Raw genomic sequence first — 57,671 nt, forward strand, 5'->3', positions numbered from 1 at the left:
TCAAAGCCTGAAACCAAAACCAAATCATGCCCGCGCAGAGATCAAAACGAAAAAGCCCTCCATCTCGGAGGGCTTTCGTATGTCTACAGAGGGACTTGCATCGCCCAGCTCTGATTGTCGGAGCTAGCTTAAATCAAACTATTGAACAGGGCCGCTCCTGGCGCGGCGTGAGCCGCAGAACGTCTAACAGGACACGCCTCGCGATAATCCAACAATGCCGATCGGTCATTAAAGGCCTAACACCAGTTTAAGCTGAGAGGCTGCGGAGCAATCACTTTTGTGGCGCTCGTCTGCGGTTCTCGTCATGCGACGAACTCGCCACCAGTTTCATTGCGGCAGCGAGCAGGACGATAGCGCCGGGCAGCACGAGAGTATTCCATTCCAGCTCTCCCTCGGTTTCTGCGATGAGCGTCGCAAAATGAACCACCAAATACAAAATGATGACCTGGAAGAAGAGGATCTTCAGTTCATTAATTGTGGACAGTAGCATCCACCTCGGCACTTTTCGACGCTCATCATCCGACACATCGAAAACGAATCCGAACGTAATCGCATATGCAAAGATGATCAGAATAATGCCGAAAATGAACTTATCGGTAGAACGCAGCACTGCCGCGATAACGGACGAACTTGGATCCATGCGAACGGCCGCGAACGCATTGCCGAGCGTCAGCGTGCCCTCCCAGAACGTAAGTGCAGCACCGCTTAAAAGGCCTAAAGGCGCGACGATGATGACATAGCGCAGCGATAGAAACAGCGAGAGCATAGAATGTACTCCGTCGGCGAAACTGACGGTGGTCAAACCACCGTGCTATGTCGGGGCCAACACCCCCATCCGGGCATGCCCAGCACCCTGCGTCAGCAAAAGCTAATCAATGACTCCTGAACCAGAACATCGGAGGAAAGGAACTCTGGCCAATCGTTCAGGCTATTCAGATATTTGCGCGTACTGTTGGCAAAGCATAGCCCGGACCGCTCCGCCCCGCCATTGCCGTCGGGACATTCCAGGTCGAAATGGACTTGAAGCATAGTCTTGGGATTCCATGCCGATTACCGGGACTCCAGGGCAAGGCTAAAGTGGCAATTCGAGGAACACGGCAAGTCCGCCAGGAGCGCGTGACAATGACTTCAGATTCAAATCGGCATTTTTCCGTTTGGACATTGATGGCGATGGTCGTGGGCTCAATGGTCGGGGCCGGAATTTTTTCTCTGCCACAGGCCTTCGGACGCGCGACCGGACCGTTCGGCGCGCTGATCGCATGGTCGATCGCCGGTATCGGCATGCTGATGCTCGCCTTCGTATTTCAGACACTGTCTCGACGAAAGCCGGAGCTGGACGCAGGGATCTACGCCTATGCAAAAGCCGGGTTCGGCAACTATCTCGGGTTTCTCTCTGCGCTTGGATATTGGTCGGCTGCCTGCCTCGGCAATGTTTCGTATTTCGTACTGATAAAGTCGACACTTGGCTTGTTTTTCCCCGTCTTCGGGGACGGCAACACAATTATCGCGATCTTCTGCTCGTCCATCCTGCTGTGGCTCTTTCACACGCTCATCCTGCGCGGTGTCAAAGGCGCAGCCGCGATCAACACCATCGTGACTTTCGCCAAGATCATTCCAATTATCCTTTTCATTGCCTTTGTTGCCTGGGGATTCCACGCGGATATTTTCGCTGCCAATTTCTGGGGCGGCGAGGACGTCAGTGTGAGCAACGTCGCCAGCCAGGTTCGCGCCACGATGCTTGTGACCGTCTTCGTCTTTGTCGGAATCGAAGGCGCCAGTGTGTATTCCCGCTATGCGCGGAATCGCAACGATGTTGGAGTGGCAACGCTTGTGGGCTTCCTCGGCGTATTGTGCCTGCTTGCTCTTGTCACGATCCTTTCCTATGGCGCCATGTTGCGCGCCGATCTTGCAGGGCTGCGCAATCCGTCCATGGCCGGCGTTCTGCAAAGCGTCGTTGGGCCTTGGGGCGCCGTATTTGTCAGTTTGGGATTGTTGATTTCCGTTCTGGGCGCCTACCTGTCGTGGGTGCTTCTCGCCGCAGAAATACTTTTTTCGGCCTCGAAACACGAAACCATGCCGCAGTTTTTGTCGCACGAAAACCGAAACGGAGTGCCGTCGAACGCATTGTGGCTTACCAATATCGTCGTCCAAACATTTTTGATTCTGACGCTATTTACACAATATGCGTTCAGACTTGCGCTCGAGCTGACGAGCTCGATGATCCTCGTTCCCTATCTCCTCGTTGCTGCGTACGGGCTTAAACTTGCCTGGTCAGGCGAAACATACGACCGGGATCCGGCTGGCCACCGGACGGATCTGATGCGTGCCGGGATCGCCCTGATATACACTGCGGGCTTGATCTATGCGGCCGGAGCAAAACACCTGCTGCTGTCGGCGGTGATCTATGGGCCCGGTTCAATTCTCTTTATTGTTGCGCGCCGTGAAAGGGGCAAAGCCGTCTTCACCCCAAGCGAATTGATTGTGTTCGCAGTTGCAACTCTTGGCGCGGCAATAGCGATCTATTCCATCACAACAGGTCTCATTTCCGTCTGACCGAGCGCCGTAACGGCGTGCGGCGAAAGAAACGCTTTGGCGCCATTGCTGGCTCGGCCGGTCGCAGCGTTTCATTTCGGCCTAAAAGGTCGTTGTTTTCGTAGGTTGCCGCGAAAATCGGGACGCGAAGAATGGTCGTGGGATTCTATGCTGATCCACTGGAGGACCGAACAACACTATAATTCAAATCGGCACTCGTTACGGTCAGCGCACTCGGACATTTGATAGAGTTTTGTGGAGGACACCATGACTTCAGACTCTACTCAGAAATTCTCGTTGTTTGCGCTAACGGCCATGGTCGTCGGATCGATGGTCGGCGCCGGTATCTTTTCTCTTCCCCGCACGTTTGGCAACGCCACTGGGCCATTCGGCGCGATCATAGCGTGGTGTATCGCCGGCGGCGGGATGTATATGCTGGCCCGGGTCTTTCAGGCGCTCGCCGAACGGAAGCCCGATCTCGACGCGGGTGTCTATGCCTATGCCAAGGCGGGCTTCGGTGACTATCCGGGCTTTCTGTCGGCATTCGGGTATTGGATCGGCAGTTGCATCGGCAACGTTTCCTACTGGGTGCTGATCAAGTCGACGCTCGGCGGGTTCTTTCCTGTCTTCGGCGATGGCAATACCGTGACCGCCATCGTCGTCGCCTCTATTGGTATCTGGCTATTCCACTTCATGATCCTGAGAGGCGTCCAGCAGGCTGCCTTCATCAACACGGTGGTCACGATTGCCAAGATTGTGCCGATCCTGGCTTTCATCCTGATCCTTATCGTCGCCTTTAAGACGGATATGTTCAGCGCCAATTTCTGGGGCGGCACGGGGATGCCCGATTCCACGCTGTTCCAGCAGGTCCGGGCAACGATGCTGGCGACGGTCTTCGTCTTCATCGGTATCGAGGGCGCCAGCAACTATTCGCGCTACGCCAAGACCCGATCCGATGTCGGCACGGCCACCATCATAGGCTTCATCGGTGTCAGCGCCCTGATGGTGCTGGTAACGCTGCTGCCCTACGCGGTAATGCCGCGCGCCGACATCGCTATGATGGGACAGCCCTCCATGGCGGGCGTTCTGGAAGCGGTCGTTGGCCACTGGGGCGCAGTCTTCATCAGCGTCGGCGTGATCGTCTCGGTGCTTGGCGCCTACCTCGCATGGTCGTTGGTCTGCGCTGAGGTGCTCTTCGTCGCCGCCAGAACGGACGACATGCCCAGGCTCTTCGGCACCGAAAACGCAAACAAGGTGCCTGCCGCGGCCCTCTGGCTCACGAATATTGTGGTCCAAGTCTTTGTCATCAGCACTTACTGGTCACGCGACGCCTTCGCACTGATGCTGAACCTGACGAGCGCGATGTCGTTGATACCCTATCTGTTCGTTGCGGCTTTTGGCCTGCTGCTTGCGAGGCGGGCGGAGACCTACGACGTTCGGCCGCAGGAAAGGTCCCGCGATCTGGCCATCGCCGCCATCGCCTGCATATATACCCTCTTCATGATCGCAGCCGGCGGTCTGAAGTTTGTGCTGCTGTCTGCGCTTCTCTATGCGCCGGGCACACTCTTATACTTCTGGGCTCGTCGGGAGCAGAACAAGCAAGTGTTCAACACTTCGGTAGACTGGGCGATTTTCGCCGCTGCGGTCGTCGGCTGTATTGCTGCCATCGTCGGGCTATCGACCGGCTACATCACGATTTAATGGAGCAAATAGAGGAGGCTAAACATGTCCGCTGCCGCCGATTCCGCCACCTTTGGCGTTCACTCCGAGGTCGGCCAATTGCGCAAGGTGATGGTTTGCGCGCCTGGTCGTGCCCATCAGCGCCTGACGCCGACCAACTGCGACGCCTTGCTCTTCGACGACGTTCTCTGGGTCGACAACGCCAAGCGCGATCATTTCGATTTCATGACCAAAATGCGTGACCGCGGCGTCGAAGTGGTGGAGATGCACAATCTGCTCGCTGAAACCGCTGCGGTCCCTGAAGGCAAGAAGTGGATCCTCGACAACCAGGTGGTGCCAAACCAGGTCGGTCTAGGCCTCGTCGATGAGATCCGCAGCTATCTTGAAGGATTGTCCAACCGCGAGTTGGCGGAAACCCTGATTGGTGGCCTGTCGACGCAGGAATTCCCTGAAACGCACGGCGGCGAGATGCTGAAGCTGGTACGTGAGGCGGCTGGCGTCACCGAATATCTGCTGCCGCCGCTGCCCAACACGCTGTACACCCGCGACACGACCTGCTGGATCTATGGCGGCGTGACGCTGAACTCACTCTATTGGCCGGCACGCCACGAAGAGACCATACTCACCACCGCCATCTATAAATTCCATCCCGATTTCGCCGGCAAGGTCAAGGTATGGTGGGGAGATCCGACCAAGGACTGGGGTCTTGCCACACTCGAGGGCGGAGACGTCATGCCGATCGGCAAAGGCAATGTGCTCATTGGCATGAGCGAACGCACCTCGCGTCAGGCGATCAGCCAGGTTGCCGCCAATCTCTTCGCGCAAGGCGCAGCCGAACGGGTCATTGTCGCGGCGATGCCGAAGCTGCGTGCCGCGATGCACCTCGACACAGTGTTCACCTTTGCCGATCGCGACTGCGTGCTGCTCTATCCCGATATCGTCAATGGCATCTCCGCCTTTTCGTATCGGCCCGGTGCAACGCCGGGAACGGTCGAACTGCACAAGGATAGGGGAACATTTGTCGAGACTGTCCGTGATGCTCTAGGCCTCAAGGAGCTACGCATCGTTGAAACGGGTGGTAACGATTATATGCGCGAACGCACGCAGTGGGACAGCGGTGCCAATCTCGTTTGCGCTGCCCCAGGTGTTGTCTTCGCGTATGACCGCAACACTTATACCAACACGCTTTTGCGCAAGCAGGGCATCGAGGTCATTACCATCATAGGCGCCGAGCTTGGCCGCGGTCGTGGTGGCGGTCATTGCATGACGTGCCCGATCATCCGCGACGCGGTGGATTACTAATTCTGGGATGCTTTGATCGCTGTGGCAAATACTGCGCACGCTTTATAGTAGCAGAGTTTAACGCCTACTGTGCGGAGGGTTAGTTGCAGGCGAAAATCATTGCATTGGCGAGATCATTCTCAATTTTCGGTTTGGTTGTCGGCACTGTCTTCTTCGCTGCATCCCTAAGCCCGAGCCTGATGCCACGAACGTACCTGGTTCAAGGCATTGTTGCAGGTTTCTGCGCAGCGCTGGGTTATGGGATCGGCGTCTTGATGCGTTGGCTTTGGCTCTATCTGGAGCTGCCGCTGCCGCGTACTCGAACAACTGCGAAGATCGCGTCTATTGCCATCTGCGTCGCAATTGCGGCTATCGTTCTTTGGAGAGCCACCGAGTGGCAGAACTCCATCCGGAAACTGATGGGGCTCGATCCAGTGCAAAGCGCGGAGCCTTTTGAGCTTGTTGTCATTGCGCTGGCGGTGTTCGGCTTGCTGGTATTGTTCGCGCGGATTTTCAGGCTGACCTGCGTGGTTCTCGCGGCTTTGTTCGAACGATTTCTTCCAAGACGAGTGTCCATTCTCGTCGGCGGTTTGATTGCGGTCGGATTGTTTTGGTCGATCGCAGAGGGCCTTCTTTTCAGAACAGCGTTGCGGATTGCGGATACCTCATTCCAGCAGCTCGACGCCATGATTGACGATGATCTGGCGATGCCGGGTGATCCTCTAAAAACAGGCAGTGCGGCTTCTCTTATCGATTGGAAAGAACTGGGTCGGCGGGGCCGCGAGTTCATTATTTCCGGGCCTACGGGCGCTGAAATTGGCAATTTCTTCCACGAAAACGCTCTCGACCCTATCCGGGTTTATGTCGGACTTAACAGCGCGGATACCGCTGAGGAGAGAGCTCGGTTGGCTTTGGCGGAGCTCAAGCGAAACGGGGCTTTTAAGAGATCTATTCTGATCGTCATTGTTCCAACGGGGACGGGTTGGGTCGACCCTGCGGCAGTGGACACAGTCGAATTCCTTCACAAGGGCGATGTTGCGAGCGTAGCCCTACAGTATTCATACCTGAGCAGTTGGCTGTCGTTGTTAGTCGAGCCAGCATACGGCGCAGAAGCGGGGCGCGCGCTGTTTCGTGAAGTCTATCGCTATTGGATCACACTCCCTCGTGATCAGCGCCCGAAACTGTATCTGCATGGCCTCAGCCTCGGCGCAATGAATTCAGAGCTTTCGGCCGATCTCTTCGATATCGTTGCCGACCCATTTCAGGGCGCGTTGTGGAGCGGGCCTCCCTTCCAGAGCCGCACGTGGAAGTCGGTGACTGCCAATCGCAATCCCGGTTCGCCCGCCTGGTTGCCGCGTTTTCGCGACGGCTCCATCATTCGATTTACCAATCAGCATAATGCGCTAAACACCCCTGGTTCCGTCTGGGGGCCGATCCGGATCGTTTATTTGCAGTATGCCAGCGATCCAGTGACGTTTTTCGATTTTCATTCGCTCTACCGGGAACCTGATTGGATGAAGATGCCACGCGGTCCGGATGTGTCCCCTGAGTTGCGCTGGTTTCCTCTGGTCACAATGACCCAGCTTTTACTGGACATGGCAACAGCCACCACATCTCCGATCGGGTATGGCCATGTTTACGCGCCGGAACACTATATCGATGCTTGGATTGCCGTCACTGATCCGCAGGGTCTTTCTCCCAATGATGTTATGCGCCTCAAGACATTTTTCGAGAACAAGTTTCGAAGTGGCGCTGAGGTGGCAGTGCACGGATAGGATTTTAGTCAATTGCGGCGCTGGTCTACCGTAGTGTCGTATGCATTGCCGACGGCACACTCAAAAAGAGACGCAACGCATCACTCTGGGATTCTGTGCCAATTTCCTCGCTGCGTTCGCGCGATATGTTTTCGGTGTGGCCTCGTGGTCAAGGTCTAAAGGTTCGGTTCACAACTTGGAGGGTGTCATGTCTAGTCTCATCGCCATCGTCTATCCAACGGAAGCAAAGGCTGAGGAAGTGCGCCGACGCCTTATCGAACTGCAGAAGGAGTATTTGATCAAACTTGGTGACGCTGTCATCGCAACCAAGACACAGGGCGGCAAAGTCAGGCTGAACCAGCTTGTAAGTATGACGACGTCTGGAGCTGTATCGGGCAGTTTTTGGGGCCTTCTCGTAGGTGTCCTGTTTCTGAACCCGCTCATCGGCGCGGCGGTGGGGGCGGCATCGGGAGCCATCGCAGGCGCACTAACCGATGTCGGCATAGACGATGCATTCATGAAAGACCTTGCGAGCAGTCTGCAGCCCGGGAATGCGGCGTTGTTTGTGCTGGTGCAGGAAATGACGGCCGATAAGCTGCTGAAGGAACTATCCGGTTTTGGCGGTGTGGTGCTTAAAACCTCCTTGGATGAGACCAAGGAGCAGACTTTACGCGATGCTCTGCAGAAAGATGCAGCAGCGTAATTGTAGATAGTCATCGTCATCCCTGGCTGGACCACAGGTGGAAATACCGTCCACGCATGGGCACCCATTGGATAAACGGCCGATGTTCACGCCTGAAGCGTAACCCATTGTGATCGCCGGCATTGAGCCGGCGAGAAGGAGGTATGCGAAATCGAAATTTTCGAAGTCGCCAGGCAATCCAGGCGACGCCCAATCGGCGCATGAGCATCCTGATATTCCGTTTGGCGAGCCGATAGGGAGTGAAACATGACAGGACAAAGGCAATTCGGACCTATTGCGACTGGCATTCTGATTCTTGCCCTTCTTCATTTCGCTCAGGCGATCTTCGTTCCGCTTGCATTCTCGCTGTTCCTCATCGCGTTGGTTTGTCCAATCCAATCCACACTGCAGCGGTGGTTGCCGCAGCTGATAGCGCTGCTTCTCACCCTTATTCTAACGATGGCAATCATTGCCGCCATCAGTTCGTCGGTCACTTGGGGGTTCGGCAAACTCGGTCAATGGCTTTTCACCAATGCAGGCCGTTTCCAGCTCATCTACGCGAGCTGGACCGATTGGCTGGAAGGACATGGCATTGCAATCGCCGGCGTGCTCGCCGACCGTTTCGATGTACGGTGGTTGGTCGGCTTCACGCAGGGAATGGCTGGGCGAGTCAATAGTTTCGCCGGCTTCGCACTGCTGGTTCTTGTCTTCACCATGCTTGGTCTGCTCGAGGTTGACGATTTCAACGAAAGACTGAAGACCCCTGCTGCACAGCCTTATGGTGCGCACATTCTCCTTGCAAACCGCGAGATTGGCATGAAATTGCGCCGCTTCATGATCGTGCGCACATTCGCCAGTTTGTTGACGGGTCTCGTCGTCTGGATGTTCGCGCTCGCGGCAGGGCTGGAACTCGCAGCCGCTTGGGGCGCGATCGCCTTTACGCTCAACTATATTCCGTTCCTGGGTCCGTTTGTCGCAACGGTATTGCCGACACTGTTTGCCATTGCCCAATTCGAGTCATGGCCGATGGCGGTCGGGGTCTTCGTGGGGCTCAACCTGATCCAATTTGTTATCGGGAGCTATCTTGAGCCGCTGCTGATTGGCACTTCTCTTTCGATTTCGCCGTTTGCGGTAATTTTCGCAGTGTTTTTCTGGAGCTTCATGTGGGGTGTTCCTGGCGCCTTCATCGGTGTGCCAATTTTAATTGCCTTCATTGTCTATTGCTCAGGCGAGAAATCCACGAGATGGATCGCGACACTAGCCTCGCGAGGGTCGTCGAGATGACCGGTCTGTGAATCTGGGCCGGTCAGCGTGACGACTGTCGCTGTTCTGGCCCCTCTGCTTCCCGAGCACCTTTGAGCGGGCGGGTGAACCGGCCGGAAAACCATTCTGCAAATCGTTCCACAACGACAAACAATCCGGGGATCAACAATATTCCCACGGTCGTTGCCGCCACCATGCCTCCGAGGATAGTGACACCAAGTGCCTGGCGGGCGTTGGCACCGGCGCCCGTTGCGACCACCAGCGGGATCATCCCCAAGATAAACGAAACGGCAGTCATCATCACCGCCCTAAAACGCTGAGCCGCTGCGGAAACCGCTGAATCAACGATCGAGAGCCCGCGCTCCCGCTCAACTCGCGCAAATTCGACGATCAGGATGGCATTTTTCGAAGCGAGGCCAATCAGTAGAACGATACCAATCTGGGCATATAGTGAGTTTTCCAGTCCTGATACCACGAGCGCCGTGATTGCGCCTAAAGCGGCAAAGGAGAGCGAGAGGATGATGGAGACCGGCAGAGTCCAGCTTTCGTACTGGGCAACAAGAAACAAGAACGCAAAGATGAGAGCCAGCGCCAAAATCATAGGGGTCTGCGCCGCAGATTGCCGTTCCTGCAGGGACAGCCCTGACCATTCGTAGCCGTAGCCTTCAGGCAGCACTTCTGAGGCCGCGCTCTCGAAAGCCGCCATCGCCCGGGCCGAACTGGTTCCCACAGCCGGAATTCCGTTTATAGGAGCGGCGGGAAAAAGATTATACCGCGACAGCGAAAACGGTCCGAGATCTGGTTCCAGGGTTACCAGAGTGCGCAAGGGTACCATCGTGCCATCGCGGCTTCTGACATGCAGATTGAGAACATCATCCGGAATTGTTCTGAACTGGCTGTCCGCCTGCAGGTTGACCTTGAATGATCTGCCGTCATGCGTGAAATCGTTGACATATCTTCCGCCGAACTGCGCACCGAGCGTTGAATAAATTTGATCGACGCTCACGCCCAGGCTTTCGGCACGCACGCGATTGACATTCACGAAAACCCGCGGGACATCCGCCGAGAATGAACTGGATGCAATCGCAATCTCCGGCGTCTGGCTGGCTGCGGCTATCAGCGCCCGCGCCACCTGACTGATGTCTTCCGGTGACTGACCCAAGCGTGCTTGTAGCCTGAAGTCCAATCCCCCCACCTGCCCGATGCCGGGGATGGGTGGAGGAGCGAAAACAGCGACGTTGGCCTGCGGAAGGGTCGAGAAGCGCGCATTGAGCGATGCCAATAAGGCTGTTGTTGACAGGTTTGGCGCGTCTCTTTTTTCCCAAGGATCCAGCATGACAATGGCGAAGCCGCCATTCGGCACAGAGCCGCCCTGCAAAAGGCTGAAACCGGATATCGTCACGACTTTCGCCACGCCCTCCGTTTCTCGCAGCGCCGCTTCAACCTGTTGCATCGTTTTTTCCGTGGTCGAAAGTGTGGATGCATTGGGCAGTTGAAGATCCACAAAGAGGAAGCCCTGATCCTCATCCGGCAGGAATGACGATGGCACCTTCAGGAAAAGCAACATTGCTACGACGATCGTGGCAGCAAGGATGCCAAGAACAATGACGATACGCCGAGCGAGACCGCTGACAACGCGGGTATAGCCATTGCGCGTCCTTTCGAGCACGGACTCGAATCTTGCCAGCGGTCCGCTGAGTTCTGCCGGCTTGCCGAGAAGGGTCGCGCAAAGGGCCGGGCTCAAGGTTAAACCGATAAAAGATGAAAAGACGAGCGATGCGGAGATTGTGATCGCAAACTGCCGGTAAAGCTGGCCGTTAATACCTTGCAGAAATGCCGTCGGAACAAACACGCCCAGTAGCACCATCGTCGTGGAGATGATCGGGCCGGTGACCTGTAGCATGGCCCTTTCGCTGGCAGTTTTTGCGTCCAATCCCTCATCTTTCATGAGCCGCTGCACATTTTCCACGACGAGAATGGCGTCATCAACAACAAGTCCCGTCGCCAGTATGAGCGCAAGCAGCGTGATGAGATTGATTGAAAACCCCGCGACATAAAGAACGGCGAATGTGGCGATCAGCGATGCCGGAATGGCGAGCGCAGGAATAATGGTGGCGCGCCATTCGCCAAGAAACAAGAAGGTGACCGCCACCACAATTATGAAGGTGATTGCGAGCGTTATGATGATTTCGCGAATGGACGCGCGCACGAACTGCGTCGAGTCATAAACCGGCTCATAGGTCAGACCGCGCGGAAACTGTTGCGAGAGAGTTTCAAGTTCCTTGGTCACCGCATCTGCTGTACCCAGCGCATTGGCGCGCGGCGCCTGATTTACGACGAGCATTGCACCAGGAGCTCCGTTCACTCTCACGCTGGACGCGTAGCTTTGCGCCCCGAGTTCGACCCGGCCGATATCGCGAATGCGAACGAGAGCGCCCGCCTGGCCGGTCTTTACGATAATGTCGCCGAAGGCTTCGGTCTCCTCAAGTCGGCCTTGGGCGACCAGCGTGTACTGAACCTTCGCATTATCTTGCGAAGGTGGACCGCCGACCTGGCCGATTGACGCCTGAATATTCTGGGCTTGAATTGCCGATGCGACATCATCCGGTGTTATCTCGAGCGCTGCCATGCGCACGGGATCCATCCAGATGCGCATACTATATTGGGACGATCCCATCACCGACGCTTCGCCGACACCCGGGACGCGCGATAGGGCGTCTGTCACATTCATGGAGAGGTAATTGGCAATGTCGAGTTCGCTGAGCGTGTGATCCGGGGAATAGAAGCCGAAGGCCACCAGGAAATCAGGGGAGCGGGCCCGCACGGTGATCCCCTGCTGGGAGACCGCGGCCGGCAACTGTGCGGTCGCAAGCTGAGCACGATTCTGGACGTTGATCTGGGCGAGGTTGGGATCGGTGCCGACCGCGAAGGTCACCGTTAGGGTATAGGTACCGGCATCGGAGCTGTTTGATGACATATAAATCATGTCATCGACGCCATTGATCGCCGTCTCCAGCGGGTCCCCGACCACCTTTGCGATAACCTCGGCATTGGCGCCGGGATAGAAAGCCGAAACCGTGATGCTTGGCGGCGTTATGTTGGGATATTGGGCAATGGGAAGCCCGAAAATTGATAGGCCGCCGGCAAGGCACAAGATAATGGCGACGACAATTGCGAACCGTGGACGGGAGATGAAGAAACCCGAAATCATGGCTGCTTCCCAGCATCTTGCTCGACGGGCTGGACAGCGATGCCATCGGAGAGCCGTTGGGTCCCTTGTACAACGATCTTCTCTCCCGATTTCACACCCTGTCGGACAGCCCACAGATCACCGACCTTCGCCCCGGTGTCGATACGGCGTTGCCGAACAATATTGTTCTCGCCCATCACGTATAAGAAGCGACCGTCGCGGTCCTGCAGGACGGCGGTTTGGGGCACGGATGGCCCCGTAGCCTGCTGGGCGCTACCGACGATGAGCTTGACGAACTGGCCAGGCATCAACAGTCCCTCGGGATTTGGAAATATCGTTCCGACGGTTGCTGTTCCTGTTCTAGAATCGACTTCTGGCGATAGGAACTCCAGAATACCATCCTGATTGTAAACGCTGCCGTTCGGTAACCTTAGGCTCAACTTTATGGCCTTGGCTGTCGATTTCATCTCCGCCGCGTCTTTTTGACGAAAGGTAGTGATGTCTCCTTCGGTGACAGAAAAGGCAACGCGCACCGGATCGACCTGCACCAATCGGACAAGTGTTCCGACATCCGGACCAACGAAATTGCCCTYGGTAAAAAGCGCCTGACCGATGCGGCCCGAGATCGGCGCTGTTATGCGCGTGTAGGAAAGATCGAGTTCAGCCTTCGTGAGGCCTGCCTGAGCTGCGGCAAGGTCGGCGGTCGCAATCTCAAAGGCTGTCTGGGACTCTTCATAGGCGGCGCGCGCCACGGTGCTGCGTCGGACAAGTTCCGCATTCCTGTTTCGATTATCCGTGGCCTGCTGAAGGGTTGCCTCGGCACGTGCGACCTGCGCCTTGGCAGTGGCGACGGCAGCTTCATAACGCGCAGGCTCAATGACGAACAGAATGTCGCCCTCGCTTACGGCTGCGCCCGGACTGAATGCGACTTCCTCGATGAAACCCGAAACGCGAGCGCGAACGTCCACCGCCTCCAGAGCCTCTACGCGGCCGATATTCTCACTCGGGGATTCAACCGGTCCATCGACAACCGATTGCACCACGACAACGGGGGCCGGCCGGCCCACAGGAGGGGTGTCCTGCGCTGAAATGCGGCTCGGCAATGCTGAAAAAATGACGAGCCAAGGAGAGATGGCAAGGATAGTCCAGGAGATATTTTTCATCTGGATCTCCAAGGCGATAGCATCGTCGCACGGAGAAAACATATATTGCAGACCACTGTGCGAACAAGAAATTCCCTACCACTCCACATAGAAATGGACTGATTGCCAAGATTTGGGACGTAGAGCGAATAGAGATCAGTTTGACCTGTTGCGCACGCCCAAGAGATGTGCCGGCCATTTTCTGCTGACGTGCAGGGATGGTCCAAGCTATTCCGAGCACCACCCAGAAGTGGCATGCGAGCGTTCGCATGTTGTTAACCACGTCGGCGTTGCAGTTGTGCCAGGCGATCCCTGAGCAGCTTTGGATGTAAGCAACATCTAAACAATACGGATTAATTGTGTTATGCACTATTGCTACGCAGGGGTGAGTACCTGGTCGCCGGGGTGGAGCGATGTCGGAGCAGCATCTTCGGAAAAGGGTGATTTGCTTGATTCCAGTTGACGTAGCCGCGGTAGGCGACCGGTTGCGTGCTCTCCTAGTTATTGGGAGTGTGAAGCTATGAGAGCCGAAGGCGCGATTGGACGAGATATATTGCCCAACGGCACAATCTCAGATGCAAAGCCCGCGGCGTCGAAGCAAACAACAGTTGAGCCCGAACAAGGAGCATGTGGCCCCAAGCACCTGCCCACATATGAGTTCACGACACACGATCTTCCCCCAGGGTACCAGTTTGAAGCTTGGCGCAACAACTTTGCACCTATGCTCGAGTTCGACGAACCGGACGACGTGACAGTCGGCTTTGGCGGCAAGCAAGTGACCTGGGACCTCGGTTGCCTTGCCTTCTCTCGCATCGAGACCGACGCTTTGGGATTCGTCAGCCTGCCCGGACACACACGACGGGATCCACTGGATCACTGGACGCTGACAACGTTACTTTACGGTTGCGTGAATACCATTGCACCGGCCAGGACATTTGAAGGCGGTGCGGGTGTGGTTCAGGTCCATCCTCTTGGCCGACCCTTCGAAGGGAATATCACCAATAGCGAAATGCTGATGTTGTTCGTTCCGCGTGATTTTTGCACCGAAGTAACGGGCGCCCTGAATGCCGCGGAATTCTCCAATCTCAGCACCGGAATGGGTCGGCTGTTCACGGACTACATGATTGGCCTTGCCAAGCGGTTGCCGGTGATTGACGAAGCTGAACTTCCAGCACTGGTGGCTGCCACGCGGGCAATGATACTCGCCTGTGCGTCGCCGTCTCGAGACCGAATAGAGGAAGCGCGGGAGCCGATTGCGTCGGTGCTGATCGAAAGGGCGCATCGAATTATCCAGGCCAGATTATTCGATCCGAAGTTTGGGGCAGAGTCCCTGCGTCGGGAACTTGGCGTCTCACGCTCGCGGCTCTATCGCCTGTTTGAACCGTTCGGTGGCGTCATGCATTATATTCAGCATCGGCGCCTGCTCGATGCACATTCGGCGCTGAGTGACCCGACCGATCAACGCCGTATCATCGAGATCGCTGAGCAACACTGTTTCAACGATGGGACGGAATTCAGCCGTGCTTTCCGGCGCGAATTCGGTTGTAGTCCCACTGACGTAAGGAGCGGGCAAAAGGCCAATCTGCCGTACAAGCCGGCGACCGATCTAAAGGCATACGCGCCTGAAGAACGGTTTGGCGTGCTGTTACGCCGGCTTCACGGCTAAGGTGGACCGACGATCGCTTTAAACGAGAAAGGAGCGGGACCGCATCCGGTCTGGGAGCGCTGAAACCAGCGCTCTGTTCTCGCTTCGACAGGACATCAGCGGTGGAGATAGGCGCAGGTGTTGTCTTCGCCCATGCGCAGTGGTAGTATTCAGTAGTAGCGTTGCAGCTTTGGCGCGCGCTTTGTATGTTTCGTCTGTGAGTTGCTTCTAATCAGCAGAAAATCTCGCGCACATGAGGAACATACTCAGAAGCTTGTTTTCGACCGCCGCCACTCAACGGTGCCTCCGCCTGTTTGTCTTAAACGTGAACGGATATACTGGAGGAAAAAATGACCAAGTGCACGATAGGTCTTGCTCTCTTAGGCTGCCTTGCCTTGTCTGGCTGCCAATCTGCTTCGACGTCCCAAGCAGGACGCAGTAACGAGTTCGGCTGCATCGCCGGTACGGTCGGCGGCGCGGTCGTTGGCGGATTGCTTGGTGCGACCATTGGCGCGGGGACCGGGCAGCTCTGGGCTGTTGGCGGCGGCGCCACGCTGGGCGCTGCGGGCGGCAGTGCCTTGACATGTCATTGACGCGAAAGGTCGGAATTATGAAAAGAGTAGTCCTGCTGACGGGATTCGTTTTTTTTACCGCCATTGTGGCCACCGCGCAGAATCAACCGGTAGCTATGAACCAGGGCCAAATGGACCGGCTCGATCGTGACAAGAATGGAGCGGTCGACCGATCCGAATATCAAGCCTTCATGACATCGGCCTTCACGAGCCTGGACAAGAACAAGGACGGCAGCCTGAACTCTGACGAAGTTGTCGGAGTTCTGACTGTCCAGCAATTCTCCGCCACCGACGCCAACGGTGACGGCAAGGTCAGCCAGAACGAGTTCCTGAATAGGGTGATGGCGGACTTCAAGGCCGCCGACCGCGGCGGCGACGGGAGCCTGCAGTAACGCACAAGCGATCCAAGCGCCAAGGCAAGCGTGTTCCGCTCGCCTCTACGGCGGCAGCGACGGCCAAGTGTCTGCGTCCGGCAGACTTCACTCAGGCGACCCTCACATAATTCATCATGCCGGTCTCGTGGGCTCGAGGATGTGGGACCAGGTTCGCCTACTCGTCGCGTCGCAAGTTGCGAATTCGGTCGAAAAGAACGGCAAGGACAATTGCACCGCCGATAAAGCAGCCTTGCCAGAAGGCGTTGATGCCGAGCAGGCCAAGACTGTTGCGAATAACCTCGATGAGCGCGGCGCCGATCAATGCTCCAAAGGCGGTGCCGACGCCGCCGGCCAGATTGGCGCCTCCAATAACCGCGGCGGCAATGACCTGAAGTTCCATCCCGGCGCCGATATTTGTGGTGACGGCGCCGAGCCAACCGGTTTGGATGATGCCGGCAACCCCCGCCGACAGGGCGGAAATCATATAGACGATGACCTTGATCCTCTGCACGGGAACGCCCGTCAGTGTCGCGGCGTGCTCATTGCCACCGATGGCAAAAACATAGCGGCCGAACTTGGTCCAGCGCAGCACAAAACCGGTAATGAGTGCCAGCACGACCATGTAAAGCACTGGATTGGCGATCCCGAAAAGCCAGGCGCCGCCACCCAGCGCCAGCAGCTTGTCGTGATCAGGCCCGAACTGGAAAACGACGGTGTTGTTGGACGCGACCATCGCAAGGCTGCGCGCAATCGACAACATGCCGAGCGTGACGACGAAAGGCGGGAAGCCGAGATAGGCAATCAGCAGGCCGTTGAAAGCTCCGACCAAAAGAGCGGTACCGATCGAGGCGGCGATGCCGACTTCAATGCTGTATCCCGCGTGCATGACGACCGCCAGCACCATGCTGCACAGGCAAAGCACAGAGCCAACGGACAAATCGATGCCGCCGGTGATGATGACCAGCGTCATGCCCAGCGCGATAATTGCGACGAACGTGACGTTGCGGGTGATGTTGTAGATGTTCTTTGCCGTCGCAAAGGAGTCTGTCGCCATAGACAGAAAAATGCAGGCGAGAATGACCGCAATCAGAACCCAGAATGTCTGGCCGCCCAAGATCGCCGCAAGCCAACTCCGTTGCTTCTGTCCGATCGTCTGGTCAAGTGTAATCGCCATCGTCGACCTTCTTTCTTGCTGCTGCAACGGATAGCATCGATCACACCTGTTCGATGGCGCCGGTGATCAGTCCCGTCACTTCCTCCGGCGAACTTGCCGCAATTGGCTTGTCGGCTACTTTTCTGCCCCGCCGCATCACGATCACGCGGTCTGCGACCGAAAAGACGTCGGGCATGCGGTGGCTGATCAGGACAACGACAATGCCTCGGTCACGCAATTGGCGGATCAGATTCAGAACCTCGGCCACCTGGCGCACGGAAATGGCTGCTGTCGGCTCGTCCATCAGCACGATTTTCGCTTCCGACAGCATCGTGCGAGCAATCGCGACCGCTTGCCGCTGTCCACCCGACATTTGCTTGACGAGATCGCGCGGCCGCGTCTCGGATTTGAGTTCGCGAAATATCTCGCCGGCGCGCTTGTACATGGTCTTGTAGTCGAGGATGCGAAGAGGCCATACGCCGCGGCGCAATTCTCGTCCAAGGAATACGTTCGCTGCCGCCGTAAGATTGTTGCAGAGCGCCAGATCCTGATGAACGATCTCGATGCCATGCAGCCGTGCCTCCTTCGGCCGATGAAGCACGAGATCGGCGCCATCGAGGCGCATGGTTCCGTGGCTCGGCCGAAAGTTGCCGGCGATCATCTTAACCAATGTGGACTTACCGGCGCCGTTATCACCCATGAGGCCGACCACTTGCCCCGCTTCAAGCGAAAACGAAACATCGTTGACGGCCTGGATGGCACCGAAATGTTTGGAAATATTGGTGAGCTCGAGAACCGCCACCAGCCTCCTGGCCTCCCAAAAACTTGTAGCTATCCGTTCGCCCCGAACCCGGCTTGGTTCGACGCGAGGCTCAAGCGAATTCGCCTTTCCAATATCCTCCCAGGAWAAGCGATTATTAGCATTTACGCAAAACCCCGCGACAGCGTCAACTCATTGTCCGAGGTGTTGGCCCCATTTGTAACAAAAATCTGTTTTGTCGGACAAATATCATTTGACGGATGTGGCGTCCGAATATTAGCTATCACTGGGAGAGAGAGCATGCTGATCCTTGTTACCGGTGCGACGGGCAAGGTCGGGCGGCGCTTCATTGCTGGGCTGCTTGACGATCCGAGATTTTCCAAAGCCCGTATTCGCGCGCTTTGTCATAACCGTTTGTGCGAGGCGACCGACCGTGTCGCAGTCATCCGCGGCTCGATCGCCGATCGCGATGTTGTGGCCGCAGCGCTCTCTGATGTTACCCATGTCGTGCATCTCGCCACATGCAAGGAAACGCCTGAAGACATCATGGATGTCACGGTCAAAGGTCTCTTTTGGCTGCTTGAGGAGTTCCGTGCGAGCGTCACGGCACGCCAGTTCATCCTGATCGGCGGCGATGCGGGCATCGGGCACTTCCACTATCGCCACAATGGGCCGATCACCGAGAGCGCACCCCATTGCGCCTATCCGGGAAGCTACGCGCTCTCCAAGGTTCTGGAAGAGGTCATGCTGGAGCAGTTTGGCATTCAGTACGGCCTCAATGGCTGTTGCCTGCGTGCGCCCTGGATCATGGAAAAGGACGATTTCAAGTATTCGCTGTCCTTTGGAGATGACGTCTTCGGCGGTCCGGACTGGAAGACACTCGTTCCGGAAGAAGCCGCGCGGGGCTATGCGGCTACGGGTACGGTGCCGCTGCTGCTCGATGCTGACGGCCGCCCGCTGAAACGCAACTTCGTGCATGTCGATGACCTCGTATCCGCAATATTGGCAGCGATCGACAACCCTCGGGCGGAGCGGCAACTCTTTAATATCTGCATGGATCGACCTGTCGACTATGCCGAAGTCGCCGCCTACCTGTCGCGCACGCGAAATCTCGGCTCCGTCGAGATACCGAGCCGCTTTCATTCCAATTGGATGGACAACAGCAAGGCGAAATACCTGCTGGATTGGCGGCCAAACTACGATCTCGAAATGCTTATCGACTCGGCGTGGCAATACGAGCGTTCGAAGGAGGAGCCTCGTATCGTCTGGTATCCGGGTTGATTTGGTGTGGCGGGCATGCCGTGCCCGTCTGTTTCAAGGGAGGAAACCATGAGGAAGGCATTACTACTTACAGCCGCAGTTTTAGCATTGACCGCCGGGCAGGCCCTGGCCAAGAAGCAACTCGTCATCGTCGTCAAGGGCCTCGACAATCCGTTCTTCGAAGCGATCAATCAAGGTTGCCAGAAATGGAACAAGGAAAACCCGACTGCGGAATATGAGTGCTTCTACACCGGTCCGGCATCGACATCGGATGAAGCCGGCGAAGCGCAGATCGTTCAGGATATGTTGGGCAAGGCAGACACGGCTGCAATCGCGATTTCGCCGTCAAATGCAAAGCTCATCGCCCAGACCCTGAAGACCGCCAATCCGACGGTTCCGGTGATGACGCTTGATGCCGATCTTGCAGCCGAGGATGCAGCCCTGCGCAAAACCTATCTCGGCACCGACAACTATCTGATGGGCGCACGCATCGGCGAATACATCAAGAAGGCCAAGCCAAAGGGCGGCAAGATCTGCACAATCGAAGGCAATCCGGGAGCAGACAATATTCTACGCCGCGCCCAGGGCATGCGCGACACGCTCACTGGCCAGAAAGGCCTGACCGCATTGAAAGGCGAGGGCGGTTGGACGGAGGTCGCAGGCTGCCCGGTCTTCACCAATGACGACGGTGCCAAGGGCGTGCAGGCAATGACCGATATTCTCGCGGCCAATTCCGACCTCGACGCATTCGGCATCATGGGCGGTTGGCCATTGTTCGGTGCGCCGCAACCCTATCGTGACCTGTTCAAGCCGATGGCCGACAAGATCGCCAGCAACGATTTCGTCATCGGTGCTGCCGACACGATCGGTGACGAGGTTGCTATTGCGAGAGAAGGCCTGGTGACTGCACTCGTCGGCCAACGGCCGTTCGAGATGGGTTATAAGGCACCTACGGTGATGATGGATCTGATTGCCGGTAAGGCAGTTGAAGATCCGGTATTCACCGGGCTCGATGAGTGCACGAAGGACACAGTCGATACCTGCATTCAAAAGTAGGCTCGCGGTTTGGCGCACCCGGTACAAGGGTGCGCCGACTGCCTCCACGTGACGGATCGAAAGATCTGCAGGGCTTGACGCGCCCTGAATTCCGAGCTTTGTGCCGGATCCAATCGCAGGCGACTTCCTCGTTATTACGATTGTTTTGATAATACGTGCAGACAGTCGAAAGAATGCTGAGGCAGTAGAAATAGATGCCTGACAAGAAATCGGGAAAGCCGACGACTCTGGTCGAGGTGGTGACGGTTGACCGCTCAGCCACCACAAGGCGCCCAATTGCTCCCCGCATGACTGGGGCGAGTGTTCACGTGTCTTTGGCGGGCGAGATCGGCCTCCGAATCGTGCGCGGTGACTATCCGCCCGGCACGATCCTGCCAAACGAGGCAAAATGGTCGCAAGTTTTTGAAGTCAGCCGATCGGCGGTGCGCGAAGCGATCAAGATGCTGATGGCCAAGGGCCTGCTTTCTTCCCGCCCGAAAATCGGCAGTTGGGTCGAACCCAAGGAACGTTGGAACCTGTTGGATCGGGATGTATTGGGCTGGTATGCCGCATCACCCGATCGCGAATCGTTTCTGAGGACCGTGCAAGAGCTGAGGCATATCATCGAGCCGGAAGCGACTGCGCTTGCTGCTGAGCGCCGAACTGAAGAGCAAATGAACGCGATCAGTCAGGCCTTGCATGACATGGGTCACGCGACATCACTCCAGCAGCGAACAGAATCTGATACGCGATTTCACATCGCGATCTTGCGTGCCTCTGGCAACGATCTGCTGGTGCCGCTCGGCGTATTGATTGAATCGGCGCTGAACCACCTCTTCACTCATGTCACGCGTGAGGAAGACGACTTGGTATACGTGTTGAAACTTCATGAAAATATTGAGAAAAGCATCCGATTGCAGCGACCGAACATGGCGCGTAACGCAGTCCGCAAGGTGCTGGCAAATACAGACCAAATCATAGCACGGTGGTCACGATAGAAGTCTGTATCCTGTCTGGCCGAGGAAGCGGTTGCCAGTCCCGCGTGCGTATCTTGAATAGGCCGATCCACCGACGGAAAAGCCCGCTCTCACGCGGGCTTTTGTTGGCCAAGAGCTGAAATTTAAAACCCTTAGGAGGCCAGCGCTGTGGCCCCGCGCGGCGACCTCGCCATCAGCCGCGCATAAGCGATGGCTGACAGCATGTTGACGTGGTTGGCGCGGCCGGTTCCGGCGATGTCGAAGGCGGTGCCGTGATCGACCGAGACGCGGTCGATCGGCAGACCGAGGGAGACGTTCACGGCGGTCTCAAAAGCGACGAGCTTGATCGGAATGTGGCCCTGGTCGTGATATTGGGCGATCACCAGATCGAAGGCGCCGTTATAGGCGCGGGCGAAGACTGTGTCGGCGGAGATCGGGCCGACCACGTCGATACCCTTGGCCTGTGCGAGTTCCACGGCAGGCGCCAGGAATTCTGTGTCTTCAGTTCCGAAGAGGCCGTTTTCGCCACAATGCGGGTTGAGACCGGCAACGGCGATGCGAGCTTTCTTGCCGAGGCGCATGAAGTGATTGTGGCCGGCTTCGATCGTTGCCAGCACGCGCTCGGTCTTGGCCCGCTCGATCGCACCCTTCAGCGAGATATGGGTGGAGACGTGAATGGTGTTCAGCCGCTCGGAGGCGAGCAACATGAAGGAGCTCTTGGAACCGGTCAGATGCGCCAGCAGGCCGGTATGGCCATCGAAATGATGGCCAGCGAGGTTCATGGCTTCCTTGTTGATCGGCGCCGTGACGATGACGTCGGCCTCCTTCGACATTGCGAGATCGACGGCGCGGGCGATGTAGCGAACGGACGCGTCGCCTGCGACCGGGCTGACCTTGCCGATTTCGGGGAGGGGGGCGCCAAGCGGCACCTCATCGACGGCGATGGTATTTCCATCTCCGGAGGCGGAGGGGCCAAAATTGAGGCTGACGTCGGTGGCGCGCGCAGCGCGTTCCAACGCTTCGGTATTACCAACGATGACGAAATCGCGCCGTTCTGCGGCCGGCAGTGCGGCCAGCGCCTTGACGATCACTTCAGGGCCTACGCCGGCAGGGTCGCCGAGGGTTACTGCGACTTTTGCATTTCTGTCCATCAGTCTAATTCCTCTTGAAAGCCCTGCCTCAATAGGCCGCTTCGTAGATCGAACGTATGTCAGTGCGCGTCAAGTCGCGCGGATTGTTATCCAGGAGCCTGCGGATCGCGAAAGCATCGTCGGCCATGGCGTCGAGATCGTTTTCCGGCACGCCGAGGCCGGAGAGCGTCATTTCGATACCGAGTTCGGCGCAGAAGGCATAGGCCGCATCGAAGACCGATTTGACGGTATCGGATGTGTCGCGGCCAAGCGCTTCCATGACCGCCTTCGTCTTTTCCGGCACCGCCGGCGTGTTGAAGGCGAGAACATGCGGGAAGATCAGCGCATTGGCCGCGCCATGGGCGACATGCCAGCGGGTGCCAAGCGGATAAGCGAGTGCATGGCCGCCGGCAGTATTGACCGGACCAAGGCAGAAGCCGCCATAGAGGGAGGCCAACGAAAGCCCGGCACGGGCTTCGGCATCCGAACCGTCGCGGACGGCTCTTGCAAGATACTTGCCGACGAGCCGCGTTCCCTCGATCGCATACATGTCGATCATCGGATGCGCCTTGCGATTGGTGAAGGCCTCGACGCAATGCGCCATGGCATCGACACCGGTTGCTGCAGTGGTTCGGGCGGGAACGGAGAAGGTCAGCGACGGGTCGATGACGGCGATATCGGCGAGCATGTGAAGGCTCTCGACCGCGAGTTTAGCCTTGGTCTCGGGATCGGTGACGAGCGCGCGGATCCCGGCCTCGCTGCCCGTGCCCGATGTGGTCGGCACCTGCGCGAGCGCTGCCTTGCGCGCCTTCTGCACCTTGTTCGGGCCGACAACTTCGCGAAGCGTCTGCTGCGAGCCGGCAAGTACGGCAGCGAGCTTGGCAAGATCCATGGCGCTTCCGCCGCCGAAGCCGACGATGAGCTCAGCCTGTGTCGCTTCTGCCGCGGCGAGCACTTTGTCGAGATTGGCAATATCCGGCTCCGGCGTCACATCGGAGAAGACCGAAACCTCGCCCTTCAGCTGCAACATATCGATGCGTGCGGCGTTGAAAGCATCCGAGACAACCAGTGTTCGGAAATAGCCCTTGCCGGCCGCCCAGGCGCCCAACTTCCCCGCAGTTCCGACACCGAACTCGATCAGGTGTGGCCGGACAACGGTAATAGGTGAATCCAAACTGACCATATACGGTCCTCCCGATGCGCGACGGACTTGACCGCCAATGATGTAAATTTGTTATCCTGTCCCATCGTTTTTGGCAAGAATGAATAAGGTTTTTTCTCGTCTGTCGATCAATTCTCGGCAAATTGGAGGTGTTCTTCATGGTCTTTTTATTTATTAAATAATTGATATATAACGATTATTATTGCAATGCGACAATGGGTTCGTCTAGTCGAGCCAGCTTGCCAATCGCTTGTCGTGTATTTGTAAAAATAAGGACGTGCATGGGGGAGGCCGAAGTGTTTCATACATTCGGCCTCCCCCATGCGCTGTCGGCACTTGCGATTGCTTCTAAGCAATTGATTCCAATGGAAGACGCACATATTTGATGGCGCGCCGGTAATAGGTGTAGGCTACATGAAGCGCGCCATCTGGTCCCTGTGTGATGGAGGGATAGGAGAACTCGCGATTGAGCATATCCTTCGAATTGTTGCTCAGGCAGTAACCGTCGCCGGTATCGAGATCGAACTTGCGTTCGAAATGACCACCTCTATCGGCAGAAACTGCAAGGCTGAGCGGCGCGCGCGGAACACCCCAGATGGCCTTTCTGGTCGGCATGCTCGAAATTTCCGCGACAGGCGCCTTATCGCTTTCGATTTCGTCATAGAGCGAGTGGCGTCGCGCATCGGAGGACGCGGCGTTGCTGTGGTTGTAAACCATCGCGATTCTCCGGTCCGTCAGCCCCACGGCCTGGATCGAGGAATTATTGTTGGGCAGATTGGTCGGCTCCGGCGCGCTCCAGGTCTCGCCTTGGTCTAATGACAGCGAGGCGCGAATATTCTCCGAATAACGATCGCGGAAGAAGGCGCTCATCCTGTCGCCTTCGAGCGGCACGACATTCATGTGCACGGCGCCCAGACTGCCTTCTATCTCCTTCATCTGCCAACTCTTTCCGGCATCGCGGGAGATCAGAACGCCTGCGGTGTCGGCATCGCCGCTCCAGCGCTGACCGAGCAGGCTGATGCAGCGGAAGATGGGAAGCAACCAGTCGCCTTTGCCATTAACGACAATCTGCTGGCGCACGAAGGTGCCGGGCAGGTCGCAGAGAATGATGGGCGGAGCAAAACTCTTGCCACCATCTTCGGAAATCCGGCATTTGACAACTGCGCCGTCCTGATCGCCAGATGTCTGCGAGGTGTAAAGCAACCAGACCCGACCATCTGGCGCATTGAAAATCAAGGGATTTTGCTCGGATTTCGCCGAGTCATCAGACATTTTCTCCGGTTCGGACCAGCGATCTGCGCCGGGTGCCAGCCGCGACATGTAAATCGAGATGTCGGCCATGCCTTCCATCGTGCCGCCAAACCAGACACAGGTCAGCGTGCCATCGGCCAGAAAAGCGAGATTGGCGGCATGGTTCTGGATGCAGGGAGAGGGCAGGTAGGCATCAAAGCGGCCAGTCTGGGCGGTATTTGCTCTGAGGACACCGTCCATCAACGCCGGAATGTTCTCGGGCTTCAAACCTGTCGTTTGCATGGCATCCTCCTTTACGGCAGCTTTGCGTAGCCTTCGGCGAGTGCCGCATATTCGGCATCATTGAGCGGCACCAGCGGCGCGCGCGTGCGCCGCCAGCCGGCATTGCCGGTCTTCAGGCCGACCATGGCCTTGATCGTCGGGATCTGGACATAGGAGTTCGACAGGGTGCGGAAGGCATTGATGCGCGCCTGCGCAGCCTCGACCTCTGCACTCTTCGTCTCGTCGTGGACATGGTCGTAGACCGTGCGCAGCGAATTTGCGACGAGGTTCGAGGTCGCGGTAATGCAACCGGCGCCGCCGGCCTTGAGGAGCGGCAACAGCAGCGGGTCGGCACCACAGAGTACCGAGAAGCCAGGGCAGGCTATGATGATCGCCTGCATGTTGTTGAAATCGCCCGCAGATTCCTTAATGCCGACGACCGTTTCCGGGAAGGCTTCAACCAGGCGGCTGATCAGCGGAATGGGGAGCGGAACGCCTGAGACCTGTGGGATATGATAGAGGATCACCTGCAGTCTGGTATCGCCGATCTTCTCCAGGATCTGCGCATAGGCAGCGAATAGCCCCTCATCGGAGGCGCCCTTGTAATAGAAGGGCGGCAGCATGACCACCTTGGTAACGCCAAGCGAAAGCGCATGCTTCGTCAGTTCGACCGTCTCGGGAATGGCGACGACGCCGGTGCCTGGCAGCAGCTTGTCGGCTGGAATGCCAGCCTTCAGAGCCGCTTCGAGGATCATGTGGCGTTCGGGAGAAGAGAAGGAGTTGGCCTCGCCCGTCGTCCCGAGCAGTGCCACGCCGTGGCAGCCTTCTTCGATCAGCCGCTGGCAATGTTCGGTGAAAAGGCCGAGATCCGGGCTGCCATCGGTATTGAGAGGGGTGGTGGCGGCGCTATAGACGCCTGTAATCTTGTGATTGCTCAAAGTATCCTCCTCGTCAGACCGGGCCTTCCCGGCACGTTCCTACGCTGTCGTATTCATCTCAATGCGGCGTAGTTGTCAATCTTACAAATTTGAAAACTTCGTATGCGCATTTTCAAGATATTGATTTTTATCATTAAATAATTGAGATCCTCGTTTTTAATCTTTCGTTCCTTATTTTACATTGACAGATTTACATTATCGCGCAAATGTCAGCGCCATATCGCGCAGCTTCGGGGAGGTCTTTCGAAAGGCGCGCTATTTGCCACGGAGGAGCAAATGACAATTGGTAGTGACCAAAACTTTTCGCAGATTTCCCGTCGTGAAGCGCTGAAGCTCGGGCTTGCGGCCGGTGTCGGCTTCTCGCTCTTCGGTGCGAGCGCGCGCATCGTCATGGCGCAGGACGGACAGGTCTTGAAGGCCATCAATCCGGCCTTCGACCAGGACTGGTCGCCGCTGCGCGGCGGCGGCAGAACCTTCCGCTGGAATTCCTTCTGGTGGGCGTCGCCGATGTATTTCGACGCCGAGGGCAAGATCCAGCCTTACGTCTTCACCAGCTGGGACTCGCCGGACAAGAAGGTCTGGACGTTCAAGATCGACCCGAAGGCAGTCTTCTCTGATGGCAGCAAGATCACCGCGGCCGATATCAAGGGCTCCTGGGAAGTTTCTTCCATGCCCAATACCAAGAACCAGCGCGTTGATCAGGTTCTGAGCAAGGTGCAGGGCTACAAGGAAATCTCTGCCGGCTCGGCCAAGGAGCTGACCGGCGTAACAACGCCCGATGAATCGACGGTTGTCTGCACGCTGACGGAAGCCGATGCGATCTTCTTCATGCGCCTCGCTAACCACATCGTCCCGATCACCAAGGCCGCCCAGTCGCGCGGCAGCGATGGTGAGGAAGTGGCCGATTGGTACAAGCCTGATAGCAGCGCCGTCTATTCCGGTCCCTTCAAGCTGACGGCCCTTGATATCGACGCCGGCACGCTGACCTTCGAGCCGAACGAAAAGTTCTTCGGACCGAAGCCGAAGCTCGCCCGCATCGAGATCAGCTCGATCGAAGACAACGTGACTGCGACCTCGCTGATCAAGTCCGGCGAATACAATGCTCACACCGAGCTCGTCACCTCGACGATCATCCAGGATCTCGGTCCGGAATTCTCTGCTGGTCCGCTCATCCCGACCAGCCAGCACTTCTGGTTCAACACGTCGCGCGCGCCGATGGATGACCCGAAGGTGCGTCAGGCGCTGATCATGGCGGTCGATCGCGACGGCCTGTTCAAGGCGTCCTATCCGGATGGTCCGCACAAGAAGGCCGACCAGATCCTGAACTCGGTTCCGGGTGCAGACAATTCCGGCTTCGAGCCCTATCCGTACGATCCGGCAGCGGCCAAGAAGCTGCTCGCTGAATCGAGCTATGGCGGTCCGGAGCGTCTTCCGAAGCTGATGTTCGTCGGCATTTCCGGCCCGGCGATCCAGGCGGCTGCGCAGTTCATCGCCGAGCAGTGGCGCCAGAACCTCGGCATCACCGCCGTCGATATGAAGCCGCAGCAGGACGCCTATGCCGGTCCGGACCAGAACGCGGTGCAGATTTTCCGCGATGACGTCGGCACGCGTGTTCCCGATGCCGTCTCCTATCTCGCCGGCTCGATCGCCTCCGCCTCGTCCAACGCCCAGAACAAGCTCGGCGGATACAAGAACGACAAGGTGGATAGCCTGCTGGCAGAGGCTGCAACCAAGGCTGCCGACGATCCGGATCGCGTGAAGCTCGCGCAGGAGGCCCAGAAGGCCTTCCGCGACGACTGGGCCTTCCTTCCGTGGTACTCTCAGGCGATGTCGCGCTGGGCCACCAAGGACGTCAAGGCCATGGAAAAGAACCTCGACTGGCAGGTCGTGGCTCCCTGGGACGTTTCGATCGGCTGAAGCCGATAGCAGGGCCGCATGATGCGGCCGAAGCAGCGGCGCGAGGGCCGAAAGGCCTTCGCGCTATATTTCAAGAAGAACCGGCGGCTGCGGCCTCCCGCGGGAATGCGCCGGGCAAGAATGGGAGGTGGCGTTGCTACGCTATGTGTTCACGCGGTTTGCCATCTGGATTCCGTCCGTCCTGGTCGTGATGATGGCCGTTTACGCGATGGCTTTCTACGGTGCCGGCGATCCGATCAAGCTGATCTTCCTTCGTGCGCCCGGCGACGTCGCCTATAATCCCCAGCGTATCGAGGCGATCCGCGAAAGCGCTGGTCTCAACAAGCCCTTCATCGAGCAGTTCGGCCTTTACGTCTGGAACCTGCTGCACGGTCAGTTCGGCAATTCGCTGACGTCGGGCCGCTCCGTCTGGGCCATGGTCTCGGCGGCAGCCCCCGTTTCCTTCCAGCTCGCGCTCTGTTCCATCATCCTGACGGCCGTTGTCGCGATCCCGCTCGGAATGATCGCCGCGCTGAACCAGAACAACCGCGTCGATTACACGATCCTCGGCACGGCGCTGTTCCTCTGGGCGATCCCGGCCTATGTCGCCGGCCCACTCTTGATGGTGGCGCTGATCGTGCTCCTGCCGATGATCAAGGTGCCCTATGGCTGGGGCGGCATCTTCGACGTGCGCATCATCCTGCCGCTCATCGTGCTCTCCTTCCAGCCGATCGCGCTGATCGTGCGTCAGACGCGCGCCGCCGTCATCGAGGTGCTGTCAGAAGATTTCGTCCGCACAGCGCGTGCCAAGGGCGTGCCGGAAATCGTGGTTGCGCTGAAGCATATCCTGCGTCCGGTCCTGACGCCTGTCGTGACACAGCTCGGCCTGATCATGATCACCATCGTCAACGGCGCCATCTTCGTCGAGCTCGTCTTCGGCCTGCCGGGCCTTGGCCGGTTGACCGTGCAGGCGCTCACCAATTCCGACTATCCCGTCATTCTAGCGATTACCCTGATCGGATCCTTCCTGGTCATGGTGTCGAACCTGCTGGTCGATGTGCTCTATCCGCTGCTCGATCCGCGAGCCAACGATTCCAGAAGGAGCCGCTGATCATGTCCGCTATTCCTCTTTCGACAATCGACACGGCCGAAGAGCCGCCGGTCAACCTGTGGCGCGACGCCTGGCATCGCCTGAAGCGCAACAAGCTTGCGATCTTCGGCCTGATCGTGATTGTGATCCTTGCCTTCACGGCAATCTTCGGGCCGTATCTGACACCCTACGACTATCTCAGCCAGGATCTGGCCTCGCGCAATGCGGCGCCGTCGCTGGCGCACTTCTTCGGAACTGATGATCTCGGCCGAGATGTCTTCAGCCGCATCGTATTCGGTACGCGCACGGCCTTCCTCGTTTCCGTCATCGTCACGGTCATTGCGGTGATGATCGGGCTTCTGCTCGGCGCCGTCGCTGGCTTCTTCGGCAATCCCTACGACCGGGCCATCATGTGGCTGACCGATGTGACGATGTCGGTGCCGAACCTGCTGCTCGTCGTCGTCATCAATGCATCGCTGAAGACGCCGATTACCAAATGGATGGAGGCGCAGTATCTCGCGACCCTCAATCCCTTCTATCGCCAGACTGTCTGGGTGGATTTTCTTCTCGTCTTCGGCTCGATGGCGCTGATCTCCTGGCCGCCCTATGCGCGCCTTGTCCGCGCCCAGGTTCTGTCGATCCGCAATCGTCCCTATGTCATGGCGGCACAGGCGCTCGGCCTTTCCAACTGGATCGTCATCACGCGCTATATCGTGCCGAATGCGCTTGGTCCGCTGATCGTTTCCGTCAGCGCCGGTCTCGGCACCGCGATGGTGCTGGAAAGCGCCTTCAGCTTCCTCGGCGTCGGTGTCAATCCGCCGACCCCCAGCTGGGGCAACATGATCTCGGACGGTCTGCGCGTCTGGCAGCATTATCCGCATCTCCTCGCCGCTCCGGCGGCCGTGCTCGGTCTTGCCTCGGTAGCCTTCAGCTTCCTCGGCGACGGCCTCAACGACGCACTCAATCCGCGGGGCAGCAAGTGATGAACGCAACCACCGGTGAACGCCTGCTGGACGTGAAGGATCTCACCATCGAGATCGATACGCGCCGGGGCCCCGCCGTCGTCGTCGATGGCATCGACCTCTACGTCAACAAGGGCGAGACGCTCGGCGTCGTCGGTGAATCCGGCTGCGGCAAGAGCCTGACGATGCTGAGCCTGATGCGGCTCCTGCCAAACAAGATCAAGGTGACGAAGGGCACGGCGACGTTTGACGGCCGCGACCTGCAGAAGATGTCGAACGGCGAGCTGCGCAAGGTGCGCGGCGGCGATGTCGGCTTTGTCTTCCAGGATCCGATGACCTCGCTCAATCCGGTCATGCGCATCGGCGACCAGATCTGCGAGCCGCTGATCTATCACCGCAGGATGTCGAAGAAAGAAGCACGGGCTCGCGCCGTCGAGCTTTTGCGCCTCGTCGGCATCCCGGGACCGGAAGAGCGGCTGATGGCCTATCCGCACGAGCTGTCCGGCGGCATGCGCCAGCGCGTGATGATCGCGATCGGCCTTGCATGCAATCCGAAGCTTTTGATTGCCGACGAGCCGACGACCGCGCTCGACGTGACGATCCAGGCCCAGATCGTCGATCTGGTGAAGGATCTGCGCGCCAAGCTCGGCATGTCTGTTGTCTGGATCACCCACGACCTCGCGCTGATTGCGGGTCTCGTCGATCGCGTCGCCGTGCTCTATGCCGGCACGGTCGTGGAAGATGCGCCAGTGGACGAGCTCTATGCTCGTCCCAGCCATCCCTACACGCGTGGCCTCTTGTCCTCGATCCCGAAGCTTTCGGATGCGCCGGCAAGCCGCCTGTCCTCGATCGGCGGCACGCCGCCGGAGCCCGGTCGCCGGCCGAAGGGCTGCCCCTTTGCGCCACGCTGCCCGCTGGCCGAAGCCGTCTGCCACGAGCGAGTGCCGCGGCTCGAGCCTATTTCCGGCAATAGCGCGCATCGCGCCGCTTGTTTCGTCGTCCAGAGAATGCAGGAGGCTGCGTGATGGGTGCTCAACCGCTGCTAAAGGTCGAAAACCTCGTCAAGCATTTCCATGTTAAGCTAGGCGCTTTCGGGGAACGCTCGGCGACTGTCTATGCGCTCGACAATATCAATCTCGAGATCATGGAAGGCGAGACGTTGAGCCTCGTCGGTGAATCCGGCTGCGGCAAGTCGACGACCGGCTTCACCATCCTCAATCTCTACAAGGCGACCAGCGGCAAGGTGGTCTACAAGGGCCAGGATCTTGCGACGCTCGATGAAAAGCAGATGCGGCCCTTCCGCCGCGACCTGCAGATCGTCTTCCAGGATCCCTATTCGACGCTGAACCCGCGCATGACGGTCGGCGAGGCGATCGGCGAGCCGATCCTCTTCCACAAGCTTGCGACCAAGGCGCAGCTCAAGGAGAAGGTTGCGGCACTGCTCACCGATGTCGGCCTACCGACGCGTTTTGCACAGCGTTACCCGCACGAGCTTTCCGGCGGCCAGCGCCAGCGCGTCGTCATTGCGCGTGCGCTTGCCTGCCAGCCGAAGTTCATCGTCTGCGACGAGGCGATCTCGGCGCTCGACGTGTCGATCCAGGCGCAGATCATCAACCTGCTGCTTGACCTGCAGGAAAAATACGGTCTGACCTATCTTTTCATCGCCCATGACCTGGCCGTCGTGCGCCATATCAGCACGCGCGTCGGCGTCATGTATCTCGGTCGTCTGGCCGAGCTTGCAACGCGCGAAGAGCTCTTCGACAATCCGCTGCACCCCTATACGAAGGCGCTGCTTTCAGCTGTTCCCGAGACCGATCCGGAGCTTGAGCGCACGCGCAAGCGCCAGATCCTGCAGGGCGACGTGCCGAGCCCGCTGAACCCGCCGACAGGCTGTCGTTTCCATACGCGCTGCCCGATCGCTATGGAGGTTTGCAGCAAGGTCATTCCGGAATGGAAGGAAGCAAAGCCCGGCCATCTCGTTGCCTGCCATGCCGTCAATCCGGGGCAGACTTCATGACGCTGAAAGTCGCCATCATTGCCGACGACCTGACCGGCTCTCTCGATACGGGGACACCCTTCGTGGAGGCCGGGTTGTCAGTCGCTGTGGCGATCGATGTGGAGGCGGCTGGCAAGGCGCTGGAAACCGGCGCCGAAGTCGTTGTCGTCAATACTGCTTCGCGCGGGCTGCCGGAAGTGGAAGCGGCCGCGCGCGTGCGGGTTGTTGCTGAGACCTTGCGCGCTGCCGGGTCGGCCATCTTCATGAAGAAGATCGACTCGCGGCTGAAGGGCAATGTCGCAGCCGAAAGCATTGCGCTCGCCGATGTGCTGGGTCTCAAGACTATCCTTATGGCGCCCGCCATTCCCGATCAGGAGCGGATCACCTATCGTGGTTGCGTGGTCGGGCGCGGTGTGGAGCATCCCTTGCCGATAGCCGCCCTCTTTGCCGGATTTGGCCGCGACGTGATGGTTGCCGATGCCGAAGACGATGCCGATCTCGATATTGTCGTCGCGGAGAACGACTGGCTTTCCACCCTTGCCGTCGGTGCACGTGGTCTGGGTTCCGCGCTGGCGCGCCGGCTCGGCGGAGCCGCGCGGCTGATGCCGGAATTTCTTGCGACGCGAAAAACACTCTTTGCCTTCGGCTCGCGGGATCCGATCACTTCCGGGCAGATGGATCGTCTGGAAGCTTCCGGTGCGCTGCGCATCGTTGTCGATGCGCCGATGGGCGCGATTGAAAGTGGCGAGGGTCTGGCGCTGCCGGCGCTGGTGCGCTGCACGGGCGAGATGAAGAGCGATGCCACACTCGTTGCCACTCGCTTTGCGCAGGGCGTGAAATCGGTGATAGATGATACTCATCCCGACATGATCATGGTGGGCGGCGGCGATACCGCGCTTGCCGTTTTCCGTGAACTGGGCGTTTCGGTTCTGTTGCCGAAGGGGGAAATCGAGGCCGGCATTCCGTGGTTTGACGTTACCGGTGTCAATGGGCGGCAATTCCGATGTGCCGTCAAGTCGGGGGGCTTCGGCAATTCCGATAGTTTGCTAAGACTGATCGTTCGGAATCAGGCGGCTTAACGGATGCCATCGGGGAGAATGAGAGTGGATGAAGCGAATGGCGGATCGGTGAAGCCGGAGGCAGCGCCTGCAGCTCGACCGGAGCGCGGCAAGGCTATGAAGCTGGTCGACCGTGTCTTCGATCAGTTGATGGAGCGTATCCGCGCCGGCAACTATCCGCCGGATTCACGCCTTCCGGGTGAACATGAACTTGCCTCTCTGCTCGGCGTCTCGCGCCCCATCGTGCGCGATGCGCTGGCGCGTCTCAGAGAGCAGGGGATTGTCTATGCAAGGCAGGGGGCTGGCACCTTCGTCAGCGCGCATGGCTCGCCGACGGCGCAGCTTGCCTATTCGCCGGTCAAGACGATTGCCGATATCCAGCGCTGCTACGAATTCCGCCTGACGATCGAGCCGGCTGCCGCCTATTTCGCCGCCAAGCGCCGCGACGATGCCGCGATCCAGAAGATTGCCGCAGCCCTTGCGGATCTGCGTGAAGCGACAAGTCATCAGCTACACCGGGTGGATGCCGACTTCGTCTTCCACCGTGCCGTCACCGAGGCGGCCAACAATCACTATTACACCGCCTCCATGGATGCGCTGAAAGCGCATATCGCCGTCGGCATGCATCTGCACGGGCTTTCACTGCTCGGCCCACGGCCGGGCCTGGAGCAGGTGTACCAGGAGCACAACGAAATCTACAAGGCGATCGCCGAGGGCAGGGCGGAGAATGCCCGTGACCTGATGCGCGCTCACCTGGAGGGTTCACGCGATCGTCTGTTCGAAGGACGCGTGCTCGACCTGTCCTTCTGAGGAAGCTCGGCTCCGGGATGCGGACTCGAGGCCTCATTCCTCGAATAAAGCTCGTTCCGTCGCGAAGATCTTGGTGATGTATTCGGCGACGGTCCGGATCGGCAGATCCTTGCGCTGCTGGCGTCGGGTGAGAAGCCAGGCTTCCCGCGGCGGCGGGACGAGTTCGAGCGAGCAAGCATAGAGGCTTTTTTCCGTGCGACCGATGTAATGCGGCAGGAGCGCCAGACCTGCGCCTGACTTGGCAGCCATCGCCTGGGAAACCTGATTGTTGGCGCGGAAAGACACACGCGCGTGCGAGAAGTGGCGGGCCAGCCAGATCGCCTCGGGCACATAGCCGTTCACCTCGTCAAATCCGACGAAGACGGGTTCCGCGCCGTTTTCGACCTGCCGGCAAACCTCCTGCGTCCCGTAAAATCCGTATCCGATCGTCGCGAGCTGCTTGGCAATGAGATCGCCGTCCTGCGGTTTTGCCAGGCGTATGGCGATGTCGGCCTCGTGGCGTTCAAGGCTTATGGTGCGCAGGTCAGTCGCAAGGTCGATGTCGAGGCCCGGATATTGTTTGGTGATTTCCGCCAGACGGGGGATCAGGAAGCCCTGCGAGAGTGCGGGCGAAGCGTTGATGCGCACCAGGCCTTTCGGCGTGTCATCCTTCCAGCCCCGTCCGAGCGTCTGGACGGAGGCTTCCATATCGCTTGCTGCGGTGAGTGCGCGGGTTCCGGCGGGCGTGAGCACATAGCCGTCGGGGCGGCGCTCGACCAGCTTTTCGCCGAGCGTTTCCTCCAGTGAATGAAGCCGGCGGGCAATCGTTGCGTGGTTGACGCGCAATGTGCGGGCCGCGGCTGAAAGGCTGCCGTGCCGTCCGAGTGCGAGAAAAACCCTGATGTCCTGCCAATCTGGCTCTGTGCGTTTTTTATCAGCCATTGGCAAAGAATAGCGAATTTTTCGCAGAGGGCAACGCGACTATATGAAACGTGACCTCGAAACAGAAAGGTTGCCGACATGACCTCTTCCAATCTCAATCTCACGCTTATCGGCGGGCCAACCGTGCTGATCGAATACGGCACGCTCCGGCTTCTCACCGATCCGACCTTCGACCCGCCGGGCCTCTACAAGGAAACGCCAGTCCGTTTCGAAAAGACCTCCGGCCCTGCCTTGTCGGTCGAAGAGATTGGTCGGCTGGATGCGGTTCTTTTGAGCCACGATCAGCACTTCGACAATCTCGACAATGCCGGCCGGGCAATGCTCCCTGACGTCGGCACCACCTTCACGACGAAGGCTGGAGCGGAGCGGCTGGGCGGCAATGCGCTGGGCCTTGCACCGTTCGAAACCGTCACGCTGGAAGGCGCAGGCGGCGAGACGCTGCTGGTCACCGCAACACCCGCCCGCCACGGCCCCGTCGGCATCGAGCCGATTTCCGGTGATGTCGTCGGTTTTGCTCTCGGCCGCGAAAAGCCAGGTGACCTTCTCTACGTGACCGGTGACACGGTCTGGTACGAGGGTACGGCCGAGGTTGCGCGGCTGTTTTCTCCCAAGGTCGTGCTGTTGTTTACGGGCGCTGCTGAGCCCCGTGGCCGCTTCCACGTGACGATGGGCAGCGAAGACGCTCTGGAGGCGGCGCACGCCTTCCCGAACGCCCTCCTCGTATCCGCGCATAACGAAGGCTGGGTGCACTTCCGCGAAACTCAGGACCAGCTCGCACACACGTTCTCGGTCTTCAACCTCAAAGATCGCCTGAAACTCTTCGAAAAAGGCAAGCCGCTCGCCGTCGACCTGACGGTCTGATCACCTCTCAAACATGGCGCAAAGCGCCATCTTCCAAGGAGACATACCATGAGCAATGAACAGAAAGTCGCTATCGTTACCGGTGCCTCGCAGGGTATCGGCGCAGGCATCGTCGAAGCCTATCGCAAGGAAGGCTATGTCGTCGTTGCCAACTCCCGCAACATCCAGCCGTCGTCCGATGCAGGCATTGTCGCAGTACCCGGCGGCATCGGCGAGCGTGGCGTGGCCGAACAGGTGGTCAAGACGGCCATCGAGCGTTTCGGTCGCGTCGATACGCTGATCAACAATGCCGGTATCTTCATCGGCAAGCCGTTTACCGATTACACGGTGGAAGACTTCAACAACGTCATCAACGTCAACGTCGCCGGCTTCTTCCACATCACGCAGTTTGCCATTGCCCAGATGCTGAAGCAGGGCCATGGTCACATCGTTCAGATCACGACGGCCCTTGTGGATCAGCCCATCGCCGATGTTCCCTCGGGTCTGGCAACGCTGACCAAGGGCGGTCTCGATGCCGTCACCCGTGGGCTTGCCATCGAATATGCCAAGAGCGGCATTCGCGTGAATGCGGTGGCGCCTGGTATCATCAGGACGCCGATGCATGCGCCGGAAACGCACGCTTTCCTCAGCGCCCTGCATCCGGTCGGCCGCTTGGGTGAGGTGAGCGAAGTCGTCGACGCCGTGCTCTATCTGGAGCGTGCCGGCTTCGTCACCGGCGAGACGCTGAATGTCGATGGCGGCCAGCACGCCGGTCGCTGGTAAGCCGAGAGAATAGGCAACGGACGGAGCGCTCCATAGCGCCCGTCCTTCAAGGAGAACGATAATGCCTTATGTGAATATCAAAGTGACGCGTGAAGGCACGGCTCCGGGTGCGACCAGCACCACGCCGGAGCAGAAAGCAGCCCTGATCAAAGGCGTTAGCGATCTGCTCTTCGATATCCTCGGCAAGCCGCACGACAGCACCTTTGTCGTCATCGACGAAATCGAGATGGAAAACTGGGGTGTCGGTGGTCTGCTCGTTCCTGAATATCGCAAACAGCTTGCGGAAAAGGCAGCAAAGCAGAAATAGTGTCGTGGCGCCCCGCAAGGCCGCCATTCGCTTTATGATCACGCGCAATGCATGGAGTATCGTGTAATGGGCAGCTGGCAGGACAATCGCATCATCGACCTCTTCGGGGTCGAGCTCCCCATCATTCAGGCGCCAATGGCAGGCGCGACCACACCCGAGATGGTGATTGCGACAAGCGAAGCCGGCGGCCTCGGCTCGCTTCCCGCAGCCCTGTTGACAATCGAGCAGACGAGAGCGGCCCTCGACCAGATACGCTCGGCGACATCAAAGCCGATCAATGTGAATTTCTTCGCGCACACTAATCCTGCCGCCGATCCCATTGCACAGATGGCGTGGCGTACCGCTCTCGCACCCTATTATGTTGAGCTGGGGCTGGATCCCGCCGCGCCGGTTCCGGCGGCAGGAAGAGCGCCCTTCGATGACAATTATTGCGCCCTTGTCGAAAGCTACCGGCCTGAGGTCGTGAGCTTCCATTTCGGCTTGCCAGGCCCGGATCTCCTGGAGCGTGTGCGTCGCACCGGCGCGAAGATCATCGCCTCGGCAACAACGGTTGCGGAAGCGCGCTGGCTCGCTAAGCATCGCGTCGATGCTGTCATTGCGATGGGGTTCGAAGCCGGTGGGCATCGCGGCAATTTCCTGAGCGATGACATGGCAACGCAGGTCGGCACAATGGCGCTGGTACCGCAGGTTGCCGATGCCGTTTCGGTGCCCGTCATTGCAGCAGGCGGCATCAGCGATCGGCGGGGCGTTCGGGCAGCCTTCGCGCTCGGCGCATCGGCCGTTCAGGTCGGCACGGCTTATCTTTTAACGCCGGAGGCAAAGATTACCGCGTTTCATCGCGAGGCGCTCAAATCGGCGCGGGACGACAATACGGCCGTCACCAATGTCTTCACCGGCCGTCCGGCACGGGGGATCGTCAATCGTATCATGCGGGAGATCGGACCGCTTGCGAAGGCTGCACCGGCCTTCCCGACCGCCGGCGGAGCGCTTGCGCCGCTGAGAGCGGTGACCGAGAAGGATGGTAGGTCGGATTTCAGCAATATGTGGGCCGGTCAGGCCGCGAGCCTTGCGCGCGAAATGTCGGCGGCGGCGCTGACGCGTTACCTCGTCGGGGCCGATTAAGACGGTCGCTGCCGCTACGATAATATGTCAGCCCTCCGCGCCGGCCGCCTTCGCCTGCTGGGCAGCGCGGAGCGTGGCTGTTGCGGCGGCGGCCGCGCCGTTCTTGTCGTCGCCGCCGACCTGAACCATGGGCTGGGCGAATTCGATGCCGTTGCTCTGGAAGGCTTCCCGGATCATGGCGTAGGCCTTGCGGCGAATATAGGTCTGCATGCCGGGCACGGTCGTCATGGCGAAACTCAGGACGATGCCGTAGTCGCCGAATTCCTCGACGCCCTTCATCTTGAGCGGCTCGATGAAGAGGGGACCAACCTCTTCGTCGGCCTTCAGTTCCGCACCGATCGTCTTGGTGATCTTGCGGGCCTTGTTGATGTCGGTGTTGTAGGCGACCGAGATGCGGAACTTGTCGATCACCCAGTCGCGGCTCATGTTCTCCACCGCGCCGAGCTCTCCGAAGGGCACGGTGAAGACTGGGCCGCGGTGATGGCGCAGCCGCACCGAGCGCAGGCTGAAGCCTTCCACCGTTCCCTTGTAGTTTTTCGCCTGAATATATTCGCCGACGCGGAAGGCATCGTCGAGCATGTAGAAAACGCCGCTGATGACGTCCTTGACGAGAGTCTGCGAGCCGAATCCGATCGCCACGCCGAAGATGCCCGCGCCGGCGATCAGCGGTCCGATCTCAACGCCGAGCTGGGAGAGAATGATCAGGCCGGCCATGACTGCCACCATGACGGCAAGCGCATTGCGGAAGATCGGCAAAAGCGTGCGGAATCTCGCGCGTTTTGCCACTTCGGCAGGGGCGAGGCCGGTCGCGTCCGTAGAGGTTGTAATGGTGCGATCGATCCAGCCCTTGGCAAGTTGCCAGAGAAGATCGGCAATCAGCAGCACGATGACGCCTTTCAGCAATCCATAGAGCACGGCGGCTATCGTCGCGTTCTGGTTTGCGAGGGAATCCGGGCTGAAGCGCCAGACGAGGGCAAGCCATCCAGCAGCGAGCGCGATGACGATTGCCCGACTGCCGCGCACGAGCAATATACTTTTAGGACTCTCAGGCGGCGCAGAAGTGAGTGTTGCCGCTGCCCTGCCCGTGGCGCGCAACAGATCCGGCAGGACAAGGACATAGACGCCGATCCAGAAAAGACCTTGCAGATCCAGACACCAGAGTGCCCATAGGAGGGTAAGAAAGGCGGTCAGCCCAGCCTTTATGACGAGGGGATGGATGAGAGCCGACCAGACCGTTTCAATCGCCAGCGCCAGTAGAAGAATCGAGAAGCAGTAGGAGATCGCTTCGGTGACGGCGGGATCAACGCCAAGTGGTGCTCCGAGTGTTGAGGTTGCTACCGCAAACAGTGTGATGCCGAGAAAGATTCGGGCGCGGATAACAAGTCCGGGGCGATTGCTTTCCACGAGGCCAATCAGGACAGCGCCGATGCGGTAGACGATGAAGGCGACCAGATAGGCGAGGAGGACCAGCCGGGCGAGCGGCGGCCATTCGACGGCGAAGAATATGATCGCCACAACCACGCTAAAGACCGCGACTGGAAGAAGACGGGCGACCGGGCCGATCGATGCGGGGCGCGCGCGCCTGAAGAGCCATTCGGCGGCCGCGCCTATTGCGACCAAGCCGGCAAAAATCAGGAAGATCGGCGCATAGCCGTGTGAGACGGCGTCCTGGCGAGCACGAGCGGCGCCTTCGGACATTTCAGAGGGGATGCGCGGAACGGCCGCAAGAATACCATCGATGCGTGCGCGCACCCGCGCTTCCCAGGTCGCAAAGCCTGATGGCTGGGCGGCTGCGGCTGTTGTGTCCTGCTCCTTCTTCCGACTTTCCAGCCAGGTTTGGATCTCGGGGTCCTGCAGCAGGCCTATCAGTTGGTCGATCTTCTGCTGAGGCGGTGGTGGCGCGGATTGCGCCGCCGCCGAGGTCGCGACGAGGAAAGCCAGAAGAAATACCGCCAGCCTGGTCATCTTAGATGTCTCCCGGCAAAGCTGCCGGCTGCAGCAGAGGCCGTCACCGATCTGTCCATGTGCTCATCCTTCCACAATAGAAGGATGAGCACAGCCGATGCGCTTATGGGAGTACGTTACAGTAAACTCCGGGGTAAAGGCGAGGGAAGAAGCGTAAACGGTGGCGGATTTACGGTAACGTACTTCCATCTTCCGCCCGCCACTTCATAGTCGGCGGGATGAGCAGGAGGCTGAAGTTCCAATGGGCGGGAAAGGAGGCATTAATCGCAACAGTACCGAAACCGCACAGCGCGGGCTGTGGCGGCTCATGCTGAAATTGCCTGCCATGCGCGGCAGACTGCAGCTTCTCGCATCGAAATCCCATTCGCTCGACGATCTCTTCGAGGCTTATGAAGAAGCAAGCCTCGCTCTGGGGCGGCTGATGCGGCAGCCTGGAGACGAGCATTGTCCGATGGTGACAGAATACGAAACCATCTGTTCCGAAATCGAATCCGACATCATCCAATATGTCCTGGAACACCGCCCGAGCGCGCCGGATTGAGGCGCAGGCTCGCGTTAAAATCGATCGTCTACTGGTTTTGTTAGCATTTTCGGTTGCAACCTGCTGCTGTCTCGGCGATAAACATCTCTGTTATACTTTAGCCTAATCAGCGCGTACGGGGCGATCATGGGTGCTGAAGTACACGATACCAGGGCATGCGAAGTATCGTTGCCGGAGGCCAGGGCGGAACTCGAACGAATTCTGTCCGATCCCAGATTCCACGCCACGGAACGGCAACGGGCCATTCTCAGATATCTTGCGGAAAGGCGTTTCGCCGGCTGCGAGGAGGGGGTTAAGGCCTATTCCATCGCACTTGACGTTCTCGGCCGAGCGAGCAATTTCGATGCGTCGAACGATCCGATCGTGCGCATCGAGGTGAGCCGGCTGCGTTCGTCGGTCGAGAACTATTACGAAGCCTTCGGTGCCGAGCGCGATGTGACAATCCACATCCCCAAGGGAACGTATGTGACGCTTTTCCCTCGTTCGCACGTGCCTTACGAACAAGACGAGGAAGAGCTGGCGTTGGAAAGCTATCTGGCCGCGACGCCGGATGATGTTCCGGTTTCTCAAGTTGTCGAGAGCCCTGTTGCCGTGTCACCCTTAGGTCGGCCTCTGGCGATACATGCGAGCGTGGCGCTGCTGCTGTGCGTCGCGATTGCCGCCGGCGTTATCGCCTATGCATCGAAGCCGTCCCTGACGGTCCGTCCGTCGGTTGCTCTTTCCATGGATGCCGTCGACACCAGATTGCAGGGCGAGGCTAGCCAGACGCGCGATATGCTGMTGACGGCGCTGACGCAATTCCAGACGCTGACAGTGGCGAAGGCGGGTCATGCTGGTAAGCGAACCCAGAAGGTCGCGGGGCGGGCCTATGAAATAGACATGAAATATTACGGCGACGGCGATATCAGGAGCGTCTGGTGGCAGATCGTCGACAGCCAGTCCGGCGACCTCCTGAAATCGGGGCTCGAAAAGATCGCCATCGATGGCAGGAGTCCGGCAGCGACCCGGCAGGAGATCGTCGATGTTCTTGCTCGCCGCTTTGCAGCGACGCGGGGGGCGATCAATAATATCGAAACGCATGCCAGCAGTATGGAGTCGATCGGAAACGCCTGCGTCCTGCGTGCCGAATATCAGCTCGATGACGGCAGCTCGGACAATATGGCCGCGGTGCGCTCCTGTCTCGAACGGACGCTTGCCGCCGATCCGAGCAATTCCGATGCCAAGGCGCTGCTCGCGCGTGTCCTCATCGCTCCGGAGGCTGCGGCCGGGGATGCCGTGGTGCGCGCCCGTGCTCTCGATTTGGCAAACCGCGCGGTTTCGATCGCTCCCATGTCGGACCGCGCCTATGTGGCGCTGATGATGACGCAGTTCGCCGACGGGCGCATCGATGCGGCGCTGCAGGCCGGGAACCGGGCGATCTCGCTCAATCCGAGCAATCCGGATGCGGTGGCGAAACTTGCTTCCGTACTGTTTTCGGCCGGTTACTTCGACGCCGGTGTCGCCATGGCGCAGGATGCGGGGCGGGCCGTCGATATCGTGCCGCGTGATGCCATGCTCGTGCTTGCCCTGGATGCCTATCGCCGCGGCGACTGGTCGGAGGCCTCATTGCTTGCCGAACAGGTGAACTGCACCGATTTCGTCGTGCGAGCCTTACAGGTGGCCGCACTCGGCCAGCTCGGTTCCGACCAGGCGAAGGAGCGGCTTGCCGATGTGCGGGGCAGGGATCCGGATTTCGAGCGCACCTTGCGATGGAAGCTCGAGGCAAGGCGCTTCCAGCCATTACTTTCGGCAGAGATCGTAGCAGGACTGACAAAGGCGGGGGCCGTATTCGCGCTCAACGACGTCACCGGAGCCGTGAACCGGTAAATGGGATTAGCTGCTCGCTCCCGCTCTCTGCAAAGCCCTCCTGCAACCTGGTCGGCCGCTGCGACGAGAACATTCGAAGCGTTTTTCCTTTCAGCTTCCGAGGCAGAAGCGGCTTAATATCCCGAAAACGACAGGCCCGTTTACGGCGGCATTTACGGCGCGGTTTACCGTAACGTACTTCCGCCTGGAGGCGGAGATGTATCCTATCGTTACAGGGGCAAGTTTGAATTCGCGGGTCAGCAGAGGGATATTGGATGCGAACCACCATGCTATTGCTTTCCGCGGCGATTCTGGCCGCTCCCGTAGTCGTGAAGGCTGCGGATATTGCTCCCGTTCTCGCTCCGCAGCCGCGGCCGGATGATCCCGACAAATGGACCTTTTCGATATCGCCCTATTTCTGGGCCGCCGGGATCACGGGCGACACCGGCGTTTTCGGCCTTCCGGAGGTTCATGTCGACGAGAGTTTCGGTGACATTCTCTCGGATATCGATTTCGGCTTCATGGCAGCGGGCGAAGCCCGTTATGACCGTTTCAGCATCATGACTGATATTATCTATGCCCGCATAACGACGGACTCGGCCACGCCGCGCGGCGTGTTCGCCGACGAGGTCGACCTGAAAACGGAAACCTTCACGGCGATGATCGGTGCGGGTTACTCGGTGATTGACGAGCCTCAGGGCCGCCTCGATGTGATCGGCGGCGTGAAGATCTGGTATACCGAAACGACGATCTCCTTTTCCGGCGGCCCGCTGGGCGGCGTGTCAGGCACTGACGATGCCACCTGGGTCGACGCCATGGCCGGCGTCAGGGGGATGTATTCGATCACGCCTTCGGTCTATTTTACCGGGTGGGGTCTGATCGGCGCCGGCGGTGCCGATCTCGACTGGGATGTCTTGGCGGCTATCGGCTACAAATGGAACGACGCCATTTCTGCCGTTGCCGGCTATCGTGCTCTCGGCGTGAACTATAGTAACGATACCCTGACCAACGATATCGTCGAGCATGGCCCGATCCTGGGCGTCGTCTTTCATTTCTGAGATTGCGCGAGGGCGCTCGCGGCAATCACGCGAGCGCTTTTCACTGCTCGAAAGCGAAGATCTTTTTCCAGTCGTTCTTCATGTCGACCACCAGCCAGTTGCGGCGCTCGGCCTCGTTGAGCGCCTTATCCAGCTTTCCGAAGGCAGAATCCCGATCATAGGCGTATTCTCGCGCGGCGTCGGTATGGTGGATCAGCATGGCGAAGCCCGGGCTCTTGGCTGCCGTCGTCCAGCGCATCATCTCGTAGTCGCCATCCGAATTGCCGGCGACGAAGATCGGCTTGAGGCCAATGAACTTGTTGATGCCCACCGGCTTGCCTGGACCATCATCGACGAAGTCGATCTTCGGCAGGCGTCTGAGAACCGGAACGTCGCCGACCAGATCATATTCGGTGGCAATCGTACTGCCGACGACCTGTTCGGGCGGGATACCGTAGATCTGTTCCGTCACCGGACGCATGAATTCCACGCCGCCGCCCGAGACGATATAGGTGCGGAAGCCGTTGGCGCGCAGATAGTCCAGCAGTTCGCGCATCGGCAGGTAGGTCATCTCGGTATAGGGCTTGCCGGTCTTCGGATGTTTCGATGCCGCAAACCAGTTGGTGACGATCGTGTTGAATTCGTCTGTGGTCGTGTTGGCATGCGTCACCATCACGAGGTCCACTATGCCCTTTTCACCACCTCTTGCGACGCCTTTCAGGTCGCCGCCGAGAACGCTCTTGAAGGGTTCTCTGGTCTTCCATTCGGGATGCTGTGGCGCGAGCGTCTTGACCCGGTCGAGCACAAAGCCGAGCTGCACGTAGTAGGGCTGCTCGGACCAGAGCGTGCCGTCATTGTCGAAGACGGCGATACGGTTCAAAGGCGCGACATAGCCCTCACCACCCTCCGTGACGGTTGCCTTGACGAAATCCATGATGCGGCTCTTGGCGGACGTATCATTCCACGAAGGCAGCGGCTCCTGCGCGAGGACCGGGTTCCACGCCGCCGCGATCAGAAGGACGAGAGCGACGGCGAGGGAGGCAAGGCTTGCGTCAATGGTTTGAGTGGATCGTCTCATGGACGTCCTCCGGTGGCGCTGAAACGCGTTTGATGCAGCGGAAGCCGAGATGGCTTGTCGATGTATCCTCCGGCTCGGGATGGCGGGCGGCCGGGCGATAGCGGCGGCAGTAATTCGGTGCACAAAGATGCGAGCCGCCCTTCAGCACACGGCGCGGAATGCGGATGCTGGGTTGGCGGGGATCGTAACTCGCCTCCACGCCGCCGCCGCGCGGATTGCTTGGAATGCAGCAGGCTTTTGCAACGGGTTCCGTGTGGCGGTCGGACCAGTAGTCGGTGGTCCATTCCCAGACATTGCCGATCATGTCGTAGAGGCCGTAGCCGTTCGGTGGAAAGTCGCGAACGGGCGAGGTCCGCTCATGGCCTTTCGGTTTTGTGGATGTCACAGGGAAGGTTCCCTGCCAGGTGTTGGCCATGAGGGTGCCGCCGGGCATCAGCTCGTCGCCCCAGGCGAATTCGGTATCCTCAAGGCTGCCGCGAGCTGCAAGCTCCCATTCCGCTTCAGTCGGCAGGTCAAGGCCCGCCCAGTCAGCATAGGCCTTGGCATCGCACAGGGCGACGTGGACGACAGGGTGATCGAGCTTGCCCCGCAGGTCGCTCAGGCCGCCGAGCGGCCTGCGCCAGTTCGCGCCGAACTTGAAGTTCCACCATTGGGTGATATCAGGTCCGCTGACCGTCTTCGGCTGGAAAAAGACAAGCGATCCGGCGCGCAGCATCTCTGGCTTGGCGCCGGGATAATCCTTTGCTTCAGGCGCCTTTTCAGCAAAGGTGACATAGCCGGTCGCCTTGACGAATTCCGTGAACCTGCGGTTCGTGACCGGGATCTCGTCGATCCAGAAGCCATTGACCTTGACCGGATGTGCCGGCGCTTCCTCCGGATAGTGGCTATTCGAACCCATTGTGAAGGTCCGTCCGGGAATCCAGATCATGCCTTCGGGTGCAGTGCCTGACGCTTGCCCATCGTCGAATGCCAATGCCATCACCACCTCCGGACTATGAACCGGCAGCTTCGCGCGTCACGACAGTGGGCGGAAGTACGTTACGGTAAACGCGCCCGCTCATGGCGTAACAGCCTGCGTAAATTTACCGTAACGTACTTGTTTGCCGGCAGGCCCCTGTGTCTTGTCGTCCTTCATGGCTATCGGAGGGATATGATGAGCCGGAACAGGTTCGCGTGTTGCCTGCTGGCGCTTTTGCCTGGGCTCTTCGGCATGATCGATGCGGCTGCCGCGCAAGAGTCCAACAGCGATCTTGCCAAGAAGCTCAGCAATCCCGTCGCTTCTCTGATCAGTGTTCCCTTCCAGTTCAACTATGACCGCGGTTTCGGCCCCGAGGATGGTAATCGCGAGACGCTGAATATCCAACCTGTGATCCCGTTCTCCATCAATGAGGACTGGAACATCATATCACGCACCATTCTGCCTGTCATATGGCAGGACGATATTGCTGGCTCCTCCGGGCATCAGTTCGGCATCGGCGATATCACGCAGAGCTTCTTCTTCTCTCCCAAGCAGCCTGGACCGGGTGGACTCATCTGGGGTGTTGGCCCAGTCTTTCTCATTCCGACAGCTACGGATGAATTGCTGGGGACCGGGAAATGGGGCGCGGGTCCAACCGCGGTGCTGTTGAAACAGGATGGTCCCTGGACTTATGGCATTCTTGCCAACCATATCTGGTCCTTCGCAGGACAGAGTGACAGGGCGGATGTCAGCTCGACCTTCCTGCAGCCCTTCCTCTCCTACACGACGAAGGATGCCTGGACCTTCACGCTCAACACCGAGAGCACCTATGACTGGGAGGTCAACCAGTGGTCGGTGCCGATCAATCTACAGGCTTCGAAGCTTTTGAAGTTCGGCCAGCAGCCGGTCAGCCTGTCCGCCGGCGTCCGCTACTGGGCAGACTCGCCCGATAATGGGGCCGAAGGCTGGGCCTTTCGCGTCGGCATGACGTTCCTGTTTCCGAAATAGAAACCGGGTCCGCCGTTAGGCAGGCGATCTTCCATCGACTGCGACCGGATTGAGCGGCGGCAGCGCCGATCGCTTTTTCTCATCGATCACAGCACCGTGGCGGACAAGGGCTCTGGCGATTGCGCATCTATCAATATTGGTACCCACTTGGGCCGCAAAAAGTTTGCGTTCCAGAAGATCGATCTGCTGCTTGAGGTCGGCAGAGCCCTCTCTTGCCAGCCAATCGGCGATGGTTCGGTACCCGAGTTCCGATGCCCAGGACTGAAGGGCTGCATAGATCGCGGTTTCGCTGCCGGTCCTGATGATCTGCGTTATTTGGCGAAGGTGATGGGAGCGGGAACTATCTCCGATATCCCGATGTTTCGAGCGCCATGCGGCGAAACGGGGTGCGAACCGGCGGACGATGAGGACGGCAGCCGCCAATGCGACGGCGATTGCGACAATGAGCCAGATGCTGCGCGGGCGCGACGAGGGGTTCTCTTCCTGTGAAAGCTGTGGAGCGATCGCCTCTTTGGCCGCTGCGGCGCCGACCGTGACTTTCACATCGGGAAGTGTCGCGGTTTTCTGCGTTTTGCTGTCGACATCGAACCACGGGTAGGAGACCGCGGGTATGTCGAATGTTCCGGCAGTGGCGGCGGTATAGATGATGGTTTCGGTGTGTCTGCTGGCCGTTTCCCTGTTGATATCTATGCCGTCTTCTATCCTCGGCGGCTTCACATATTGCTGCAGCCCGGATGCGCTGCCGATGTTTACCGGCGGCATCATCATTGCCTGTGTGTCCAGAGCCGTGACGGTGACGGTCCGCGAAAGCGCATCGCCTGCCTTCAGCTTGGCCGGATCACGATCGAAGGATTGTTCGATTGTCAAACCATGGGCCGCAAATACCGGCTGGTTCGGGAGGGAGCCGCCGCCGACCGTGAAAGAAATACCCGGCATGGTGACGGTTGCCTTTGTCGGCTTTCCTTCCACGGCATAGCCAAGCTCGATCGGGATATCCGGCAGGGTAAAGGGGCCGGATACTTCCGGCACGATCGCATAACTGCGGCGAATGCCGGAATATTGCACGCCGTCGATGGTCTGCATCAGGTTGAAACTGCGCTCCTCCGGTAGGGTCACCATGGCGTTCGGAACATCGAATAGGGGAAACTGCGGCGACGAGGTGAAGAAGTCGGGTACGAAGACATCGACCGTCAGGCGCACCTGCTGCCCCGGCACTATCTCTCCGCTGCCTTCGATGGCAGCGCGCGCAAATGGCTCGGCAGCCAGCGCGCTTCCCGATATCACCAGCCAAAACAGCAGAGCAAAGCGCGTCATTGCTTTTGCTCCTGCGCTTCCATTGCGAACTTGCGTGCCATCAGGTCGGCCGGGCTCACCTGAATGTTCTTCATCCACATCTCCGACGTCTGTTCGGCGATGCTGATCTGCCCTTCCTTGCCCTGCTTTCCCTCGTCGTCGAACTGGACGCTGTCGGGCTTTTCGTTCAGCTCCTGCGGTTGCTCCTGTTCCTTCTCCTGCTGCTCTTTCAACAGCCTTTCGGCGATGACGAGGTCGGCCTCAGCGTCCGGCCAGTCCTTCCGTTCTTCGATCGCCTTCTGGTAAGCCGCGACGGCCTCTTCGAATTTGCCGAGATGCAGGAGTGTATTTCCCTGATTGTACCAGCTTTCGGCCGTATCGACGGCTGCGAAGGTGTCGAGCGCATCCTGAAAATGGCCAGCCCGGTAAAGCGCGACGCCCTTCCACATGGGATCCCGGAAATGGCCGGCAGCCCTCTCGAAATCGTCCTGTTCGAAAGCCAGTCGCCCCTGCTGGTCCGGCGTCAGCCATAGATCCATGAAGTCAGCCGCTTCCGCCGGAGACGGCGTCAGCAGGCGGATCGCGAGAAGCAGGGTGCCGACCCTGACCACCCAGCCGCGCCGGAAGGAGAAAGCAAGCAGAAGGGCAACAGGCGCGACAAGCCACCAGCCGACATCCCGCCAGCGGGTGCCCTCGGAAGTCTGCGCATCCGAAAAATTCGTGCTGATGCGCTGGCCGATCCAGCGCACGTCCGTATCGTCGTCCGTGATCGTAGCGACGTCTGCCCCCGTCGCCGACTGTACCTGTTTCAGGGCCTCGACATCGAGTTTGGGCAGGATACGCCCGCCGCCCGCACCGGTCAGAAAGTTGCCGTCGGCCGTCTTGACCGGTCCACCTTCGGCTGTCCCTATGCCGAGAATGACGACGCCATTGGCATTTGCGGCCTTCAGCGCATTCAGTGCCGCCGGTTCGATTCCATCCGTCAGGAAGAGGATCGTGCCGGCCATGCCCTCAGTCTTGAAAAGGTCGTTCGACAGCGAAAGCGCAGCTGACGTGTCCTTGCCGGGCTTGGGCATGATGCGTGTCGCCAGCGCATCCGAGTAGCTCTCGATCAAGGACGCATCCTCCGTCAGCGGTACCACGAGATGGGCGCTGCCGGCATAGGCGACGATTGCGGTTTTTGCTCCGGGTCGCGCGGCAAGAATATCGCGGATCTTGAGCTTTGCGCGTTCGATGCGGCTGGGGCTGATATCGATCGCATCCATGGTCTGCGAAAGATCGACGGCGATGACAAGAGGCGCTGTATCCTCGACAAAGGGCGGGGCCTCGCGCTGCCATGTCGGACCTGCTGCTGCGATCGTGCCCAAGGCCATCAGACCGGCGAGCAGCCACGACGGATTGATCCGGCCACGACCGATGGGCTCGACGATCAGCTTGTCGAGCAGGTGCGGCGCGATCATGCTCTTCCAACGGTCGCGAATATCGTCTGAGCGTGCTGCCAGCCAGAGGATGAGAGGCGGAACGAATAGCGCCAGCAACCACCATGGCCGCAGGAAATGCAGATCCGTGATCATGCCACTGCCCTCCTGCGGATCAGGCCGAGAGTGCCTGCGAAGAGGTGATAGAGTGCGAGAATGACGATCGCGGCGCCAAGCGGCCAATGGAACAGTTCGATACGCGGCCGCCAGGACAGCACCTTCTGTTCATCAGGCGTGATCTGATCGAGAATGTCGTAAATGGTTGCGAGCTGGTTCTGGTCGCCGCCGAAGAAATAACGGCCGCCGGTATCTGCGGCTATCTTCTGCAATGTGCCCGTGTCCAGCTTGTCCTCCCCTGTCGCGGCGGGATCGCCGATGCCGATCGCATGGATGGTGATGTTATTCCTGCCGGCGATCTCTGCCGCCTTCAGCGGCGGCATCTTGCTCGCCGTATCATTGCCGTCGGTCAGCAGGATCAGGACTTTTTCGGGGACAGTGGTCTTTTCGAACATTCTGAGCGCGAGACCGATCGAATCCCCGAGCGATGTGCGCGGGCCGGCGATACCGGGCAGCAATCCGTTGATCATCATCCGCACGAGATCGTGGTCCATGGTGAAGGGGGCAAGCGGGTAGGGCGCATCGCCGAAAGCGATAAGACCCAGCCGGTCGTTGGGTCGTTTCGTGACGAAATCGGCAACCACGGTTCGCACGGCGTCGACGCGCGCTCCCAGACTGCCGTCGGGTACCGGGAAATCACGTGTCTCCATCGATTGCGAGAGGTCGAGCGCCAACAGGATATCGCGCTGCGGCTCTACCTTTTCGAGAGGTGGCTCGACGAATTGCGGCCGGGCGAGCGCCAGCACGACAAGGCACCAGGCGAGGCCCTCGGCGATTGTCTGCAGCCAGGCTCGCTTAGGGACGACGGAACCCTCGGTCGGCTGAACGCCGGCGGCGCGTGTTACCTGATCGAAGAAGGGCAACCGGATCGATGCCGATGTTTCCCGGTGCGGCGGCAGCAACCACCAGATCAGCAGGGGAAGCGGAAGCAGCAGAAGCAGCCATGGATGCTCAAGCTGATACATGGTGCCTCCTGATCCACCGTCTCGAATGGACGATGAGCTCATTGGCGCTATCGGGAGGAAGGGCGGCGATGGCCGTACCGTCGTGATATTCGAGATCATCGAGCAGGCGGGGCAGCGCCTTGTCCGCTCCGTGGCTGTCCATGCGTTGTAGCCACGCCTGACCGGTGAGGGCGGCGACATCACTCCTTGGCCATGCCGCGAGCGCCGTGCGCTTCAACAGCTCCGACAGTTCGTGGACACCCTTTTCGCGGTTCGCCGGACTGCGAATGTCGGCTTCGATGCCATCAAGCAATCGCAGGGCTTCCCGCCGGTAGGCATTGCGGCGATATCGCCTGAGCCAGACAAGGAAGACCGCCAGAACTGCAATGGCGAGCAAGACAGCAAGTGCAGCCCAACCCCAGGTCTGAGGCAGCCAGGAGACCGGCGGCGGAACCGCAATGTCGTGCAAAGAGCGGAAGGCTGTCTCGGTCATCGGATCGAGCTGGATTTTCGGCTCCATCAGCGCCTCCGCTGCCGCCAGGCGGATTGCTCGAGCAGGCGGCGAAGCTGCGGCGCCGTCTCCTCGGCAGTGGAGACGGGCAGCATGGGCAAGCCAAGTTCTCGTTGCCATGCCCGCAATTCGCGGCCGCGATTGCGGGCGAATGTGTCGATGGATTTGCGCACGCCGGCCTGGCTGAGCGACAGTTCCGCCTGCAACCCTCCGCCGCTGACGACGATATCGGCGGATTTAGGAAGCTTCAGAAGAAAGGGGTCGTAGATCAGCAAAGAGATCACGTCGTTGCGAGCCGAGAGCGCCAGCAGCAGATCGCGCGTCGTCACGCCGTGCCCGCCGAAATCGCTGATGATGACGATGAGATGATCGTGATGGGCGACACCCGCAACGCGTTGCAGCACTTCGTCCAGCGAGGCCGGAGAGGGCGCGCCCGCAAAGCCGGCGTTCAGCGCCGCGTTCTTGGCGGCAATCTTATCGGCAAGCGCGATGACGGCGTTGCGGCTGCGATGCGGCTTCACCTCCTCTATGTCGCCATCGCCAAAGATGAAGCCGCCCACCCGGTCGCCCGACCCCAGAATGCGCCAGGCGCAGAGCATGGCGGCCTCGGCAGCGGTCACGGATTTCATGGCGCGGCGGCTGCCGAAGAACATGTTGATCCGCTGGTCGACCACCAGGATGGCAGGCCGCTCCTTCTCCTCGCCGTAGATTCGGACGACCGGTCTGCTGGTGCGGGCCGTCACCCGCCAGTCGATGGAACGGATATCGTCGCCCGGCAGGTAATCCCGCAATTCCTCGAAGATCAGGCCGCGGCCCCGCAGCGCCGATTGCATGCGGCCGGCGAGCTGCTGGTGGCTTTTCGCTTTCTGGACAAAGGTCAGGTTGCGGGCGCGGCCCTCGAGAGCGACGAGCTGTTCCGTCGTAACGTAGACGCCATCGCTGCTGAAGGCCGCGCTACTCATGAGACCGCGACCAGTTCGGTAATGCGGGCAATGACCTGATCGGCGGTGGTATTGGCGGCATGTGCCTCGTAGGACAGGATGAGGCGATGGCGAAAGACATCGTTGACGATGGCCTTCACATCGTCGGGGGTCACGTAATCGCGGCCTTTCAGCCATGCGTAGGCGCGCGAAACCTTGTCGAGGCCGATGACGCCGCGCGGGCTGACGCCGACCTGCAGGAGCTTTGCCAAGTCCTTGTCGTAACGATCCGGATAGCGCGTGGCGAAGACGAGGGCGACCATGTATTTCTCGACCGGTTCGGAGACCGTCACCGCGCCGATTTCCTTGCGGGCATCGAAGACCGCCTGCGGATTCAGGCGTTCCGCGGCTGGAGCGATGCCTTTGTTATGGGCGGCGTTCTCCTCGTCGCGGTTGAGCCGCATGATCGCGGCTTCCGATTGCTCATCGGGATAGTCGACCTCGACATGCATGAGGAAGCGGTCGAGCTGGGCCTCGGGCAGCGGATAGGTGCCTTCCTGTTCGATTGGGTTCTGCGTCGCCATGACCATGAAGAGATCAGGCAGCGTATAGCTTTTGCCGCCAACGGTGATCTGCCGTTCTTCCATCGCTTCGAGCAGGGCCGATTGCACCTTGGCGGGCGCGCGGTTGATTTCGTCGGCGAGGATGAGATTGGCGAAGATCGGTCCCTGCTGGAACTTGAACTCGCCCTTGCCGCCCTCGGAGAAATAGACTTCCGATCCCGTGATATCAGCAGGCAGCAGGTCCGGCGTGAACTGGACGCGCGAAAGCTCTGAATCGAGGTTTTTTGCCAGGCTCTTGATCGCCCTCGTCTTGGCAAGGCCTGGCAGGCCCTCGACCAGCAGATGGCCATTGGCGAGCAGCCCGAGCAGCAGCCGTTCGACCATCGTCTCCTGTCCGATGATCGATTGGCCGATACGCTTGCCGAGATCGAGGATGTCGTCACGTGCCGTCATATGCGCTCCGCGGGAGTTCGAATTGCAGGCGCGACAGAATTCGCCGCGCCTGCGGTCTTTCGCCAGGCGATGCTATTGGGCGCCAGCTGGGCTCTGCTCGAGCGATCGCATCAGCGCCTCAACCATCTGGTCGACGCTGAAGCTCGCCGAACGTTGGCTTGGCGGGAATTCGCGGAAGGTCTGGAGGAATGGCGCAACACGCCAGACGCCGTACTGGATGAGATAGGCATTCTTCGCCAGCCAGTCGTAATACTGGTCGGAGACGACATCGGCTCGCTCGTACGGGTCCATCCTGAGATTGAAGACCTTCGGTGCGCGCAGGCAGACGAAAGGATTGGCCCATACCACGAAGCCACCCGGCTCCCGCTGTTCGCAGAAGACGATCTTCCAGTTGTTGTAGCGATAGGCGACGAGCTGTCCGTCGTCGTTGAAGTAGTAGAAGTCCTGACGGTTCGATTTCTCTTGCTGGTCCGTGAGATAGGGAAGCTGGTTATAGCCGTCGAGATGGACCTTGAATTGGTTGCCACCGATCGTCGTGCCTTTTACCAGCTCGTCCTTGATGCCTGGGTCGCCGGCCGCGGCAAGCAGCGTCGGGAACCAGTCGAGGCCGGACATCATCTGGTTGGAGACCTCGCCGGCCTTGATATGGCCCGGCCAGCGCACCAGGGCGGGAACGCGGAACGCGCCTTCCCAGTTGGTATCCTTCTCGCTGCGGAACGCCGTGGTAGCGGCATCCGGCCAGGACCATTGGTTGGGCCCGTTGTCGGTCGTGTAGACGACGATCGTATTGTCGGCGACGCCGAGATCGTCGAGGGCTTTCAAGAGCTTGCCGACGTCGCCGTCATGCTCGATCATGCCATCTGCATATTCGTTGCCGGGCATGCCGCTCTGGCCCTGCATCGACGCCCGCACATGCGTGAAGGCATGCATGCGGGTCGTGTTCATCCAGGTGAAGAAGGGTTTGCCCGCCTTGACCTGCCGGTCCATGAAATCGATCGCCGCGGCGGTCGTCTCATCGTCGATGGTTTCCATGCGCTTGGTGTTAAGTGCACCGGTATCCTCGATCTTTCCGTCTGCCGTTGCCTTCAGCACGCCGCGCGGTGAGCTGGTGCGGACGAACTCCTCATCGTCTTTCGGATAATAGGGACGTTCCGGCTCCTCTTCGGCATTCAGGTGATAGAGGTTGCCGTAGAATTCATCGAAACCATGCTTGGTCGGCAGGAATTCGTCGCGATCGCCAAGGTGGTTCTTGCCAAACTGGCCCGTCGAATAACCGAGCGGTTTGAGGGCCTGGGCAATGGTGATGTCACGCGCCTGCAGGCCAACGGTTGCGCCGGGAATGCCGACCTTGCAGAGACCGGTGCGCAGGCAGACCTGGCCGGTTATGAAGGTGGAGCGGCCCGCCGTGCAGCTGTTCTCGGCATAATAATCCGTGAACATCAAGCCTTCCTTGGCGATGCGATCGATGTTGGGCGTGCGATAGCCCATGACGCCGAAGGAATAAGCGCTGATATTCGTCTGGCCGACGTCATCACCGAAGATGACGAGGATATTCGGTTTGTCGGGCGTTGCTGGCGCTGCCGTTGCGGCAGGAGCCGCCTCCTGAGCGTAGGCAATCGAAATGAAGGGGGCAGCGGCGAGGCTCGTTGCGATTGCTGCCGTTGCCGAAAGAAGTCTCCCGGAGAGTGTCGTGGCCATCACGTCCTCCCCTTCGCAAGGTCGTTCAACATTACGCTCTCCCTGGTGTCGGGCAGGGAGGACCCCGCCGGAACTGGATCGTCGCCATTCGACCGCGAGAGACTTCTACTTTGAGGTCGTTTGCGGAAGTACGTTACCGTAAATGCCGGTGTTGCGAGACGTAACCGCCCACGTAAATCGCGCTCGTTACTGCGTCAGCGGCTTCGATTGCGGATCGGCGCGAAGTGTATCTTCGACTTCTACTGGTTTTGCGGCGGCTGGCAGAGGCCGTTCGACGATCGTCAGCGGTGCTGCGACCGCCGTGCCGGCGACCTTACCCACTGTTTGCACCGTGCCTCCTACGACGGCGGCAACGCCCTCGCCGAAGGTGATGTTGGAGTCCGTCAGGGGCTGGCCTGTCATCAGCCGCTGGCCGATCAGCTGAACGATTTCGGGGCTTTCGGCAAATTTGCCGTGATTGAGCTTGTCACCGGTGTCGACCTTCGTCAGATCGATGGCCGTAATGCCGGCCTCTTCCAGCCGGCTGCGATAGGGTTCCTTGGACGGGTCGATGGCGCCCAGCCGGGATACTTTTCCGGTGATGAAGCTTGAAACTGCTAAAGCGCGATCATCCTGCGAAACGAAGATCGTGAATTTCGGATGGGGTGTGCCCATTTCCACGAACTGCTTGGCGAAAACCTGTATGTCGATATCGGGCGAGGCAAGAATGACGTCGCGGATCTTGGTGTTCACATGCCCGTCACGGATGCCCATCTGGCGCAGAGATTCCATGGCGAGCCAGGTTCCCATGGAATGGGCAAGAATAGTGATATCCTTGACGCTCGGATCCTGAGCGAGAATCCGCAGCGCTTGTTCGAGTGCCGTGCGCGAATAGTTCGTGCTTTCCTTGTCGTATTCATAGGCTGTCAGCTGTGCACGCGAAGGCCAGGTGAAAAGGACCGGCGTCGCCTTCATGCCGCTGTCGTGGACGATCTGGGCGAGGCGGAAGACGGAATCCTCATAGGTATTGTTGAAGCCGTGTATGAAAACGAGTGCGTGGCCATCAACGAGATGCTGTTGGAACCAGGCACGCCCTTCCGCCCGCGTCTCGAGCTGCTCGACCCGCGTGACCGCGAAATCGGTCGCTGGGTTCGGCGGCAGCTTTTCGGGCCATTGTACGGTGCCAGCCGCACGCTTCGGCGGAATGGAAATTGCGATATCCGTCAGGTAGGGTTTCGGACTGCGCTCCCCATTGAAAAGCGTCGCAGGATTTGCGGAAGGCTGACGGGTGGTCGCCACCAGCATCTCGACCTGTGATGTTTTTGGAGTATTGGCGGTGAGGGCGACAGGGGTCATCACCCCGGTCGGATGGCCGCAGCCTGCCAGCACGGAAAGTGCGGCGAGGAGAGTGCGTCGCAGCATGATCACTTCCTGGTTCAACAGTCCGGCACTCTAGGCAGCGCTACAGCGCGGATGGAAGTAAGTTACCGTAAATGCGGATGTTAATACGGATGTTTAAGGTAGCCTCGGCAGCAGCGACCCGGAGTCAAGGGCCGGCCGAGGCGCTATCCTAATGTACGAATTCAACGGGAAGCTTGCGCTTCGCCCACGATGACTGTGTCTCCCTGTGCCGGGGCACCTGCTTTTTCCTGTGAAAGCAGACTCTGCTGCCGCAGGTCGCTGTCGGACGCGCTGCGCCAGAGTTGCCAACCCTCGCCCTGTATAAGACCGCTGTCGGAGAGATCCTTCCAGTGGTGATAGGTGCTGGTGCCCGTGTAGACGAAGTTGCGAGCGTCTTCGGGGGAAGAGTACATCGTGTACTCGGCAGTATGCTCCGAGCGGTTGGCGGGATCAGCGACCTTGTTGAGGAAGCTCGACAGGAACTTGAAGTGCAGGAGGGCGCTTGTGATTCCGACGGCGCCGCGCATTTCGCCAAGGTTCAGGGCGAGCGGCCAGACCTGGTGCGAGGATTTGAGATAGAGGCGTTCACCGGATACGTAGATCAGTGGGATCTTGTTGAGCGCGGGGCCATCCCAGATGCGGCCGCGAAAATAGACACGACCGCGTACACCGCCCTTGATCCAGATGGTGCGGCTGTTCTTGTCGAAATGCGATTCATAGCCTGAGCGGTCGAAGAGGCTGCAGACCTCGAGCGGATTGCGGCCGGGCTCGCAGATGTTTTCGCTGACGGGATCGCGGCTGTACATGTCGATCATGACCGAGCGCAGCGAGCGGGCACCGACGGATTCCATATAGGCGGTCAACTGGCTGATCGAACGCGTATCGCAATGCGGATAGACGAGAAACTCATCCGCATCGACATAGAGAACCCATTTTTCCTGGCAATGGCGGTTCATGACCGCGTTGATCCAGTCATTGCCGAAGCGCGCTGCCTTGTAGGAACCGGTGGCTGACAACAGCGAAACATCCTGCATGCCGGACAGGAGTTCGGCCGTGCCGTCACTCGAACCATTGTCGATGCAGATGAAGTGCTCGACACCGAGATCGCGATAATATTGCAGGAAGAACTCCATCCGGTGTCCTTCGTCGCGGATCACGCAGATCAGCACGTGGCGTGCCTGCTTCAGGCTGTCGCGCAGCCCGGCATAGCCGACCTGGCCGGCCTTCAGYGAACGGCGCAGCCGCGCCTTGGCGTAGTGCGAGATGCTGGTCGTCAAAGCACTCATTTCTGCTCCTGAACACTGGTGCCGGCTTTAAAGACCGGCTCTGCCTGCAGGGGATCGGGCCGACTTTTCGTCAGACGACATAGTCGCCCGCGAGCAGGGTCTGGACGCGCGGATTGGGCATCTCATTCTGAAGGGCATGCCTCACGCGCTCGCGCATCGAACGATATTTGTAGACCACCTTGCGGTCGAAGCTGATGCCCCGGTAGAGCGCGTTATAGGCTGGGTGTGTCTTGCGCAGATCGATATAGACTTGGCTTTCGGTATCGCTCCACGGGAAGAACGTGCCGTGCCAGGGCTTGGGGTGCGCCATATAGTGGACGATGGCGAGCGAGGACATGTCCACCAGATGCAGGAACTGCTTGGGGAAGTTCCAGCGGTTCGACACCAGGATGAGCGAGGAGCCGCAAACATAGTTCAACGCGCCCTGATCATGCTTGCCGTCGCATGCTTCCGGGTTCGTGGCAAAGAGTTGCAGCGCTTCCGGCCCGATCCAGCCGTCGCGGTGGAATTTCAGAACGCCGGCATTGAAATAACTGCTGTCCTTGCCGTTTTGCAGCAAGCCATTGATAGATGTGTAATCGCGGGCCGCGAAGAACTTTCCAGGCGGCGCGAACGCATTTTCGAGATCGGCAAGGCTGCTGACGATCTGCGTGTCGCCATCCAGGTAGATGATCTGGGTATAATTGTCAGGCAGGATCTGGGCGAGTACGAGCTTGGCCATGGTGCTGACGCTGATACGGCCCATGAAATGCGAACCATCGAGCTTGCC

General features: G+C 59.2%; 50 protein-coding genes (1 of these 50 running past the window's edge). 27 read left to right on the top strand and 23 right to left on the bottom strand.

The annotated features are described in order from the left end of the window. Positions 1-271: 271 nt before the first annotated feature. A complete protein-coding gene (locus AC1DM5_RS03465; RefSeq protein ID WP_477824308.1) occupies positions 272-766 on the bottom strand; it encodes a YqhA family protein in 495 nt (164 codons plus the stop codon). Positions 767-1,122: 356 nt separating this feature from the next. Between AC1DM5_RS03465 and AC1DM5_RS03470 the strand changes: the two genes are divergently transcribed. From AC1DM5_RS03470 to AC1DM5_RS03495, 6 genes are all read left to right on the top strand, one after another. Then, a complete protein-coding gene (locus tag AC1DM5_RS03470; RefSeq protein ID WP_477824309.1) occupies positions 1,123-2,553 on the top strand; it encodes a basic amino acid/polyamine antiporter in 1,431 nt (476 codons plus the stop codon). A 246-nt stretch (positions 2,554-2,799) separates the two neighbouring features. Next, positions 2,800-4,233: a basic amino acid/polyamine antiporter gene (locus AC1DM5_RS03475; RefSeq protein WP_477824310.1), complete on the top strand. Its 1,434-nt coding sequence runs from the start codon at positions 2,800-2,802 to the stop codon at positions 4,231-4,233. A gap of 24 nt (positions 4,234-4,257) precedes the next feature. Beyond that, entirely contained in the window at positions 4,258-5,514 is a 1,257-nt protein-coding gene (gene arcA / locus AC1DM5_RS03480; protein WP_477824311.1) for an arginine deiminase, read from the top strand. A gap of 83 nt (positions 5,515-5,597) precedes the next feature. Continuing rightward, positions 5,598-7,268: an alpha/beta hydrolase gene (locus AC1DM5_RS03485; protein WP_477824312.1), complete on the top strand. Its 1,671-nt coding sequence runs from the start codon at positions 5,598-5,600 to the stop codon at positions 7,266-7,268. 187 nt (positions 7,269-7,455) lie between these two features. After that, a complete protein-coding gene (locus tag AC1DM5_RS03490) occupies positions 7,456-7,950 on the top strand; it encodes a DUF1269 domain-containing protein (RefSeq protein ID WP_477824313.1) in 495 nt (164 codons plus the stop codon). Positions 7,951-8,196: 246 nt separating this feature from the next. Beyond that, the gene (locus AC1DM5_RS03495; protein ID WP_477974597.1) at positions 8,197-9,213 is read left to right on the top strand and encodes an AI-2E family transporter; all 1,017 of its coding nucleotides are present in this window, start codon (positions 8,197-8,199) and stop codon (positions 9,211-9,213) included. Between the two features lie 22 nt (positions 9,214-9,235). On the opposite strand, the gene AC1DM5_RS03500 is transcribed toward AC1DM5_RS03495, so the two are convergent. Both AC1DM5_RS03500 and AC1DM5_RS03505 read right to left on the bottom strand, forming a co-directional pair. Beyond that, positions 9,236-12,403, bottom strand: coding sequence for an efflux RND transporter permease subunit (locus AC1DM5_RS03500; RefSeq protein WP_477824352.1), 3,168 nt, complete (start codon positions 12,401-12,403; stop codon positions 9,236-9,238). Continuing rightward, complete coding sequence (locus AC1DM5_RS03505; RefSeq protein WP_477974599.1) at positions 12,400-13,545, bottom strand: efflux RND transporter periplasmic adaptor subunit; 1,146 nt, start codon at positions 13,543-13,545, stop codon at positions 12,400-12,402. Before AC1DM5_RS03505 ends, AC1DM5_RS03500 begins: the two co-directional genes overlap by 4 nt. Positions 13,546-14,044: 499 nt before the next feature. On the opposite strand from AC1DM5_RS03505, the gene AC1DM5_RS03510 reads away from it, so the two are divergent. The 3 genes from AC1DM5_RS03510 to AC1DM5_RS03520 all read left to right on the top strand — a co-directional run bounded on the left by AC1DM5_RS03510 (position 14,045) and on the right by AC1DM5_RS03520 (position 16,133). Next, a complete protein-coding gene (locus AC1DM5_RS03510; RefSeq protein WP_477824354.1) occupies positions 14,045-15,190 on the top strand; it encodes a helix-turn-helix domain-containing protein in 1,146 nt (381 codons plus the stop codon). A gap of 329 nt (positions 15,191-15,519) precedes the next feature. Beyond that, on the top strand, positions 15,520-15,762 hold the full coding sequence (locus AC1DM5_RS03515) for a hypothetical protein (RefSeq protein WP_477824355.1): 243 nt from the start codon (positions 15,520-15,522) through the stop codon (positions 15,760-15,762). Between the two features lie 17 nt (positions 15,763-15,779). After that, on the top strand, positions 15,780-16,133 hold the full coding sequence (locus AC1DM5_RS03520; RefSeq protein ID WP_477824356.1) for an EF-hand domain-containing protein: 354 nt from the start codon (positions 15,780-15,782) through the stop codon (positions 16,131-16,133). Positions 16,134-16,290: 157 nt separating this feature from the next. Here the strand turns inward: AC1DM5_RS03520 and AC1DM5_RS03525 are convergent, their stop codons facing one another. Together AC1DM5_RS03525 and AC1DM5_RS03530 are read right to left on the bottom strand one after the other, a co-directional pair. Then, positions 16,291-17,289, bottom strand: coding sequence for an ABC transporter permease (locus AC1DM5_RS03525; RefSeq protein WP_113322736.1), 999 nt, complete (start codon positions 17,287-17,289; stop codon positions 16,291-16,293). Positions 17,290-17,329: 40 nt separating this feature from the next. Continuing rightward, a complete protein-coding gene (locus AC1DM5_RS03530; protein WP_310386138.1) occupies positions 17,330-18,070 on the bottom strand; it encodes an ATP-binding cassette domain-containing protein in 741 nt (246 codons plus the stop codon). Between the two features lie 258 nt (positions 18,071-18,328). On the opposite strand from AC1DM5_RS03530, the gene AC1DM5_RS03535 reads away from it, so the two are divergent. The 3 genes from AC1DM5_RS03535 (at position 18,329) to AC1DM5_RS03545 (ending at position 21,321) form a co-directional block, all read left to right on the top strand. Beyond that, the gene (locus AC1DM5_RS03535; RefSeq protein WP_477821139.1) at positions 18,329-19,309 is read left to right on the top strand and encodes an NAD-dependent epimerase/dehydratase family protein; all 981 of its coding nucleotides are present in this window, start codon (positions 18,329-18,331) and stop codon (positions 19,307-19,309) included. Positions 19,310-19,357: 48 nt separating this feature from the next. Further along, positions 19,358-20,344 (top strand): substrate-binding domain-containing protein, encoded by a 987-nt coding sequence (locus tag AC1DM5_RS03540; RefSeq protein WP_029868596.1) that lies wholly within the window; start codon positions 19,358-19,360, stop codon positions 20,342-20,344. Between the two features lie 194 nt (positions 20,345-20,538). Beyond that, positions 20,539-21,321, top strand: a complete 783-nt coding sequence (locus AC1DM5_RS03545) for a FadR/GntR family transcriptional regulator (protein WP_477821138.1) — start codon at positions 20,539-20,541, stop codon at positions 21,319-21,321. 131 nt (positions 21,322-21,452) lie between these two features. Here AC1DM5_RS03545 and pdxA read toward each other — a convergent pair whose 3' ends face one another. From pdxA to AC1DM5_RS03565, 4 genes are all read right to left on the bottom strand, one after another. After that, entirely contained in the window at positions 21,453-22,451 is a 999-nt protein-coding gene (gene pdxA / locus AC1DM5_RS03550; protein ID WP_477821137.1) for a 4-hydroxythreonine-4-phosphate dehydrogenase PdxA, read from the bottom strand. A 28-nt stretch (positions 22,452-22,479) separates the two neighbouring features. Then, on the bottom strand, positions 22,480-23,613 hold the full coding sequence (locus AC1DM5_RS03555; protein ID WP_477821136.1) for an iron-containing alcohol dehydrogenase: 1,134 nt from the start codon (positions 23,611-23,613) through the stop codon (positions 22,480-22,482). Positions 23,614-23,940: 327 nt separating this feature from the next. Further along, on the bottom strand, positions 23,941-25,125 hold the full coding sequence (locus tag AC1DM5_RS03560; RefSeq protein WP_477821135.1) for a sialidase family protein: 1,185 nt from the start codon (positions 25,123-25,125) through the stop codon (positions 23,941-23,943). Positions 25,126-25,136: 11 nt separating this feature from the next. Beyond that, on the bottom strand, positions 25,137-26,042 hold the full coding sequence (locus tag AC1DM5_RS03565; protein ID WP_477821134.1) for a dihydrodipicolinate synthase family protein: 906 nt from the start codon (positions 26,040-26,042) through the stop codon (positions 25,137-25,139). Positions 26,043-26,318: 276 nt separating this feature from the next. Here AC1DM5_RS03565 and AC1DM5_RS03570 point away from each other — a divergent pair, with 276 nt between their 5' ends. The 7 genes from AC1DM5_RS03570 to AC1DM5_RS03600 all read left to right on the top strand — a co-directional run bounded on the left by AC1DM5_RS03570 (position 26,319) and on the right by AC1DM5_RS03600 (position 33,854). Beyond that, positions 26,319-27,959, top strand: coding sequence for an ABC transporter substrate-binding protein (locus AC1DM5_RS03570; RefSeq protein WP_477821133.1), 1,641 nt, complete (start codon positions 26,319-26,321; stop codon positions 27,957-27,959). A gap of 133 nt (positions 27,960-28,092) precedes the next feature. Then, positions 28,093-29,049: an ABC transporter permease gene (locus AC1DM5_RS03575; protein ID WP_477821132.1), complete on the top strand. Its 957-nt coding sequence runs from the start codon at positions 28,093-28,095 to the stop codon at positions 29,047-29,049. Positions 29,050-29,051: 2 nt separating this feature from the next. Next, the gene (locus tag AC1DM5_RS03580; RefSeq protein WP_477974601.1) at positions 29,052-30,011 is read left to right on the top strand and encodes an ABC transporter permease; all 960 of its coding nucleotides are present in this window, start codon (positions 29,052-29,054) and stop codon (positions 30,009-30,011) included. Then, positions 30,011-31,015, top strand: coding sequence for an ABC transporter ATP-binding protein (locus tag AC1DM5_RS03585; protein ID WP_477821130.1), 1,005 nt, complete (start codon positions 30,011-30,013; stop codon positions 31,013-31,015). The genes AC1DM5_RS03580 and AC1DM5_RS03585 overlap by 1 nt, the downstream gene beginning before the upstream one ends. Beyond that, complete coding sequence (locus AC1DM5_RS03590; RefSeq protein ID WP_477821129.1) at positions 31,015-32,007, top strand: ABC transporter ATP-binding protein; 993 nt, start codon at positions 31,015-31,017, stop codon at positions 32,005-32,007. Before AC1DM5_RS03585 ends, AC1DM5_RS03590 begins: the two co-directional genes overlap by 1 nt. Next, the gene (locus AC1DM5_RS03595) at positions 32,004-33,065 is read left to right on the top strand and encodes a four-carbon acid sugar kinase family protein (RefSeq protein WP_477821128.1); all 1,062 of its coding nucleotides are present in this window, start codon (positions 32,004-32,006) and stop codon (positions 33,063-33,065) included. Before AC1DM5_RS03590 ends, AC1DM5_RS03595 begins: the two co-directional genes overlap by 4 nt. A gap of 24 nt (positions 33,066-33,089) precedes the next feature. Next, the gene (locus AC1DM5_RS03600; RefSeq protein ID WP_477974603.1) at positions 33,090-33,854 is read left to right on the top strand and encodes a FadR/GntR family transcriptional regulator; all 765 of its coding nucleotides are present in this window, start codon (positions 33,090-33,092) and stop codon (positions 33,852-33,854) included. Positions 33,855-33,887: 33 nt separating this feature from the next. Here AC1DM5_RS03600 and AC1DM5_RS03605 read toward each other — a convergent pair whose 3' ends face one another. Beyond that, entirely contained in the window at positions 33,888-34,775 is an 888-nt protein-coding gene (locus AC1DM5_RS03605; RefSeq protein ID WP_310386113.1) for a LysR family transcriptional regulator, read from the bottom strand. 78 nt (positions 34,776-34,853) lie between these two features. Here AC1DM5_RS03605 and AC1DM5_RS03610 point away from each other — a divergent pair, with 78 nt between their 5' ends. The 4 genes from AC1DM5_RS03610 (at position 34,854) to AC1DM5_RS03625 (ending at position 37,827) form a co-directional block, all read left to right on the top strand. Then, a complete protein-coding gene (locus AC1DM5_RS03610) occupies positions 34,854-35,636 on the top strand; it encodes an MBL fold metallo-hydrolase (protein ID WP_477821126.1) in 783 nt (260 codons plus the stop codon). A 48-nt stretch (positions 35,637-35,684) separates the two neighbouring features. Next, complete coding sequence (locus AC1DM5_RS03615) at positions 35,685-36,398, top strand: SDR family NAD(P)-dependent oxidoreductase (protein ID WP_477974605.1); 714 nt, start codon at positions 35,685-35,687, stop codon at positions 36,396-36,398. A gap of 61 nt (positions 36,399-36,459) precedes the next feature. After that, positions 36,460-36,705, top strand: coding sequence for a tautomerase family protein (locus AC1DM5_RS03620; protein WP_477821125.1), 246 nt, complete (start codon positions 36,460-36,462; stop codon positions 36,703-36,705). Positions 36,706-36,771: 66 nt separating this feature from the next. Beyond that, positions 36,772-37,827 (top strand): NAD(P)H-dependent flavin oxidoreductase, encoded by a 1,056-nt coding sequence (locus AC1DM5_RS03625; protein WP_477821124.1) that lies wholly within the window; start codon positions 36,772-36,774, stop codon positions 37,825-37,827. A gap of 27 nt (positions 37,828-37,854) precedes the next feature. On the opposite strand, the gene AC1DM5_RS03630 is transcribed toward AC1DM5_RS03625, so the two are convergent. Continuing rightward, on the bottom strand, positions 37,855-39,792 hold the full coding sequence (locus tag AC1DM5_RS03630) for a mechanosensitive ion channel domain-containing protein (RefSeq protein WP_477821123.1): 1,938 nt from the start codon (positions 39,790-39,792) through the stop codon (positions 37,855-37,857). Between the two features lie 241 nt (positions 39,793-40,033). Here AC1DM5_RS03630 and AC1DM5_RS03635 point away from each other — a divergent pair, with 241 nt between their 5' ends. The 3 genes from AC1DM5_RS03635 to AC1DM5_RS03645 all read left to right on the top strand — a co-directional run bounded on the left by AC1DM5_RS03635 (position 40,034) and on the right by AC1DM5_RS03645 (position 43,236). Continuing rightward, positions 40,034-40,333: a hypothetical protein gene (locus tag AC1DM5_RS03635; protein ID WP_477821122.1), complete on the top strand. Its 300-nt coding sequence runs from the start codon at positions 40,034-40,036 to the stop codon at positions 40,331-40,333. 126 nt (positions 40,334-40,459) lie between these two features. Then, the gene (locus AC1DM5_RS03640) at positions 40,460-42,199 is read left to right on the top strand and encodes a hypothetical protein (RefSeq protein ID WP_477974607.1); all 1,740 of its coding nucleotides are present in this window, start codon (positions 40,460-40,462) and stop codon (positions 42,197-42,199) included. A 254-nt stretch (positions 42,200-42,453) separates the two neighbouring features. Further along, the gene (locus AC1DM5_RS03645; protein WP_477974609.1) at positions 42,454-43,236 is read left to right on the top strand and encodes a DUF481 domain-containing protein; all 783 of its coding nucleotides are present in this window, start codon (positions 42,454-42,456) and stop codon (positions 43,234-43,236) included. 40 nt (positions 43,237-43,276) lie between these two features. Here AC1DM5_RS03645 and AC1DM5_RS03650 read toward each other — a convergent pair whose 3' ends face one another. Both AC1DM5_RS03650 and AC1DM5_RS03655 read right to left on the bottom strand, forming a co-directional pair. Next, positions 43,277-44,293, bottom strand: coding sequence for an HAD family hydrolase (locus AC1DM5_RS03650; RefSeq protein ID WP_477821119.1), 1,017 nt, complete (start codon positions 44,291-44,293; stop codon positions 43,277-43,279). Beyond that, entirely contained in the window at positions 44,268-45,272 is a 1,005-nt protein-coding gene (locus AC1DM5_RS03655; protein ID WP_477821118.1) for a formylglycine-generating enzyme family protein, read from the bottom strand. The genes AC1DM5_RS03650 and AC1DM5_RS03655 overlap by 26 nt, the downstream gene beginning before the upstream one ends. Before the next feature lie 231 nt (positions 45,273-45,503). Here AC1DM5_RS03655 and AC1DM5_RS03660 point away from each other — a divergent pair, with 231 nt between their 5' ends. Further along, on the top strand, positions 45,504-46,259 hold the full coding sequence (locus tag AC1DM5_RS03660) for a transporter (RefSeq protein WP_477821140.1): 756 nt from the start codon (positions 45,504-45,506) through the stop codon (positions 46,257-46,259). Between the two features lie 15 nt (positions 46,260-46,274). On the opposite strand, the gene AC1DM5_RS03665 is transcribed toward AC1DM5_RS03660, so the two are convergent. From AC1DM5_RS03665 to AC1DM5_RS03710, 10 genes are all read right to left on the bottom strand, one after another. Continuing rightward, positions 46,275-47,573, bottom strand: coding sequence for a hypothetical protein (locus AC1DM5_RS03665; protein WP_477821117.1), 1,299 nt, complete (start codon positions 47,571-47,573; stop codon positions 46,275-46,277). Continuing rightward, positions 47,570-49,126: a VWA domain-containing protein gene (locus tag AC1DM5_RS03670; protein WP_477821116.1), complete on the bottom strand. Its 1,557-nt coding sequence runs from the start codon at positions 49,124-49,126 to the stop codon at positions 47,570-47,572. The genes AC1DM5_RS03665 and AC1DM5_RS03670 overlap by 4 nt, the downstream gene beginning before the upstream one ends. After that, entirely contained in the window at positions 49,123-50,112 is a 990-nt protein-coding gene (locus tag AC1DM5_RS03675) for a vWA domain-containing protein (RefSeq protein ID WP_477974611.1), read from the bottom strand. Before AC1DM5_RS03675 ends, AC1DM5_RS03670 begins: the two co-directional genes overlap by 4 nt. Beyond that, positions 50,099-50,611, bottom strand: a complete 513-nt coding sequence (locus tag AC1DM5_RS03680) for a DUF4381 domain-containing protein (protein ID WP_477821115.1) — start codon at positions 50,609-50,611, stop codon at positions 50,099-50,101. The genes AC1DM5_RS03675 and AC1DM5_RS03680 overlap by 14 nt, the downstream gene beginning before the upstream one ends. Beyond that, positions 50,611-51,564, bottom strand: coding sequence for a DUF58 domain-containing protein (locus tag AC1DM5_RS03685; protein WP_477821114.1), 954 nt, complete (start codon positions 51,562-51,564; stop codon positions 50,611-50,613). Before AC1DM5_RS03685 ends, AC1DM5_RS03680 begins: the two co-directional genes overlap by 1 nt. Further along, a complete protein-coding gene (locus AC1DM5_RS03690; protein ID WP_477821113.1) occupies positions 51,561-52,538 on the bottom strand; it encodes an AAA family ATPase in 978 nt (325 codons plus the stop codon). Before AC1DM5_RS03690 ends, AC1DM5_RS03685 begins: the two co-directional genes overlap by 4 nt. Positions 52,539-52,610: 72 nt before the next feature. Next, complete coding sequence (locus AC1DM5_RS03695; RefSeq protein WP_477821112.1) at positions 52,611-54,236, bottom strand: arylsulfatase; 1,626 nt, start codon at positions 54,234-54,236, stop codon at positions 52,611-52,613. A 186-nt stretch (positions 54,237-54,422) separates the two neighbouring features. Further along, positions 54,423-55,637: an alpha/beta hydrolase gene (locus tag AC1DM5_RS03700; RefSeq protein WP_477821111.1), complete on the bottom strand. Its 1,215-nt coding sequence runs from the start codon at positions 55,635-55,637 to the stop codon at positions 54,423-54,425. A 161-nt stretch (positions 55,638-55,798) separates the two neighbouring features. Further along, positions 55,799-56,902, bottom strand: a complete 1,104-nt coding sequence (locus tag AC1DM5_RS03705; protein ID WP_477821110.1) for a glycosyltransferase family 2 protein — start codon at positions 56,900-56,902, stop codon at positions 55,799-55,801. A 70-nt stretch (positions 56,903-56,972) separates the two neighbouring features. Then, positions 56,973-57,671, bottom strand: the 3' portion of a protein-coding gene (locus tag AC1DM5_RS03710; RefSeq protein ID WP_113181746.1) for a glycosyltransferase. It continues 213 nt past the right edge of the window; the window shows 699 of its 912 coding nt (coding positions 214-912); its start codon lies off the right edge, out of view — the gene reads right to left on this strand; it ends in the stop codon at positions 56,973-56,975.

It is taken from the genome of Rhizobium sp. 01T437, assembly GCF_056398505.1.

Coding starts and splice junctions, on each gene's coding strand:
- AC1DM5_RS03465 (WP_477824308.1), bottom strand. CDS start 766: ATGCTCTCGCTGTTTCTATCGCTGCGCTATGTCATCATCGTCGCGCCT.
- AC1DM5_RS03470 (WP_477824309.1), top strand. CDS start 1,123: ATGACTTCAGATTCAAATCGGCATTTTTCCGTTTGGACATTGATGGCG.
- AC1DM5_RS03475 (WP_477824310.1), top strand. CDS start 2,800: ATGACTTCAGACTCTACTCAGAAATTCTCGTTGTTTGCGCTAACGGCC.
- arcA (WP_477824311.1), top strand. CDS start 4,258: ATGTCCGCTGCCGCCGATTCCGCCACCTTTGGCGTTCACTCCGAGGTC.
- AC1DM5_RS03490 (WP_477824313.1), top strand. CDS start 7,456: ATGTCTAGTCTCATCGCCATCGTCTATCCAACGGAAGCAAAGGCTGAG.
- AC1DM5_RS03495 (WP_477974597.1), top strand. CDS start 8,197: ATGACAGGACAAAGGCAATTCGGACCTATTGCGACTGGCATTCTGATT.
- AC1DM5_RS03500 (WP_477824352.1), bottom strand. CDS start 12,403: ATGATTTCGGGTTTCTTCATCTCCCGTCCACGGTTCGCAATTGTCGTC.
- AC1DM5_RS03510 (WP_477824354.1), top strand. CDS start 14,045: ATGAGAGCCGAAGGCGCGATTGGACGAGATATATTGCCCAACGGCACA.
- AC1DM5_RS03515 (WP_477824355.1), top strand. CDS start 15,520: ATGACCAAGTGCACGATAGGTCTTGCTCTCTTAGGCTGCCTTGCCTTG.
- AC1DM5_RS03520 (WP_477824356.1), top strand. CDS start 15,780: ATGAAAAGAGTAGTCCTGCTGACGGGATTCGTTTTTTTTACCGCCATT.
- AC1DM5_RS03525 (WP_113322736.1), bottom strand. CDS start 17,289: ATGGCGATTACACTTGACCAGACGATCGGACAGAAGCAACGGAGTTGG.
- AC1DM5_RS03535 (WP_477821139.1), top strand. CDS start 18,329: ATGCTGATCCTTGTTACCGGTGCGACGGGCAAGGTCGGGCGGCGCTTC.
- AC1DM5_RS03540 (WP_029868596.1), top strand. CDS start 19,358: ATGAGGAAGGCATTACTACTTACAGCCGCAGTTTTAGCATTGACCGCC.
- AC1DM5_RS03545 (WP_477821138.1), top strand. CDS start 20,539: ATGCCTGACAAGAAATCGGGAAAGCCGACGACTCTGGTCGAGGTGGTG.
- pdxA (WP_477821137.1), bottom strand. CDS start 22,451: ATGGACAGAAATGCAAAAGTCGCAGTAACCCTCGGCGACCCTGCCGGC.
- AC1DM5_RS03555 (WP_477821136.1), bottom strand. CDS start 23,613: ATGGTCAGTTTGGATTCACCTATTACCGTTGTCCGGCCACACCTGATC.
- AC1DM5_RS03560 (WP_477821135.1), bottom strand. CDS start 25,125: ATGCAAACGACAGGTTTGAAGCCCGAGAACATTCCGGCGTTGATGGAC.
- AC1DM5_RS03570 (WP_477821133.1), top strand. CDS start 26,319: ATGACAATTGGTAGTGACCAAAACTTTTCGCAGATTTCCCGTCGTGAA.
- AC1DM5_RS03580 (WP_477974601.1), top strand. CDS start 29,052: ATGTCCGCTATTCCTCTTTCGACAATCGACACGGCCGAAGAGCCGCCG.
- AC1DM5_RS03585 (WP_477821130.1), top strand. CDS start 30,011: ATGAACGCAACCACCGGTGAACGCCTGCTGGACGTGAAGGATCTCACC.
- AC1DM5_RS03590 (WP_477821129.1), top strand. CDS start 31,015: ATGGGTGCTCAACCGCTGCTAAAGGTCGAAAACCTCGTCAAGCATTTC.
- AC1DM5_RS03595 (WP_477821128.1), top strand. CDS start 32,004: ATGACGCTGAAAGTCGCCATCATTGCCGACGACCTGACCGGCTCTCTC.
- AC1DM5_RS03605 (WP_310386113.1), bottom strand. CDS start 34,775: ATGGCTGATAAAAAACGCACAGAGCCAGATTGGCAGGACATCAGGGTT.
- AC1DM5_RS03610 (WP_477821126.1), top strand. CDS start 34,854: ATGACCTCTTCCAATCTCAATCTCACGCTTATCGGCGGGCCAACCGTG.
- AC1DM5_RS03615 (WP_477974605.1), top strand. CDS start 35,685: ATGAGCAATGAACAGAAAGTCGCTATCGTTACCGGTGCCTCGCAGGGT.
- AC1DM5_RS03620 (WP_477821125.1), top strand. CDS start 36,460: ATGCCTTATGTGAATATCAAAGTGACGCGTGAAGGCACGGCTCCGGGT.
- AC1DM5_RS03625 (WP_477821124.1), top strand. CDS start 36,772: ATGGGCAGCTGGCAGGACAATCGCATCATCGACCTCTTCGGGGTCGAG.
- AC1DM5_RS03630 (WP_477821123.1), bottom strand. CDS start 39,792: ATGACCAGGCTGGCGGTATTTCTTCTGGCTTTCCTCGTCGCGACCTCG.
- AC1DM5_RS03635 (WP_477821122.1), top strand. CDS start 40,034: ATGGGCGGGAAAGGAGGCATTAATCGCAACAGTACCGAAACCGCACAG.
- AC1DM5_RS03645 (WP_477974609.1), top strand. CDS start 42,454: ATGCGAACCACCATGCTATTGCTTTCCGCGGCGATTCTGGCCGCTCCC.
- AC1DM5_RS03650 (WP_477821119.1), bottom strand. CDS start 44,293: ATGAGACGATCCACTCAAACCATTGACGCAAGCCTTGCCTCCCTCGCC.
- AC1DM5_RS03655 (WP_477821118.1), bottom strand. CDS start 45,272: ATGGCATTGGCATTCGACGATGGGCAAGCGTCAGGCACTGCACCCGAA.
- AC1DM5_RS03660 (WP_477821140.1), top strand. CDS start 45,504: ATGATCGATGCGGCTGCCGCGCAAGAGTCCAACAGCGATCTTGCCAAG.
- AC1DM5_RS03665 (WP_477821117.1), bottom strand. CDS start 47,573: ATGACGCGCTTTGCTCTGCTGTTTTGGCTGGTGATATCGGGAAGCGCG.
- AC1DM5_RS03670 (WP_477821116.1), bottom strand. CDS start 49,126: ATGATCACGGATCTGCATTTCCTGCGGCCATGGTGGTTGCTGGCGCTA.
- AC1DM5_RS03675 (WP_477974611.1), bottom strand. CDS start 50,112: ATGTATCAGCTTGAGCATCCATGGCTGCTTCTGCTGCTTCCGCTTCCC.
- AC1DM5_RS03680 (WP_477821115.1), bottom strand. CDS start 50,611: ATGGAGCCGAAAATCCAGCTCGATCCGATGACCGAGACAGCCTTCCGC.
- AC1DM5_RS03685 (WP_477821114.1), bottom strand. CDS start 51,564: ATGAGTAGCGCGGCCTTCAGCAGCGATGGCGTCTACGTTACGACGGAA.
- AC1DM5_RS03690 (WP_477821113.1), bottom strand. CDS start 52,538: ATGACGGCACGTGACGACATCCTCGATCTCGGCAAGCGTATCGGCCAA.
- AC1DM5_RS03695 (WP_477821112.1), bottom strand. CDS start 54,236: ATGGCCACGACACTCTCCGGGAGACTTCTTTCGGCAACGGCAGCAATC.
- AC1DM5_RS03700 (WP_477821111.1), bottom strand. CDS start 55,637: ATGCTGCGACGCACTCTCCTCGCCGCACTTTCCGTGCTGGCAGGCTGC.